Source organism: Acinetobacter sp. PFS20 (genome assembly GCF_052261015.1).
In the GTDB taxonomy this organism is placed as follows: Bacteria; Pseudomonadota; Gammaproteobacteria; order Pseudomonadales; family Moraxellaceae; genus Acinetobacter.
In genome coordinates, this window is sequence record NZ_JBPVZE010000001.1 from 1902767 (window position 1) to 1960437 (window position 57671).

At 38.2% G+C, this 57671-nt stretch carries 58 protein-coding genes and 1 other RNA gene (2 of these 59 running past the window's edge); 35 read left to right on the top strand and 24 right to left on the bottom strand.

Annotated elements, in window-relative coordinates:
- Both mtgA and ppk1 read left to right on the top strand, forming a co-directional pair.
- A protein-coding gene (gene mtgA, locus ACS125_RS08965) for a monofunctional biosynthetic peptidoglycan transglycosylase (RefSeq protein WP_004793982.1) crosses the window boundary here: on the top strand, window positions 1–323 show its 3' end. Its footprint begins 355 nt before the window's first position; only the last 323 of its 678 coding nucleotides appear in the window; its start codon lies off the left edge, out of view; it ends in the stop codon at window positions 321–323.
- 105 nt (window positions 324–428) lie between these two features.
- Window positions 429–2510 carry a polyphosphate kinase 1 gene (gene ppk1 / locus ACS125_RS08970; protein WP_005303345.1) on the top strand — a complete coding sequence of 694 codons (2082 nt, stop codon included), beginning with the start codon at window positions 429–431 and terminating at the stop codon, window positions 2508–2510.
- Between the two features lie 59 nt (window positions 2511–2569).
- Here the strand turns inward: ppk1 and ACS125_RS08975 are convergent, their stop codons facing one another.
- Window positions 2570–2698, bottom strand: coding sequence for a hypothetical protein (locus tag ACS125_RS08975; protein ID WP_081402124.1), 129 nt, complete (start codon window positions 2696–2698; stop codon window positions 2570–2572).
- A gap of 57 nt (window positions 2699–2755) precedes the next feature.
- Here ACS125_RS08975 and ACS125_RS08980 point away from each other — a divergent pair, with 57 nt between their 5' ends.
- Window positions 2756–3346 carry an SPOR domain-containing protein gene (locus ACS125_RS08980; RefSeq protein ID WP_443273948.1) on the top strand — a complete coding sequence of 197 codons (591 nt, stop codon included), beginning with the start codon at window positions 2756–2758 and terminating at the stop codon, window positions 3344–3346.
- A 29-nt stretch (window positions 3347–3375) separates the two neighbouring features.
- Here the strand turns inward: ACS125_RS08980 and oxyR are convergent, their stop codons facing one another.
- The 4 genes from oxyR to rubA form a co-directional block, all read right to left on the bottom strand.
- Window positions 3376–4284 (bottom strand): LysR family transcriptional regulator OxyR, encoded by a 909-nt coding sequence (oxyR, locus tag ACS125_RS08985; RefSeq protein WP_004793979.1) that lies wholly within the window; start codon window positions 4282–4284, stop codon window positions 3376–3378.
- A 6-nt stretch (window positions 4285–4290) separates the two neighbouring features.
- Window positions 4291–5235, bottom strand: a complete 945-nt coding sequence (gene estB / locus ACS125_RS08990; RefSeq protein WP_005303349.1) for an esterase EstB — start codon at window positions 5233–5235, stop codon at window positions 4291–4293.
- Between the two features lie 53 nt (window positions 5236–5288).
- Window positions 5289–6470 (bottom strand): rubredoxin reductase RubB, encoded by a 1182-nt coding sequence (gene rubB / locus ACS125_RS08995; protein WP_443271626.1) that lies wholly within the window; start codon window positions 6468–6470, stop codon window positions 5289–5291.
- Window positions 6471–6564: 94 nt separating this feature from the next.
- A complete protein-coding gene (rubA, locus tag ACS125_RS09000) occupies window positions 6565–6729 on the bottom strand; it encodes a rubredoxin RubA (protein ID WP_443271629.1) in 165 nt (54 codons plus the stop codon).
- 435 nt (window positions 6730–7164) lie between these two features.
- On the opposite strand from rubA, the gene ACS125_RS09005 reads away from it, so the two are divergent.
- A complete protein-coding gene (locus ACS125_RS09005; protein WP_004793974.1) occupies window positions 7165–7605 on the top strand; it encodes an SRPBCC family protein in 441 nt (146 codons plus the stop codon).
- Window positions 7606–7657: 52 nt separating this feature from the next.
- Here ACS125_RS09005 and ACS125_RS09010 read toward each other — a convergent pair whose 3' ends face one another.
- On the bottom strand, window positions 7658–8146 hold the full coding sequence (locus ACS125_RS09010; protein WP_004793973.1) for a YqiA/YcfP family alpha/beta fold hydrolase: 489 nt from the start codon (window positions 8144–8146) through the stop codon (window positions 7658–7660).
- Between the two features lie 258 nt (window positions 8147–8404).
- Between ACS125_RS09010 and lysS the strand changes: the two genes are divergently transcribed.
- The 5 genes from lysS (at window position 8405) to cysN (ending at window position 14497) form a co-directional block, all read left to right on the top strand.
- On the top strand, window positions 8405–9934 hold the full coding sequence (gene lysS / locus ACS125_RS09015) for a lysine--tRNA ligase (RefSeq protein WP_004793971.1): 1530 nt from the start codon (window positions 8405–8407) through the stop codon (window positions 9932–9934).
- A gap of 186 nt (window positions 9935–10120) precedes the next feature.
- The gene (locus ACS125_RS09020; RefSeq protein ID WP_174731863.1) at window positions 10121–11566 is read left to right on the top strand and encodes a capsule assembly Wzi family protein; all 1446 of its coding nucleotides are present in this window, start codon (window positions 10121–10123) and stop codon (window positions 11564–11566) included.
- 254 nt (window positions 11567–11820) lie between these two features.
- Window positions 11821–11952, top strand: a complete 132-nt coding sequence (locus ACS125_RS09025) for a hypothetical protein (RefSeq protein WP_002117520.1) — start codon at window positions 11821–11823, stop codon at window positions 11950–11952.
- Entirely contained in the window at window positions 11945–12853 is a 909-nt protein-coding gene (gene cysD / locus ACS125_RS09030) for a sulfate adenylyltransferase subunit CysD (RefSeq protein ID WP_000140408.1), read from the top strand. Before ACS125_RS09025 ends, cysD begins: the two co-directional genes overlap by 8 nt.
- A gap of 30 nt (window positions 12854–12883) precedes the next feature.
- Window positions 12884–14497 (top strand): sulfate adenylyltransferase subunit CysN, encoded by a 1614-nt coding sequence (gene cysN, locus ACS125_RS09035; protein WP_151827535.1) that lies wholly within the window; start codon window positions 12884–12886, stop codon window positions 14495–14497.
- A 52-nt stretch (window positions 14498–14549) separates the two neighbouring features.
- On the opposite strand, the gene ACS125_RS09040 is transcribed toward cysN, so the two are convergent.
- A complete protein-coding gene (locus tag ACS125_RS09040) occupies window positions 14550–15098 on the bottom strand; it encodes a DUF2239 family protein (RefSeq protein ID WP_004793964.1) in 549 nt (182 codons plus the stop codon).
- 222 nt (window positions 15099–15320) lie between these two features.
- Here ACS125_RS09040 and ACS125_RS09045 point away from each other — a divergent pair, with 222 nt between their 5' ends.
- Window positions 15321–15833: a hypothetical protein gene (locus tag ACS125_RS09045; RefSeq protein ID WP_004793963.1), complete on the top strand. Its 513-nt coding sequence runs from the start codon at window positions 15321–15323 to the stop codon at window positions 15831–15833.
- 43 nt (window positions 15834–15876) lie between these two features.
- On the opposite strand, the gene ACS125_RS09050 is transcribed toward ACS125_RS09045, so the two are convergent.
- From ACS125_RS09050 to ACS125_RS09060, 3 genes are all read right to left on the bottom strand, one after another.
- Entirely contained in the window at window positions 15877–17214 is a 1338-nt protein-coding gene (locus ACS125_RS09050; RefSeq protein ID WP_224973620.1) for a CitMHS family transporter, read from the bottom strand.
- 568 nt (window positions 17215–17782) lie between these two features.
- Window positions 17783–19108, bottom strand: coding sequence for a hemolysin family protein (locus tag ACS125_RS09055; RefSeq protein ID WP_151963419.1), 1326 nt, complete (start codon window positions 19106–19108; stop codon window positions 17783–17785).
- Between the two features lie 112 nt (window positions 19109–19220).
- Window positions 19221–20210 (bottom strand): LysR family transcriptional regulator, encoded by a 990-nt coding sequence (locus ACS125_RS09060; protein WP_004703082.1) that lies wholly within the window; start codon window positions 20208–20210, stop codon window positions 19221–19223.
- Window positions 20211–20797: 587 nt separating this feature from the next.
- On the opposite strand from ACS125_RS09060, the gene ACS125_RS09065 reads away from it, so the two are divergent.
- On the top strand, window positions 20798–22402 hold the full coding sequence (locus ACS125_RS09065) for an isocitrate lyase (protein ID WP_004793960.1): 1605 nt from the start codon (window positions 20798–20800) through the stop codon (window positions 22400–22402).
- A gap of 58 nt (window positions 22403–22460) precedes the next feature.
- Here the strand turns inward: ACS125_RS09065 and ACS125_RS09070 are convergent, their stop codons facing one another.
- Both ACS125_RS09070 and ACS125_RS09075 read right to left on the bottom strand, forming a co-directional pair.
- The gene (locus ACS125_RS09070) at window positions 22461–22931 is read right to left on the bottom strand and encodes a copper resistance protein NlpE (RefSeq protein ID WP_004793957.1); all 471 of its coding nucleotides are present in this window, start codon (window positions 22929–22931) and stop codon (window positions 22461–22463) included.
- A 186-nt stretch (window positions 22932–23117) separates the two neighbouring features.
- On the bottom strand, window positions 23118–23441 hold the full coding sequence (locus ACS125_RS09075) for a hypothetical protein (protein ID WP_004793955.1): 324 nt from the start codon (window positions 23439–23441) through the stop codon (window positions 23118–23120).
- A gap of 201 nt (window positions 23442–23642) precedes the next feature.
- On the opposite strand from ACS125_RS09075, the gene ACS125_RS09080 reads away from it, so the two are divergent.
- The 9 genes from ACS125_RS09080 to ACS125_RS09120 all read left to right on the top strand — a co-directional run bounded on the left by ACS125_RS09080 (window position 23643) and on the right by ACS125_RS09120 (window position 29916).
- Window positions 23643–24518 (top strand): urease accessory protein UreD, encoded by an 876-nt coding sequence (locus ACS125_RS09080; RefSeq protein WP_443271638.1) that lies wholly within the window; start codon window positions 23643–23645, stop codon window positions 24516–24518.
- Between the two features lie 100 nt (window positions 24519–24618).
- A complete protein-coding gene (ureA, locus tag ACS125_RS09085) occupies window positions 24619–24921 on the top strand; it encodes an urease subunit gamma (RefSeq protein ID WP_002117495.1) in 303 nt (100 codons plus the stop codon).
- A gap of 11 nt (window positions 24922–24932) precedes the next feature.
- Complete coding sequence (locus tag ACS125_RS09090) at window positions 24933–25241, top strand: urease subunit beta (RefSeq protein ID WP_013198608.1); 309 nt, start codon at window positions 24933–24935, stop codon at window positions 25239–25241.
- Between the two features lie 37 nt (window positions 25242–25278).
- Window positions 25279–26979, top strand: coding sequence for an urease subunit alpha (ureC, locus tag ACS125_RS09095; RefSeq protein ID WP_443271641.1), 1701 nt, complete (start codon window positions 25279–25281; stop codon window positions 26977–26979).
- Between the two features lie 71 nt (window positions 26980–27050).
- Complete coding sequence (gene ureE / locus ACS125_RS09100; protein WP_151963423.1) at window positions 27051–27533, top strand: urease accessory protein UreE; 483 nt, start codon at window positions 27051–27053, stop codon at window positions 27531–27533.
- A complete protein-coding gene (locus ACS125_RS09105) occupies window positions 27520–28185 on the top strand; it encodes an urease accessory protein UreF (RefSeq protein WP_151963424.1) in 666 nt (221 codons plus the stop codon). Before ureE ends, ACS125_RS09105 begins: the two co-directional genes overlap by 14 nt.
- A gap of 24 nt (window positions 28186–28209) precedes the next feature.
- Window positions 28210–28824, top strand: coding sequence for an urease accessory protein UreG (ureG, locus tag ACS125_RS09110; RefSeq protein WP_002117800.1), 615 nt, complete (start codon window positions 28210–28212; stop codon window positions 28822–28824).
- Window positions 28825–28833: 9 nt separating this feature from the next.
- Window positions 28834–29403 carry a HupE/UreJ family protein gene (locus tag ACS125_RS09115; RefSeq protein ID WP_443271644.1) on the top strand — a complete coding sequence of 190 codons (570 nt, stop codon included), beginning with the start codon at window positions 28834–28836 and terminating at the stop codon, window positions 29401–29403.
- Between the two features lie 57 nt (window positions 29404–29460).
- Window positions 29461–29916, top strand: a complete 456-nt coding sequence (locus tag ACS125_RS09120; RefSeq protein ID WP_034596341.1) for a hypothetical protein — start codon at window positions 29461–29463, stop codon at window positions 29914–29916.
- Window positions 29917–29990: 74 nt separating this feature from the next.
- On the opposite strand, the gene rsmD is transcribed toward ACS125_RS09120, so the two are convergent.
- Both rsmD and mrdA read right to left on the bottom strand, forming a co-directional pair.
- Window positions 29991–30536, bottom strand: a complete 546-nt coding sequence (rsmD, locus tag ACS125_RS09125) for a 16S rRNA (guanine(966)-N(2))-methyltransferase RsmD (protein ID WP_151963426.1) — start codon at window positions 30534–30536, stop codon at window positions 29991–29993.
- Window positions 30536–32554: a penicillin-binding protein 2 gene (gene mrdA / locus ACS125_RS09130; protein ID WP_151963427.1), complete on the bottom strand. Its 2019-nt coding sequence runs from the start codon at window positions 32552–32554 to the stop codon at window positions 30536–30538. The genes rsmD and mrdA overlap by 1 nt, the downstream gene beginning before the upstream one ends.
- A gap of 235 nt (window positions 32555–32789) precedes the next feature.
- Between mrdA and ACS125_RS09135 the strand changes: the two genes are divergently transcribed.
- From ACS125_RS09135 to ACS125_RS09175, 9 genes are all read left to right on the top strand, one after another.
- A complete protein-coding gene (locus ACS125_RS09135) occupies window positions 32790–33308 on the top strand; it encodes a hypothetical protein (RefSeq protein WP_416661744.1) in 519 nt (172 codons plus the stop codon).
- Window positions 33309–33369: 61 nt separating this feature from the next.
- The gene (locus tag ACS125_RS09140; RefSeq protein WP_004793941.1) at window positions 33370–34683 is read left to right on the top strand and encodes a membrane protein; all 1314 of its coding nucleotides are present in this window, start codon (window positions 33370–33372) and stop codon (window positions 34681–34683) included.
- Between the two features lie 86 nt (window positions 34684–34769).
- On the top strand, window positions 34770–35423 hold the full coding sequence (adk, locus tag ACS125_RS09145) for an adenylate kinase (RefSeq protein WP_004793940.1): 654 nt from the start codon (window positions 34770–34772) through the stop codon (window positions 35421–35423).
- Window positions 35424–35607: 184 nt separating this feature from the next.
- Entirely contained in the window at window positions 35608–36939 is a 1332-nt protein-coding gene (locus ACS125_RS09150; RefSeq protein ID WP_443271648.1) for an SWIM zinc finger family protein, read from the top strand.
- On the top strand, window positions 36930–38567 hold the full coding sequence (locus ACS125_RS09155; protein WP_443271650.1) for a hypothetical protein: 1638 nt from the start codon (window positions 36930–36932) through the stop codon (window positions 38565–38567). Before ACS125_RS09150 ends, ACS125_RS09155 begins: the two co-directional genes overlap by 10 nt.
- A gap of 32 nt (window positions 38568–38599) precedes the next feature.
- A complete protein-coding gene (locus tag ACS125_RS09160; RefSeq protein WP_443271652.1) occupies window positions 38600–39682 on the top strand; it encodes an ATP-binding protein in 1083 nt (360 codons plus the stop codon).
- Between the two features lie 75 nt (window positions 39683–39757).
- A complete protein-coding gene (locus ACS125_RS09165; protein ID WP_443271654.1) occupies window positions 39758–42127 on the top strand; it encodes a DUF5682 family protein in 2370 nt (789 codons plus the stop codon).
- A gap of 3 nt (window positions 42128–42130) precedes the next feature.
- Entirely contained in the window at window positions 42131–43315 is a 1185-nt protein-coding gene (locus ACS125_RS09170) for a VWA domain-containing protein (RefSeq protein ID WP_443271656.1), read from the top strand.
- Between the two features lie 64 nt (window positions 43316–43379).
- Window positions 43380–43562, top strand: a complete 183-nt coding sequence (locus ACS125_RS09175; RefSeq protein WP_068564205.1) for a hypothetical protein — start codon at window positions 43380–43382, stop codon at window positions 43560–43562.
- Here ACS125_RS09175 and nth read toward each other — a convergent pair.
- Together nth and ACS125_RS09185 are read right to left on the bottom strand one after the other, a co-directional pair.
- Entirely contained in the window at window positions 43559–44245 is a 687-nt protein-coding gene (gene nth / locus ACS125_RS09180; RefSeq protein WP_060465437.1) for an endonuclease III, read from the bottom strand. The genes ACS125_RS09175 and nth overlap by 4 nt on opposite strands.
- Window positions 44246–45037 (bottom strand): RnfABCDGE type electron transport complex subunit B, encoded by a 792-nt coding sequence (locus ACS125_RS09185; protein ID WP_443271658.1) that lies wholly within the window; start codon window positions 45035–45037, stop codon window positions 44246–44248.
- 272 nt (window positions 45038–45309) lie between these two features.
- Here ACS125_RS09185 and gdhA point away from each other — a divergent pair, with 272 nt between their 5' ends.
- Window positions 45310–46713 (top strand): NADP-specific glutamate dehydrogenase, encoded by a 1404-nt coding sequence (gene gdhA, locus ACS125_RS09190; protein ID WP_443271660.1) that lies wholly within the window; start codon window positions 45310–45312, stop codon window positions 46711–46713.
- 54 nt (window positions 46714–46767) lie between these two features.
- On the opposite strand, the gene ACS125_RS09195 is transcribed toward gdhA, so the two are convergent.
- The 5 genes from ACS125_RS09195 to ACS125_RS09215 form a co-directional block, all read right to left on the bottom strand.
- Entirely contained in the window at window positions 46768–47877 is a 1110-nt protein-coding gene (locus ACS125_RS09195; RefSeq protein ID WP_443271662.1) for an META domain-containing protein, read from the bottom strand.
- Between the two features lie 168 nt (window positions 47878–48045).
- Entirely contained in the window at window positions 48046–48822 is a 777-nt protein-coding gene (locus ACS125_RS09200) for a DODA-type extradiol aromatic ring-opening family dioxygenase (protein WP_443271664.1), read from the bottom strand.
- Window positions 48823–48934: 112 nt separating this feature from the next.
- Entirely contained in the window at window positions 48935–49414 is a 480-nt protein-coding gene (rlmH, locus tag ACS125_RS09205) for a 23S rRNA (pseudouridine(1915)-N(3))-methyltransferase RlmH (protein ID WP_004793934.1), read from the bottom strand.
- Between the two features lie 303 nt (window positions 49415–49717).
- Window positions 49718–52147 carry an endopeptidase La gene (lon, locus tag ACS125_RS09210; protein ID WP_004793933.1) on the bottom strand — a complete coding sequence of 810 codons (2430 nt, stop codon included), beginning with the start codon at window positions 52145–52147 and terminating at the stop codon, window positions 49718–49720.
- 445 nt (window positions 52148–52592) lie between these two features.
- A complete protein-coding gene (locus ACS125_RS09215) occupies window positions 52593–53177 on the bottom strand; it encodes a 5-formyltetrahydrofolate cyclo-ligase (protein WP_312821423.1) in 585 nt (194 codons plus the stop codon).
- A gap of 222 nt (window positions 53178–53399) precedes the next feature.
- On the opposite strand from ACS125_RS09215, the gene ACS125_RS09220 reads away from it, so the two are divergent.
- The 3 genes from ACS125_RS09220 (at window position 53400) to ACS125_RS09230 (ending at window position 54384) form a co-directional block, all read left to right on the top strand.
- Window positions 53400–53744, top strand: coding sequence for a hypothetical protein (locus ACS125_RS09220; protein WP_440202744.1), 345 nt, complete (start codon window positions 53400–53402; stop codon window positions 53742–53744).
- A gap of 113 nt (window positions 53745–53857) precedes the next feature.
- Window positions 53858–53971, top strand: a complete 114-nt coding sequence (locus ACS125_RS09225; RefSeq protein WP_004793930.1) for a hypothetical protein — start codon at window positions 53858–53860, stop codon at window positions 53969–53971.
- Between the two features lie 92 nt (window positions 53972–54063).
- The gene (locus ACS125_RS09230) at window positions 54064–54384 is read left to right on the top strand and encodes a hypothetical protein (RefSeq protein WP_174732920.1); all 321 of its coding nucleotides are present in this window, start codon (window positions 54064–54066) and stop codon (window positions 54382–54384) included.
- A gap of 132 nt (window positions 54385–54516) precedes the next feature.
- Here the strand turns inward: ACS125_RS09230 and ssrS are convergent.
- The 3 genes from ssrS to ACS125_RS09245 all read right to left on the bottom strand — a co-directional run bounded on the left by ssrS (window position 54517) and on the right by ACS125_RS09245 (window position 55731).
- Window positions 54517–54700: non-coding RNA, 6S RNA (ssrS, locus tag ACS125_RS09235), on the bottom strand.
- A 189-nt stretch (window positions 54701–54889) separates the two neighbouring features.
- Window positions 54890–55174, bottom strand: a complete 285-nt coding sequence (locus ACS125_RS09240; RefSeq protein ID WP_003652859.1) for a cell division protein ZapA — start codon at window positions 55172–55174, stop codon at window positions 54890–54892.
- Window positions 55171–55731 (bottom strand): hypothetical protein, encoded by a 561-nt coding sequence (locus tag ACS125_RS09245; protein ID WP_003652857.1) that lies wholly within the window; start codon window positions 55729–55731, stop codon window positions 55171–55173. The genes ACS125_RS09240 and ACS125_RS09245 overlap by 4 nt, the downstream gene beginning before the upstream one ends.
- 64 nt (window positions 55732–55795) lie before the next feature.
- On the opposite strand from ACS125_RS09245, the gene ACS125_RS09250 reads away from it, so the two are divergent.
- On the top strand, window positions 55796–56425 hold the full coding sequence (locus ACS125_RS09250) for a UPF0149 family protein (RefSeq protein WP_353157571.1): 630 nt from the start codon (window positions 55796–55798) through the stop codon (window positions 56423–56425).
- Between the two features lie 67 nt (window positions 56426–56492).
- Window positions 56493–57671, top strand: the 5' portion of a protein-coding gene (pepP, locus tag ACS125_RS09255; RefSeq protein WP_443271669.1) for a Xaa-Pro aminopeptidase. The gene runs 141 nt beyond the window's last position; the window shows 1179 of its 1320 coding nt (coding positions 1–1179); it begins with the start codon at window positions 56493–56495; the stop codon falls past the right edge of the window.

The window sequence follows — 57671 nt, forward strand, 5'->3', positions numbered from 1 at the left end:
TTTTATACAACAAACGTTCATTTATTCGTAAAGGCCAAGAAACGGTCGCGACTTGGATGATGGAGCGGATGTGGTCAAAACGCCGAATTCTTGAGGTGTATATGAACTCAGTTGAATTTGGCAAAAATTTGTATGGTGTTGAAGCAGCCGCTCATCATTATTATGGTAAAAGTGCTAAAAGCTTAACGCGTGAACAAGCCGCTTTCTTAGCTGCGTTATTGCCTGATCCGAAATATTATCAAGATCATCGTAACGATCATAAACTACAATATAGAAAACGCGTTATTTTACGTTATATGAATAGTACCCAGATTCCTGAATAAAGCTGTTTTAAAGATGTGTAAATTTTTTAGTTTTTACCAAATTGTCATATTTTTGCAGCATACTGGTTTATAGAGATTTTGGCTGGATAGAGAATAGAGTTAGACATGAATACAGCGATTACAGCAACAACGAACCCCATAGAATACAGTTATAATGACCGTTATATAAATCGTGAATTGTCTATTCTTGACTTCCATTTGCGTGTATTGGAGCAAGCGGTAGACCCTTTACATCCATTACTTGAGCGAATGAATTTCTTGCTCATTTTTTCACGTAATCTCGATGAGTTCTTTGAAATTCGAGTTGCGGGAGTGATGGAACAATTTTCTCTAGGCAATGAAAGTCGTAGCCCAGATGGTCTAACACCTAGACAGGTTTTACAAAAAATCTCTGAAACTGCTCATGCTGCGATTGAGCGTCAATATCGAATTTTAAATGAGGAAATCTTACCTAAACTACGCGAAGAAGATATTTGCTTCCTACGTCGTGGTGAGTTAACTCCAGCTCAATCTGCTTGGGTAAAAAAATATTTTCAGGAACAAGTTGCACCTGTATTAACGCCAATTAGTCTAGATCCAGCACATCCGTTCCCTCGACTTGTTAATAAAAGCTTGAACTTCATTATTACGCTTGAAGGTAAAGATGCTTTTGGTCGTCAAATTGATTTGGCTGTTGTGCCTGCGCCACGTTCATTGCCACGCGTTGTACGCTTACCAGACGAATTAACAGGTGGTAAAGAACATCATGTGATGTTATCTGCAATTATCCATGAACATGTGTCTGATTTATTCCCAGGAATGACAGCAACTGGATGTTATCAATTCCGTGTTACACGTAATGCAGATTTGGCACTGAATGAAGATGTTGAAGACTTAGCTAAAGCATTAAAAGGTGAATTAAGTTCTCGACGTTTTGGTCGTGCAGTTCGCTTGGAAGTAACCCATAACTGCCCACAGCATATTTATGAGTACTTACTTGAAGAGTTCGATTTAACTGATGAGCAATTATACAAAGTTGATGGCCCAGTAAATCTAGCTCGTCTGGTTTCAAACTTTAAACGTCCTCATTTGCGTTATGACTCGCATACGCCAGTTGTGCCTAAAGTATTTAAAAAGACCGAGAGTATTTTCTCGGCAATGCAGAAGCAAGATATTTTACTGCATCATCCGTTTGAATCTTTTGCTCCTGTAATTCAGCTACTTCGTGAAGCTGCTCGCGATCCGCAAGTATTAGCAATTAAGCAGACGTTATATCGTAGTGGTGCTGATTCTGAGATTGTACAAATTTTGGCAGAAGCGGCGCGTAATGGAAAAGAAGTTATTGCCGTTATTGAATTACGTGCTCGCTTTGATGAAGAATCAAATATTGAAGTAGCAAACGTTTTACAAGAAGCGGGGGCAGTCGTTGTTTACGGTATTGTAGGTTATAAAACTCACGCCAAAATGATTATGGTGGTGCGCCGTGAAAATAATAAATTGGTGCGTTATGTTCATTTAGGAACGGGTAACTACCATGCGATGAATGCCCGAATTTATACCGATTATGGTCTCATGACCACAGATAAAGATCTGTGCGAAGATGTACATCGTATATTCCAAGAGTTGACCGGCATGGGCAAAATGGCGAAATTGAAAAAGCTATTACATGCACCGTTTACCCTACATGCTCAGCTCATTAACTTTATTGATGAAGAAATTGCCAATGCTAAAGCAGGCCGTAAAGCTCAAATCATTGTTAAAGTAAATGCATTAACCGAAGTCCAGTTAATCAATAAATTGTATGAAGCTTCTCAGGCGGGTGTTCAAATTGACCTGATTATCCGTTCGATTTGCTGTTTACGTCCAGGTTTGCCGAACCTGTCGGAGAATATTCGAGTACGTTCAATTGTAGGACGTTTCCTTGAGCATACTCGCGTTTATTACTTCAGTAATAATGGTGATGCACGTATTTACTGTTCAAGTGCAGACTGGATGGACCGTAATTTATTTAATCGTGTTGAAGCGTGTTTCCCGGTTGAAGACCCTGCATTGAAAAAACGTATTTATCAACAAGGTTTGGTAAATTACTTACAGGATAATCAACAGGCTTGGCTGCTACAAGGTGATGGTACGTGGATTCGTGCTGAGCCAGCTGAGGGGGAAAAATTGCATAATGCTCAAAGAGCATTATTGGAAATCATTAAATAATGAACTTTTAAGACTAAATAAAAGCCGACATTTTGTCGGCTTTTTTAATTGACTGAAATTCAAAGTAATTTAGTTAGTTTTTCTAAATGGTTGCTGGATAAACGATAATAATTTGAAACACTGCAATATGTTTTGAAAATATGTGATTTTTTACATAAAACATTGAATTTTAAAAATATACAAATCACGAGAAATCTACTTTAATACGCCGCATTAAATATACTTAACTTTGGTAAATGAATAAGATGCAATGCTTTATTAGAAGTTTACTTATTAAAATACTTTTGGGGATAATACCAGTGACCGCTTACGCAGATCAGAAGTGTTATGGAGATATCATCGTCTTTCAAAGATTTGATGATCAAGCGATATATCCTTATTTTGTAAATCCTTCTAATGATAAAGCTAACAAAAGTGGAGAGAAAAATAAAAAAATAATCATCCAAAAAAGAAAACCAAAACAAGATGAGTTTTTAGCCCAAAAGAAAATTGAAGATGTCCACACCAAGAAAGTAGAAGAAAAGAAAAATTTTGACAGTAAAAAGCAACTTGATGCAGCTGTCGCTAAAGAAATCTTGGAAAATGGTGAAAAGAAATGGATGGTACAAGTTGCGTTAGCATCTAATCAAAATAAAGCAAATACGGTTCAGTCGCAGTTAGAAGCAAAAGGGTACAAGGTTGTAACCAGTGCAACGACTAAAGGCATACGAGTCATGGTAGACCCTGCAAATGACTATGCCATTGCACAAATTATTAGAGAAAAAATTATTGCTGATAATAGTTTGAATATGCCATCTGCTTGGGTGTTTAAGTGGGCATCCTTAACACCGCAATAAAATAAAAAGGAGTCCGAAGACTCCTTTTTTTATTCATGTATTCTTGTGGTAATTTTCTGCATAATTTGCAGTAATACATCGAACTCACTTTGCAATGGTGTACTTTTACGAGTCACTAAAGCTAAAGTACGGCTCGGTGCATCTTCAATTGGTTTTGCAGTAATCTGATCATTAAACTTGATCATACTATTTTCAATTGCAATTTCTGGTAAAAGCGTAAAGCCTAAATCAGAAGAAACCATTTCAACTAACGTTGGTAACGAGCTTGCTTTTAAACGGTTGTCGTTTTTACGCTCACCGATAGGGCATGCACTTAAAACGTGGTCACGTAAACAGTGACCTTCTTCAAGCAAAATTAATCTTGATAAATCAAGATCATCTAGAGAGTTTGCTTGAAGAGCATTTGTATCTTGCTTACTACATACAAGGTACAAGTTTTCTTTCGAAATTTCAGCGACTTTTAGGCCTCTAGTGTCAAACGGTAGAGCAAGAACGATCATGTCTAGATTACCGTGTTCTAAACGCTCTACAATTTTTTCACTTTGTGCTTCATGCAAATGCAGCTGAATTTTAGGCAACTGCTGATGCACTTCATCAAGTAACCGTGTCAGGATAAAAGGTGCAATTGTTGGAATAACACCCAAATGCAAATCACCCGTTAACGGCTCACTCATTTCACGGCTCAAACGCATTAAATCTTGAGCATCTGCTAGTAGTACACGGGCGCGAGCAACGACTTGTTCACCTAAAGGTGTTAAACGCACATTCTGGCGATCACGTTCTACCAAAACGCCACCTAATAACCGTTCAAGCTCCATGATGCCGCCTGATAAAGTCGATTGAGTGACAAAAGAGCGGCGTGCTGCTTCAGTAAAATGCAAAGTTTCCGACAACGTAACTAAATATGATAGCTGTCTTAATGAGGGTAATGCAGCCATAGTGTCCTAGTCTGATGATTTAAAATGATGCGCAAATAAACCGCTAAGCTGTGGAATAAAATGTGCAGGGATATCATGCCCCATTCCATCAATTAATTCAAACTTAGCACCGGAAATTGCTTTTGCTACAGCCTTACCGTGGCTAGGCGGAAGTAAGCGATCGCGAGAGCCATGTAGGACTAAAGCGGGTTGCTTAATTTCACGGTCGAGTTGTAGTAAAGAGCCTGTACATAATATTGCTAAAAACTGTTGAAGTACACCAGCAGGATAGTAGCTACGTTGATAAAGCTTACGCGCTGTTTGTATTGCTTCAATTTGGTTGATATAACCAGGTGAACCAATCAATTGAAATAGTTTTAAACTATGATTAACAATACCTTCTTCGTCACGTGTCTCGGGTTTACCAATTAAACTCAAAAGTTGTTTCGGAAAAGGAGGTGGTAAAAAAGGCTGGTTATTGCTTGTAAACATAAGCCCTAATTTCTCAACCTTTTCTGGATATTTTGCTGCAAGAATTTGAGCAATCATCCCACCCATTGATGCGCCAATTACATGTGCTTTGTTCACGCCTAAACGATCAATCAACATAGATACATCATCTGCCATATCATGCAGCGTATAAGGTGCACCCTGATTAGCGAGTCCAAGTGCAAAGCGACCCATCAATTTAACAGTATTTAAGCGTTTACCTTCGTGACGTACTTTTGAAGAAAGGCCAATATCACGGTTATCAAAACGAATAACACGAAATCCTTGATCAATCAGCGATTTACAGAAAAAATCTGGCCAAAAAAGCATTTGGGCGCCAAGACCCATAATCAGCAAAATGGTTGGATGCTCTGGCTTTCCACCGACTTCTACATGCAACTCAATTCCATTGCCTAAGTTGACTTTGGTTTCTTGCATGAAAGATGTGTACGGTGAAATGTTAAACTGTAAGGCGCTATTCATGTTATTCATTCCTTAAAGGAATACTCTCTAACTGAGTATTCCTGATACAAACCTTATGCTTGGGCTGGAATAAGATCTGGAACAAGCTTTGTTAAAGTTAAGCGTTGTTTACCTGCGGTTGCACCTAACAATACAAAACCACGCAATGTTCCTTCATTGTCAATTGCTTTGGCAAGCATACCATCGTCGAACTCTTCTGTTTCCCAGTTCACTTCTACATCAACCGGAGCTGGCAAAACTGTAAGTGGGGCGGCTGGCGTTTTTACTGCAACTGGCATAGCAGGGTAGTGCACAGCAGTTTGTTGTCCACTGAGTGTTTTAGCGAGAGCACGAGCCTGTTGCATAATCGGCATTACATATGGCAGTAAAGTACCGTTTACCTCAGCGCAATCCCCAATTGCATAGATGTCTGCTTGATTTGTTTCCAATAAACCATTGGTAATAATTCCACGGCTCGTCTGAATATCTGCACTTTTAGCAAGTGAAATATTTGGCTGTAAACCAATCGCAGAAAGAACAAGGTCCGCAACCAATGTTTGTCCGTTTGCGAGTGTTATCGCATAGTCTTCGCCATTATTAATTTTGCTTACTTTTTCAACCGTGGTTCCAAGTGCAAATTTTACTCCAGCTTCCTCAAGATTTTGCTGGAAAGCAGAAGCAATATGTTCTGGAAGTAAACGGCCTAATGGTTGAGGAGCTAAATCAATCACAGTGATGTCATATTCACTATGCAGTAAGTCATTGGCAAATTCACAACCAATTAAACCAGCACCTAAAATAACAACACGTTTATCTTTACGCTGAGCTAGATTTTCACGAAAAGCGCGGTAATCAATCAATGAGTTCACGACATGAATGTCATCGCTACCATCACCTGCAATTGCAAGGCGAATTGGGTTAGCACCTACGGCTAAAATCAGTTTTGAATAGGGTTGCTGGGAAGTTACACCATCCTTTTCTAAAACAAGTTCATGGCGTTCAGCTAAAATCTCTTTTACAAAAGTAAAAGGCTCAATACGCATATTGAGTTGAGTACCCATTTTAGCAGCATCCCCTAAAGGAATTTGTTCTGGTGCTTTTTTACCTGCAAATGCATTTGATAATGTTGGCTTTGCATAGTTCACTGCATCATCCGCACAAATCATCACAAGTTCTTGCTCTGGGCTAAGCTTACGGAACTCACGTGCCAAGGTATAACCCGCCATGCCTGATCCGATAATGACGATAGGATGCATTTTTTTCTCCAGAGTTAGAATTATTTATTTAATACAGTGATTGGTAATATTCGTAAAAAAGACCATGTCGATCATGGCCTTTTACTTTGCATTCTTAGATTTCGATCATTTCGAAGTCAGCTTTTGAAACGCCGCAATCAGGGCAAGTCCAGTCATCAGGAATATCTTCCCATTGTGTTCCAGCTGCAATGCCGTCTTGTGGCCAACCTTCCGCTTCGTCATAAATCCATCCACAAACGATACATTGATATTTTTTCATGAGACTCTCCGCACTGATAAGTTTGCTCAAAGCTGCCTTTCAGTAAAACTATTCAATCTATTAATAATGTAACTACGATCCGGTCAATAATAACCAATGTGCCTTTGATCGGATATCAAATTTTTACGCAGTTCTACATTCAAAGTAAAGTAAATAACGGAGTTTAATCATTCGTAAGCAAAGATGAATGGCAGGTTAGGACAAATAAGTGGTTATTTAGGCAAAACTTCGCCATAAATTAATAATAACTAATGCATTCTTACAATTAATTTTATTTGTGAAAATATCATGAAATAAAGATTACCTCATCAGTTAAAAGATTCACTTCATACGAAAGCTAAATAACAACAAACTACGTTGCTACAGAATGTCATTATTAAAACCGAAAATTAAAATTTGCTGGCATTAAGACGGTATAAATCAGGGAAGTGAAATATGGAAAATTTAGTATATGAAGTGGAAATTGATGCTCCTATAGAAAAAGTGTGGAACATACTTTGGAATAGTGAGACATATAACGCTTGGACGAAATTCTTTGCGCCAGATTCTTCTATGCGTACCGACTGGCAAGTAGGTGGAAAAACTTATTTTCTTGATGGTGAAGGAAATGGGATGGTTTCTACCATTGAACAAATGCAAAAACCGGAAATATTGATTTTTAAACATTTAGGCATGATTAAGGAGGGTAAAGAAGATTTAGAAAGTGAAGAAGTTAAAGGTTGGAGTGGTTCTCAAGAAAAATATTTTCTAAACCAAAAAGATAATATAACCACTTTGAAAGTTGAATTGGCCACCTTGCCCGAATATATGGGTATGTTGAAAAGTGGCTTCGTTCAAGGTTTTGATGTGGTTAAAAAAATGGCAGAAGCAAAATAAAGCTTCTTTACATCAGATATAAACCAGTTTTTTATAATCAAGCGATATAAATCTAGGCCAAATATTTTTTATAAATTTTTATAATCAGATCATTAATTCGAGAAGGATAGGCCAAGCGATGATGTCCACCTTCAAACGTTTCAATATTCATGTAGGGTGCAAGTTTTTCTTGAACCTGATACATATCAAGTTGCTCATCTCCTAATTCTAAATAGGCCATTTTAGGATTAGAGAGCATGAGTTCATCTTCAGAAAGCTGAGGGTAGTCTGCCCGAAAATTAGGGGTGAGACTTGGATTTGCCACTATCACCGCTAATTTATGTTGAGCAGCAGTTTTTAGGGCCCAATAGCCTCCAATGCTATGACCTACCAATAAATCGGGTTTGATCGTCTGAATAGCCTGATGGTAAAAATACTCAACAGATGCATAACTTAAGTTACGATAATCGACGTCAATACAAAATTTTTCAGGATGTAAAATGGCATGGAACTTTGTCGATTCCCGGGAAGAATCCAAGCCATGTAAAAATAGAATTTTCATTATTTACGACACAATCTCATTGATAAAATAAAAGGCAAATCGGGCCTTTTGAATATCGAGGTTATTTGGATTTTTTTATATTTTACTAAATGCTTTAAAAAATGATCTTAGCGATTGGTCTAAGTCACTTTGCCTTTAAAAAGTAGTGTTTTGTTCTATAAAATTGTCTTTTTTCATTTTTGTTTGATTGAAATCATTCGAAAAACTCCCGTAATCTGTTAGGATATAGCACTTAATTTTTACTTAATCGAGGCAGAGATGACGCAACAAAACGCTCAATCGACTTCTGAACCAACTATTTCCGAAAACGATTTAATTGCACAGCGTCATGCCAAATTAAAGCAAATCCAAGATGTTGCGAAGGAAACTGGAAAGAGTCCTTGGCCGAATACGTTTAAGCGTGAACACTACGCAGCTGATCTACAAGAACAATTTAAAGATCAGTCGAAAGAACAAATTGAAAGCGCTGAGCATGTCTATGTAAAAGTGGCTGGCCGTGTCATGTTAAACCGTGGTTCTTTCATGGTTATTCAAGATATGACAGGTCGTATTCAGCTATATGTTGACCGTAAAGGTTTACCAAAAGATATTCTTGAGACCATTAAAGGTTTAGACCTTGGTGACATTATTGCTGCCGAAGGTTATATCGGACGTTCAGGAAAAGGTGACTTATATGTTCACCTTGAAGGTTTTGAACTTCTTACAAAATCTCTTCGTCCGTTACCAGATAAATTCCATGGCTTAAATGACACAGAAGTTAAGTACCGTAAACGTTACCTTGACTTAATTGTGAATGAAGAAACACGTAAAACTTTTGAAATCCGCGCCAAAGTTGTTGCAGGTATTCGAGCATTCTTAAACAATGAACGTTTCATGGAAGTTGAAACGCCAATGATGCATGTGATTCCGGGTGGTGCGTCTGCGCGTCCGTTTGAAACACATCATAATGCTTTGGATATGCCTTTATTCTTGCGTATTGCACCTGAGCTTTATTTAAAACGTTTGGTTGTTGGTGGTTTCGAACGTGTGTTTGAAATTAACCGTAACTTCCGTAATGAAGGGGTGTCAACGCGTCACAACCCTGAATTTACGATGATCGAGTTTTATCAAGCTTATGCTGATTATAAAGACTTGATGCAATTAACTGAAAACATGCTTGAAAAGTTGGCTTTGGATATTCTGGGTACAACTGATGTGCCTTACCAAGGTGAAGTGTTTAGCTTCAAAGGGCCATTCAAGAAAATCTCTATGTTTGATGCGATTTTAGAGAATAACCCACAATTTACGCCTGAAAATGTTGGTGATCGTGAGTTCCTTGCTCAATTTATTCGTGAAGAATTAAAAGAACAAGTTAAGCCAGGTTTTGGTTTAGGTAAGCTTCAAACGATTGTATTTGAAGAAACTGTTGAAACTAAACTTCGTCAGCCTACATTTATTACTGAATATCCAGCTGAAACTTCTCCACTCGCTCGCCGTAATGATGACAATGCACATATTACTGATCGTTTTGAGTTTTTCATTGGTGGCCGTGAATTGGCAAATGGTTTCAGCGAGTTAAATGATCCAATTGATCAAGCTGAACGTTTCCAAGCTCAGGTTGCTGAAAAAGACGCTGGTGATGATGAAGCAATGCATTACGATGCAGAATTCGTTGAAGCGCTTGAGTATGGTTTACCACCTACCGCAGGTGAAGGTATTGGTATTGACCGTTTGGTTATGTTATTTGCAGATGCTCCAAGTATTCGTGATGTAATTTTATTCCCTCATATGCGCCGTAAAGAAGGTTAATCTTTTAAAGGCAAAAAAGGCAGTATTTATACTGCCTTTTTTTATTACTTTTATATCTCAAAAACTTACCTATTTACACTAATCTTAAAATAGCGTTAAAAAATGTAATTGCACAGTTTAACAATTGCAAAGTTGTGATAAAAAATTTAAGGTGTTGCTCATAAATAACTTTGAGAATTGGCTGGCATGTTTCTAAGAAAAACACTTTCGATTGCAATATTGGCAACTGCTTCATCCGCTATTTTTGCACAAGGTTTAGTGCTAAATAATGAGGACTTACGTACAGACTTAAATTGGTTAAATCAACAAGGTGTTATCAAGATTAGCACCTCAACTTGGCCGTTAAGTGGTGATGAAATCCAGAGAGCACTCTCTCAAGCACAAGTGACGCATCCAGCTCAACAAAAAGTTATTAATTCAGTTCTTGATGCATTAAAAGCAGATAACAATACGGTTAAAGTGGGCGCTTTTGCTGAGACCGATAGCAAAAATATTCCGCAAGCATTCGGTGATAACCAAAAAGCTCAATATCAAGGTTCTTTAGAGTTTAATGCTGGTGGTGAAAACTGGGATGCAAAAATCCGAGTAAATGCAGAAAAAGATCCACAAATTGATAATGGGCAAGATGTGAATGTTGAAGGCTCATATGTCGCTGGAAAACTTTGGAATCAGTGGGTAGTTGCGGGTCAAATTCCAACATGGTGGGGTCCTGGTCATGATGGTAGTTTAATTCGTGGTGATGCTAGCCGCCCGGTTTATGGTGTAACGGCACAACGTGCTGTGCAAAATGCGTTTGATACAAAATGGTTATCTTGGATTGGACCTTGGCAATACCAAGCTTTTGCTGGTCAATTAGATGACTACAAAGCAGTCCCAGATGCAAAGTTAATTGGGTTGCGTGTAACTGCACAACCATTACCATATATTGAGTTGGGCGCATCGCGTGCTATTCAATGGGGTGGGGATGGGCGTCCTGAAAGTTTTAGTTCTTTATGGGATGCATTTGTCGGCAATAAAGATAATGGTGGAACTGGTGAACCAGATCCATCGAACCAAATTGCTGGGTTCGATGGCCGCTTATTATTACAACCGATATTCCAAGTTCCAGTTAGCATATATGGACAATATGTAGGTGAAGATGAAGCGGGTGGTTTACCTTCTAAGAAAATGTACTTAGCAGGTGTCGACTATTCATCTAGTTACAATAACTTGCCTTATCAACTTTATGCAGAATGGGCAGATACACGTACTAATGGTGATGTAAGAGGTATCTCTTATGCTCATTCAACTTATAAAGATGGTTATTACCAACATGGTTACCCATTAGGCCACGCGATGGGTGGTGATGGACAAATGTACTCAGTGGGTGGTGATATCCGCTTTGATGTCATGAACCGTTTAAGCGGTCGTGCAATGGTAGTTAAGGTTAATCAATCTAACCAGACAATCAATAAAGCATTCCCTAAAGACGATGAAATTAAAGCGCTTGATTTAACTTGGACACATTTCATCAAACCTGATCTTCCGTTAAAAATTAATGGTTGGGTAAGTGATTCTGATCTAGAAGGTAATGACGCAGGTGCATCTATTGGGATTGAAATTCCATTAGAACGTAAAATGTTCGGTTTCTAAGAATAGATCATGTTTTAGAAAAGAGAAGCGATCAAAGCTTCTCTTTTTTTATGGTTTTTAGAGAAATCTAAAGGCTAGAACATAATTTGCTTAAGTTCGCTACACAAGCTACGATTGCAAAGTTGTGCAAGTGAATCAGCATATTATATGTATATGATGAAATCGAATATCAATATGAAAAAACAAGCAAAAGAAATCGGTTTTAAATCACTATAATGCATAACTAATGCTATAAGCCATATATAGGTTTATGGTTGGATTATCTATCACGAAAAATTGGAGTTGTTATGGCACTCGTTCCTCCACATGGTCTTCTAGGTGGTGGTTTAATACTACTTCTAGATTTTATGGGCAAAATGGATAGAGAAGGACGTGTTCATGACTGAATCAAGACTCACACATCTCAAGCAACTTGAAGCTGAAAGTATTCATATTATCCGTGAAGTTGCTGCTGAATTTGAAAATCCAGTCATGCTTTACTCAATTGGTAAAGACTCAGCTGTCATGCTTCATCTTGCGTTAAAAGCATTTTATCCAGCTAAACTTCCATTCCCATTATTACACGTAGATACGGGCTGGAAATTTAAAGACATGATCGCGTTTCGCGATAACATGGCAAAAACACATGGTTTTGATTTAATTGTTCACCAGAACAAAGAAGGTCGTGAAGCTGGAATTAATCCATTTGATCATGGTAGTTCAAAATATACAGATATTATGAAAACCCAAGCTTTAAAACAGGCTTTGGATAAATATCAATTTGATGCTGCTTTTGGTGGTGCACGTCGTGATGAAGAAAAATCACGTGCGAAAGAACGTGTTTACTCATTCCGTGATAGTAAACACCGTTGGGATCCTAAAAACCAGCGTCCTGAACTTTGGAATCTTTACAATGGTAAAGTGAACAAAGGTGAAAGTATTCGTGTATTCCCTTTATCTAACTGGACTGAGTTGGATATCTGGCAATATATCTATTTAGAAAATATTCAAATCGTTCCTCTTTATTTCTCTGCTGTTCGTCCAGTAGTAGAGCGTAGCGGTACATTAATCATGGTTGATGATGAACGTATGCGTTTAAAAGAAGGTGAAGTTCCACAGATGAAGTCTGTACGTTTCCGTACGCTTGGCTGTTATCCATTAACTGGTGCAGTTGAGTCTGAAGCAGATACGTTACCTGAAATTATCCAAGAGATGCTTTTAGCCACGAGTTCTGAGCGTCAAGGTCGTATGATTGACCATGATGAAGCGGGCTCAATGGAAAAGAAAAAGCAAGAAGGCTATTTCTAAGACAATTTCTAAATTTGTGGAGTTTGAGCAATGTCTCATCAATCAGAATTAATCAGTCAAGATATCTTGGCCTATTTGAAGCAACATGAACAAAAAGACCTTCTGCGTTTTTTGACTTGCGGTAACGTAGATGATGGTAAAAGTACACTTATTGGACGTTTACTCTACGATTCAAAATTGATTTATGAAGATCAATTGCAAGCTGTAACGCGCGATAGTAAAAAAGTAGGAACTACAGGCGATGCACCAGACTTGGCATTACTTGTAGATGGTTTACAAGCTGAGCGTGAGCAAGGTATTACCATTGATGTGGCTTACCGCTATTTTTCAACTGAAAAGCGTAAGTTTATTATTGCTGATACTCCAGGACATGAGCAATATACGCGTAACATGGCAACTGGTGCATCAACTGCTGATCTTGCAATTATCTTGATTGATGCGCGTTATGGTGTGCAAACTCAAACTCGTCGCCATACGTTTATTGCTAGTTTACTTGGTATTAAAAATATCGTTGTTGCTATCAATAAAATGGACTTGGTTGAGTACTCTCCTGAACGCTTCACTGAAATTCAGATTGAATATGATGCTTTCGTAAGTCAGTTAGGTGATCGTCGTCCAGCCAATATTCAGTTTGTACCGATTTCTGCTTTAAATGGCGATAACGTAGTAAATGTTTCTGAGCATACAGCTTGGTACAAGGGTCAAACCTTGATGAGCATTCTTGAATCTGTGGAAATTAGTCGTGAATCAAACAAACACGAATTCCGTTTCCCTGTTCAATATGTGAACCGTCCAAACCTCGATTTCCGTGGTTTCGCTGGTACTGTGGCTCTAGGCGAAATCAACGTTGGCGATGAGATTGTTGCATTACCATCAGGTAAGCGCTCAACAGTTAAAGAAATCGTAACATTTGACGGAAATCTAGACCAAGCTGTTGCAGGTCAAGCGGTTACATTAACGTTGAATGATGAAATTGATATTAGCCGTGGAAACGTATTAGTACGTGCTGGCGAGCAACCATTAATTTCTCGCAGTGTTCGTGCTTCAGTAGTATGGATGAATGAACATCCATTGGTGAAAGGTAAGCTGTACAACGTTAAAATTGGTACACAGACTGTTCCTGCTAAAGTAACGAACATTCACTATCGTGTGAATGTGAATACGCTTGAGCATACTCAGGTTGAAGAGCTTGAGTTAAATGCAATTGCAGACGTTGTTGTTGAATTTGATGCGCCAGTCGTATTTGATCAATATCAAGATTCACGATACACAGGTTCATTTATTTTCATTGATCGTTTAAGCAATGTAACGGTTGGTGCGGGTATGGTTGAGTCTGCGGTAGAGTGGACTGCACATAGCAATCCTGTTACTGCTGAAGATCGTGCTGCACGTTTAGGTCAAAAACCTGCGGTGATTGGGATTTCTGCACAGTTAATCGAGAAAGCTCAAGTTTTAGAAAGTTTATTGATCCAACAAGGTGTAGTTGCGATTGCAAAAGCTAACTTAACTGCTGAGCAAATTACTTTATTGCGTGAGACAGGTGTTGTGGTTATCACTACGGCTGTGGATGGCACAGATACAGAAGTTACTGCTGAAACCGTTGAAGAAGCAGTTGAAAAAGTTGTGGAATTAGTCCGTCTTTAATAGACTGAATTAATTTTGAAAAAACCCGCGTAAGCGGGTTTTTTTATTGGGTTCAGAAAATATTTTGAGTTTTTAAAGTTAAATATTCCCTTAAATCTTTAGGATAGCTCTGAATCATCTTTAAAAATATATCTCGATCGCCTTGATATAAGGCGCGTGTTGCTTCTTCGTAATTTGGCATATTACCCAACATGGCAGACATAAAACGGTCGATGGCTTGTTTGGCCAGCATAATATTGCCTTCAGAACTTGGGTTATTTAGCTCTTTATCAATTAACTTACGAATTACTGCTGATGCACTCGCACTTTGTTGATCTAACCATTCCCAATGTTTTTTCTGTAAAGTGATTTCACGCGAAATTACTCCGAGTTTAGGCCGTCCAACTTTTTTAATTTCTTCCGGTTCAGCATAACGTTGTTGAAATTCTTGTTCCGAACCAGAAAGATCAAGATCAATTTGTTGACCTGTTTGATCATTAAAAATCAGAATATTTTCCGTTGTTTTCGGAAGATCTTTAAGTTTTTTTGCAAGTTCAATTAGGGAGTCACTCGCAATAAGCGTGCTTCCAGTGAAAGCAGTATAGGTGATTTTAGTATTCATTTTAGCCGTATATTTTTATCTGGGTAAAATAATATTATCAGGGTAAAATTAATTCGGCAAATAATTAAAATTAGAACCAAAGAATTATTTGATTTTATGAGTGTAGTCTATGAAGTTAGGACTATAAAAATAGTCAAGATAATAGGCTATTTAAAATTTTATTCTGCTTTGATATCGCTTTTATGAGACAATGTTTTTTTATTTTTGTGTATTAGGACTCCCATGATTGAGCAATCTCCTGAATCTTTAAGCGATATCGAAATTTTAGACATTTTACAGTCTATGAAAAAAGATAAGCTGGATACGGAAGCAAATGAGATTATCCGTAACGGGGGGAAAGCTGGGCGTCAAGAAGCACATAAACAGGCTTTAGTTGCATTGAATGCAAACTTTGAAGAAAAGTTTGTAGAAGCTGCTACGCTGGCATTAGGCTTGAATTCAGGTCAGGCGAAAAAGATTCGTTATAAAAAAGACCGTATCCGTATTTTTAAAGCACGTGGTATTGATTATTTAGCTATTGATGGTGCAGAAACCGCTCAGGTTTTAGCTCAAGTTGCTCAAGCGATTAGTCGTGAAGATGCGATCGTGACTGAAGGTCTACACAATATTTTTCCATTTTGGAAAGAAGGTTGGCCAATGGTGCAATTCGATAATGCCTATAAAATTTTAGAAGAAGACATTACATTGCATTTTCAGATCGTGTTAGATCACTTAATTGAATATGTACAGAAATAAAAAAAAGCCCCGATTGGGGCTTTTTTTTATTGTGTAAGAATAATTAAAGCGTGCTAAAAAGTGGGAAAACACCAATCACTAAAGCAGTACCCATTAATACCATACAAGTTATGAATGCCCACTTTAAAGTGAACTTTTGATGGTCAGCAAAATCGACTTTAGCAAGACCACATAACAAATAGGTTGATGGGACAAGAGGTGATAGCAAGTGTACAGGTTGACCTACAATCGAAGCGCGAGCAATCGCTTCTGCACTAATACCATAATGTGAAGCAGCTTCAGCAAGAATAGGTAAAACGCCATAAAAGAAAGCATCATTTGACATAAAGAAGGTCAAAGGCATACTCACTAAAGCTGTGATCGGTGCAAGGTATGGCCCCATGCTTGGAGGAATCATTGCGACAAATTCTTTAGACATCGCCTCAACCATACCTGTGCCAGATAAAATACCTGTGAAAATACCCGCTGCGAAAATTAAACCCACAACAGCTAAGACACTGTCCGCATGCATTGCAATGCGTTTTTTCTGCATATCAACATCTGGGTAGTTAATGAGCATTGCGATACAGAACGCTATCATGAACAACACAGACATAGGCAGAATGCCTTTGATCAAAGCGATCATAAGAAGGATTGTAAGCACCATATTTACTTTGCGTAAATGTGGGCGAGTCGCTTCAGGATCTTTCGATACGGTAATGTTGTCACCATGGTGAGTTTCAAGTTCAATAACGCCTAAACGTTTTTGCTCGTAACGACCATATAGGTATGCCAAGAAGAATAACCAAGCAATACTAATGACCATAGGGATAATCATTGGTACGAAAATGTGGCTTGGGTCAACTTGCAGGGCGCTTGCAGCACGAGCTGTAGGGCCGCCCCATGGTGTTAGGTTCATTACACCACTACATAACAGCATAAGTGCAGTCATGATGAGTGTATTCATTCCTAGGCGTTGATAAAGTGGCAGCATTGCAGCTACACAAATCATATAGGTTGTTGAGCCATCACCATCTAAAGAAACCATGGTGGTTAAGAACACAGTTCCTAGTGTGATTTTTAGAGGATCACCTTTAACCTTTTTTAAAATCCATTTAACCGGTGGATCGAAAAGACCTGCATCGATCATTAAGGCAAAATATAAAATTGCGAATAAAAGCATTACGCCAGTTGGCGCTAATTTTTTGATGCCATCTAGCATCATCTCACTGAGACCTTTGAGTTCAATGTGACTTAAACTTTCAAAGTAGTGACCTAGGCCCCAGGCAACAAGTGAAAAAATAAATGGGATGAGAATTAAAGCAATAATAGGGCTTAAACGTTTGGACATGATTAAGTACATGAAGCACAAAATCATGCCAACACCAAGTAATGTCAGCATACAATCAATCCTTTGCCTATAGTTTTACTGAACAAGTTTATTCAAAACTCTGACCTTGGTTATTCTTATTAATTTTTATTAAAAAGACAAATAATATATTTAGTTTATTTGGTTAATATATATTCACTTGAAGAGGTATATTTAGGCGAAATACTGAACATATATATTAAGATTATAGTAAGCTTATAATAAATGTGATTCATTATAATAGATTATAAAGGTTTTATAAAAATAAAAATTATATGATATTTTTTTAAATTATATATGGTTTGATGGGGGAGATGAGAAGAAGAACCATTTAAATACTTGCTTTGAGCTAAGTTACATAAGTTCTGAGGTAATTTAAATCGGTACTTAACTGCTTAGTGGTAATTGAGATATATAGATTATTCTATTATTTTTCAGTATTTAAGGTTTAATATAATCGATGATTTAAATAATATTGATTTTAGATTAAAAGAGCAACTTGAATTTATGAATCTAAAATAATTATTACACATATTTGAAAAATTTATTTAGATTAAAAAATACCCCGCATAAAATTGTGAGGTATTTAAATTAATATAAATTAGTTGTCATCAATTGATGAATGTACTTCTGTTTGTTCTAAAATTCGAGTTACAAGAAGTTGGTCAATTTTAAAATGATCGACATCGACTACTTCAAACTTGTATCCACCGAATTCTACAAAATCTGCTGGACGTGGAATTTTGCGCAGCCGATACATCATGAAGCCTGCTAAAGTTTCATAATTTTCTTCATCAGGCATTTCGTCAATTTCAAGTGCGTGTCTTAAGTCATCAATCGGTGTGCTGCCATCAATTAACCATGAGTTATTGTCACGTTTAATGATTTGTTGCTCTTCATCAATTGGAGTTACCCAGTCGCCCATAACCGTAATCATAATATCGCTTAAAGTAATAACACCTACGACAAGCGCATATTCGTTTATCACAACCGCAAACTTTTCTTTTGTAGAGCGGAAACGATCAAGTAATTCCGAGAGGGTTAGGGTGTCAGGAATCATCAAGACAGTACGAATGGTTGATTCATTCAATTGAGTTGGGGATTGGTTATTTAAAATGCGAACAAGAAAGTCTTTAGCATCGACGTAACCAATGACTTGATCAATATTTTCATTACAGACCAAAAACTTTGAATACGGATACTCTGCTAATTTTTGGCGAATGCTATCTTCGTGTTCATTTAAAGTGAAATAAACAACATTTTCACGTGTAGTCATGCTCGAAGGTACGTTACGTTCTTCTAATTCAAAAACATTCTCGATAAAGTGATGTTCTTGTTTCTGAAGTACGCCCGCTTGAGCACCTGCATCCATGACTGCTGAAATATCATCAAAAGTAATGTTGTCTTCTCGCGTTGTATTCACTTTAAACAAACGGAATAGCAGGTTGGCAATTGCGTTAATTCCCCAAGCTAATGGTTTGCAAATCTTAATAAAAATCTGAATTGGATTAATAACACTAATTGCAATTTTTTCAGGTGCAATCATAGCCAAACGTTTCGGCATAAGATCGGCAAATAAAATAAAGAGTGAGGTCACTAGAGTAAAGGAAAGGGCAAAACCAATCGTTTGTGTCCAAGGACCTGTGTAAAAGCGGTCTACTAAAGTGACGAAATAAGGACGAAAAGCAGCTTCACCCAAAATACCGCCTAAAATCGCAACTGCATTTAGACCAATTTGAGAGGCTGCAAAAAAGTCAGCAGATTGTTCTTGTAAATCTAGTACTTGTTGGGCGCGTTCTTCACCCGCTTCGGCTAGAATTTTTAGCTTAACTTTTCTGGCACCTGCTAGTGCAATTTCAGTTAAAGATAAAAAGCCTGCTCCGATGATAAGCAGTACGATGATAATGATATTTTGAAAGAGACTCACAAATCACCTGAGGTTCATCATTATTATGACTATGTTTTAACATAAAAAAGCGCTGAGGTAATCAGATTGATTGCTCAGCGCTTGAAGATAGGACAATTAAATTAAAATTTATTTAATAGTGAGAAAATTGTGAATTGTTGGTTAGAAATTCACGGTTTTCTTCTTCAATCATTTGACGAGCAACAAATAAGATAAGTTGGCGCAGCCAGCGATGAGCAGGGTGATGATGTAACAACGGACACCAAGCCATTTTAAGTTCGAACTCTGGAATATAAAAAGGAGGATCCTTTATAACCAGTTTAGGGTTCTGTGTTTGTAGGCGTGCCATGCGGGTTGGTAATGTAGCAATAAGATCTACATTTTGAGCAAGTAATGCAGGCATTTGGTAGTGGCGAGTAAATACAGAAATTTTACGACGTTGACCAATACGTTCTAATGCCTGATCAATCCAACCTAAACCACCTTGTTTATCTGGGTTTACCCCAAAACCTACACCCATACCTGTTTTAGAAACCCAGATATGTTGTGCATCTAAATAGCTTTTTAAATTTAAATGCGTCACAGCAGGATGTTTGTCGTTCAGAATACAACTGAAACTATCACGCCAAACTAAAACCTGATGGAAACTTTGCGGTATTTCATTAAATCTATTAATTGCAAGATCAACTTTACCTTGTTCCATATCTCTATAAGACACATCGCTCGGTGTAAGAAAATCAAGAACAACGTTTGGAGCTTCAGAGCGGAGCGCTTTGACAAGACGAGGAACTAAAGTTGCCTCAGCATAGTCAGATGTCATAATGCGGAAAACGCGATTACTTGTATAAGGGCGGAATTCGGTACGGGGTTCCAAAATCATGGAGAGATCAGAAAGGGCATCACGAATACGAGGTTGTAATTCAAGTGCACGTTCTGTTGGTGTCATCCCTTCAGATGAGCGGATAAGAAGAGGGTCATTAAATAAATTACGCAAACGACGTAAAATATTACTCATTGCAGGCTGAGTTACCCCAAGCTGTTCGGCTGCGCGTGTAACATTTTTTTCACGAAGAAGTACATCAAGATATATTAATAGATTAAGATCTACTCGCTCCAGATTCATAAAAAAAATACCGAAAATAAAACCCTGAAATTGTTTCAAATTATGCCATATCTAATAACTATTGTGTGAAAAAATGATGAGAAAAACGACATTTTTTGTAGGAATTAAGTAGGAGTGAGAGGTGCTTCAAAGGCTCGATTTTATTGTCTTTGCAACGTTTTTAAGTATCAAGGTGATAAATAGAATATATTTATATATAACTCATTACTTTCTAGCATGTAAATTGACTTTTTACATTGGCGAAAATAGCCTAATTTACAATTGACTTTTTAAATTAAAAATGGCTAGAAAAACTTCAAAAAATGTATAAAAATAAGACTTACTCGGTTTTTAGAATAAAATTCTATACTCCTTTAGAATAATTTTATTTTTATAAACAAAGTGTTAATGTTTTTGGTTTTATCTATAATATCGATTTATCGGTATATTTTTTAAATAAATACTGAAGATTAATAAAGGATATTGGATTAATTGATTGGCTAAGTCTAAGCTGTGTTCATGACGAAGCAGCTGGTGTCATAAGAAATTTAAGTACATGACTCTACGCTTCAATCGATGAAATCCTAAAATGAATACAGGACAATATCATGACTACATATCAAACAGCGATTGATGCAATCCGCGAACTAAAAGCAAAATTCGGTAGCACTTGGCGCGATATTAGCCCAGAAGATGCTGCACGTATGCAAATGCAAAACCAATTCAAAACTGGTTTAGATATTGCTAAATATACAGCTGCGATTATGCGTCGTGATATGGCTGCTTATGATGCTGACTCTAGCAAATACACTCAATCATTAGGTTGCTGGCACGGTTTTATCGCACAACAAAAAATGATTGCGAACAAAAAATACTTCGGTACTACTGAACGTCGCTATATCTACCTTTCTGGTTGGATGGTTGCTGCTCTTCGTTCAGAATTTGGTCCACTTCCTGACCAATCTATGCACGAAAAAACTTCAGTACCTGCATTAATCGAAGAAATCTACACTTTCTTACGTCAAGCTGACGCAAAAGAATTAAACGATTTATTCCGTGCGCTTAAAAAAGCGCAAGAAGCGGGTGATACTGCTAAAGCTGCTGAAATCACTGCTCAAATCGACGGCTTCCAAACTCACATTGTGCCAATTATTGCTGACATCGATGCTGGTTTCGGTAACGAAGAAGCGACTTATTTACTTGCTCGTAAAATGATTGAAGCTGGTGCTTGTGCGCTTCAAATCGAAAACCAAGTATCTGATGCTAAACAATGTGGTCACCAAGCTGGTAAAGTAACTGTTCCACACGAAGATTTCATCTCTAAAATCCATGCATTACGTTATGCATTCTTAGAAATGGGTCTTGATGACGGTATCATCGTTGCGCGTACTGACTCTGAAGGCGCTGACTTGACTCAAAAAATTCCAGTAGTTAAAGAGCCAGGTGATATTGCTTCTCAATATATCGGTTTCTTAGACACTGTTGAAATTGACATTGCTGATGCTCAAGAAGATGAAATCTTGATCAAACGTGATGGTAAATTACACCGTCCTAAGCGTTTACCTTCTGGTTTATATCAGTTCCGTGCTGACACACAAATTGACCGCGTTGTACTTGACTGTGTGACTAGCCTTCAAAATGGTGCTGACCTTCTTTGGATCGAAACTGCGACTCCAAACGTAGAAGAAATCGCACACATGGTTAACCGTGTTAAAGAAGTTGTTCCAAATGCTAAGCTTGTTTATAACAACAGCCCATCATTCAACTGGACTTTAAACTTCCGTCAACAAGCTTACGACCGTTGGGTTGCTGAAGGTAAAGACGTTTCTGCATATGACCGTGCTAAATTAATGAGCGCTGAATATGATAATACTGAATTAGCTGCTGATGCAGATGCTAAGATCCGTACATTCCAAGCAGATGCTTCTCGTGAAGCGGGTGTGTTCCATCACTTGATCACACTTCCGACTTACCATACTGCTGCTCTTTCTACACATGAGCTTGCACAAGGTTACTTCGGTTCTGAAGGTATGTTGGCTTATGTTGCTGGCGTACAACGTAAAGAAATCCGTGGTGGTATCGCTTGTGTTAAACACCAAGCAATGGCTGGTTCTGACATCGGTGATGATCACAAAGAAATCTTCTCTGGTGACAACGCTCTTAAAGCACATGATGATGCTAAGAACACAATGAACCAATTCGCAGCTCACTAAGAATTGATTTCAAAAAAAACCCGCTCATATGAGCGGGTTTTTTTTATATTAAAAATAATTATTTTTTCAAAACATAATGCTCAGCTAAAGAGCCTTCAATTTTTTTACCTTCCATGTCTAAAGCAGTTGCCGTATTTTCACCAATAAAGAATTTACGGTTTTGTCCTTTATCATCTAACGTAATGACTGAAGTATTATCTTTGTCAAAAGTAAATGTACCATGGGTTTCAAATGGTTTCTTATCACCTTTGCCAAGATAAGTTTCAGTCAATTCATAAGTTTTATCATCTTTTAATTCTAATTCAGTTTTGATGCCTTCACAGTCTGCACATGGAAGAGTGCCTTTATATGTGCCATTCCAATCTAGTGAGTTTTCAGCTGTATGAGCAGTATCTACTGCATTGTTATTCGCTTCAGTGGTTTGAGCTGGAGCAGAGGCTTGTGTTGTTGTATCGGCTTTATTTTCGTTTTTGCTACAAGCAACAAGAAGGGCACTTACAAGTGCAACTGATAATAATGTTTTTTTCATGATGATCTAAACCTCGGAAAATAAATAAAAAAGCAAATAACAGGCTATGAAATATGAGAGCTTAATGAAAGTTTAAGTATGTAATTTAATTTTAACAAAAGGTAAAGTGAGTAAATTTTGAATAATTATTAAAACAAAAATTAAAAGCAGGTATTCACTAAAACGGTTTAATGAATACCTTATAAATTACGGTTGCGCTGAAACTCCACCTAGAGAGTCACATGCTGATTTATAGAGTTGGTATTGTTGCTTTAAAACTTCATCTAGCGGCATGTCGAATAATTCTTCACCATTTTTGTAGCTTTCTACGTATGAAGTTGCTTTTTCTTTGCTTACCGCTAAAGATTGCTGGTAATAAGAATTAATCGAGCTTGTTGCAAGCTGGCTTGTCTCAACATTTTTACATTCGAAATTGTGCAGGATTTTTTCTGCACGTTTGACCTCATTAGATTGGCCAAAAATACACCCAGTTAAAAAGACAAGTGGGGTTAACACGAAAAAAAGTTTCATGGAGAGCAAGTATGGAAGCAACGGTGGGCGCTATTGTATAAACAATTCCATAAGTTACTGTGGTTTTATGTTAGACATTGATGATTTTTTAACTCATTAAAATCGAAAAATTGTATCTAATTTTATCGGTTGGCTTATTTTCATATTTGGTGCGTATTTTGCTTATAACTTTAAGCACTTATTTTGAACATATGAACCAGAATGAATCAGGTACAAACGTTTTCAAAAAACTCTTTAGCACCATTTTGGTATGCACGATTAGAGCTCGGATTTTGTTTTGAAAATTCACGCACCATAATGAGTCATAGAAAGCATCATGGCCCTGTTAGGGTGCAAAAAATGCTCTGGCCTGAAAGAACGGGTGTATGTCATGCCATTATTGTTCATCCTCCAGCAGGAATTGCAGGAGGAGATCATCTTACTTTTGAAATTGAAACCAAAGATCAAGCTCATGTGGTAGTAACTACTCCGGGTGCAGGGAAATGGTACAAAACCAATGGTAAGCAGGCTTGTCAGCATATTCATTTGCACGTCAAAGATCAGTCCATTTTAGAGTGGGTTCCACAAGAAACGATGCTGTTCGATGGGGCTTTAGCACATTCAGAAACTCATATTCATCTTGATAATGCTGCGAGTTTTATTGGGTGGGATATGTTAGTGCTTGGGCGACAGGCACGTGCGGAGCGCTTTATTCAAGGGAGTTATCACAACCAGTTTAAATTGTGGCGAGAACATAAGTTATTGGTTGCAGATACATTGTATTTTGAAGGAGAAGATCGTTGGCTGAGTTCATGTTTGGGTATGAATAATCAAGCCGTAATGGGAAGCTTTTGGGCAGCCGCTCCCGAAAAGTATCGCTCAGCTTTTTATTTAGAACAGCAGTTAGAACTCATTCGTGAATTGATGATGCGTATGCAAGCACCTGTCACATTAACATTATTGGATGATGTAGTTTCGGCTCGTTTTCTGGGAAATGATGTTCGACATTGTCATGATGCTTTTGCGGCTATACGAGCAAGATTAAGACATTATTGGTTTGATTTAGATGAAGAATTTCCAAGAATTTGGAAAACTTAAGTTACGTTAAATTGCGTATTTAAAAAACAGTTAAAACAAGTATGCTACTTTTGAGCACGTATTTTGCTTAAACAATATAGATGCAATTTAGGAAAGAGAAATGGAACTCAATCCAACAGAAAAAGATAAGTTACTCATTTTTACTGCAGGTTTAGTGGCTGAGCGTCGTAAAGCGCGTGGATTGAAACTGAATTATCCAGAAGCTATTGCTTTTATTTCCGCAGCTTTACTTGAAGGTGCACGAGACGGTATGACGGTCAGTGATTTGATGCATTACGGTACTACCTTATTAAAGCGCGAAGATGTGATGGATGGTGTGCCAGAAATGATTGCTGAGGTTCAGGTCGAGGCAACTTTTCCAGATGGCTCGAAATTAGTCACAGTCCATCAGCCAATCGTATAAAAGGAACGCTTATGATCCCCGGTGAAATCATTACTCCAGATGCTGATATTGAACTGAATGTTGGGCGACAAACTTTAAAAGTTGTAGTTGCCAACATTGGTGATCGACCTATTCAGGTGGGTTCCCATTTTCATTTTTATGAAGCAAATGATGCATTACAGTTTGATCGCGAAATGGCGAAGGGTTTTCGACTGAATATTGCAGCTGGTACAGCAATTCGTTTTGAACCGGGACAAACTCGAGAAGTGGAGCTTGTTGCTTTGGTAGGTAAGCGAGAGGTTTATGGTTTCGCAGGCCGCGTCATGGGTAAGTTGGATTAAACATAATAACGATAATGAAAGAGATGAGTAATAAGTTATGAAAATGTCACGTCGTGCATATGCTGAGATGTTTGGTCCAACGGTTGGTGATCGTATTCGTTTGGCAGATACAGAGCTCTTTATTGAAGTTGAGCAAGATTTAACGACTTATGGTGAAGAAGTTAAATTTGGTGGCGGAAAAGTTATTCGTGACGGGATGGGGCAATCACAGCTTTTAGCTGATGAAGTTGCTGACACGGTCATCACCAATGCTCTAATTGTGGATTGGTGGGGAATTGTTAAAGCTGACGTGGGCTTAAAAAATGGCCGAATTTGGAAAATAGGAAAAGCTGGAAATCCAGATATTCAACCAGACATTACCATTCCTTTAGGCGCAGCAACAGAAGTGATTGCAGGTGAAGGGCAAATTTTAACGGCGGGTGGTATTGATACTCATATTCACTGGATTTGCCCGCAGCAAGTTGAAACGGCACTAATGTCGGGTACAACAACAATGGTAGGCGGCGGTACAGGACCAGCAGCAGGAACTTCGGCAACGACAGTGACTCCAGGTCCTTGGCATATTGCTACCATGTTGCAGGCGATTGATGATTTGCCTATGAATATTGGTCTATTAGGCAAAGGGAATTTGAGTTTATCTGACCCAATTCGTGAGCAAATTAAAGCTGGAGTAATTGGCTTGAAGCTGCATGAGGATTGGGGTTCAACCCCAGCCGCTATTGATAACTGTTTAAGTGTTGCAGATGAGTTTGATGTGCAGGTGGCGATTCATACAGATACTTTAAATGAAAGCGGTTTTTTAGAAGAAACTTTAGCTGCATTTAAAAATCGTACGATTCATACCTACCATACCGAAGGTGCGGGCGGTGGGCATGCACCTGACATTTTAAAAGCGATTGGGCAAAGTAACGTATTGCCATCTTCAACTAATCCAACGCGACCTTATACGATTAATACCATTGATGAGCATTTAGATATGCTCATGGTTTGCCATCATTTAGACCCAGCAATTGCTGAAGATATCGCTTTTGCAGAAAGTCGTATTCGCCGTGAAACTATTGCCGCTGAAGATATCCTGCAAGATTTAGGCGCGATTGCCATGATGTCCTCTGACTCTCAAGCGATGGGCCGTGTGGGTGAAGTGATTTTACGGACTTGGCAAACTGCCCACAAAATGAAAATTCAAAGAGGCCCTTTAGAGGGTGATAACGAGTTTCATGATAACAATCGCGTTAAACGCTACATTGCTAAATATACGATTAACCCAGCAATTACCCATGGTTTAAGTCATGAAATCGGTTCAATTGAAGTCGGAAAACTTGCTGATTTAGTGTTATGGAAGCCTGCCTTTTTTGGTGTGAAACCATCCATGATTATTAAAGGCGGCATGATTGCAGCAGCACCGATGGGCGACATTAATGCCTCAATTCCGACACCTCAACCAGTGCATTACCGTCCAATGTTTGGTGCTTATCCGCGTGGTGTACACAACACATGCATTACCTTTTTATCTCAAGCAGCGATTGATGCAAATGTTGCTGAAAAACTAAACCTTAAAAAGTTAATTAGTCCATGTAAAAACACCCGCGCCATTAGCAAAGCTGATATGAAACACAATACATATTGTCCTGTCATGCAGGTTCATCCTGAGACTTATGAGGTGAGGGCCGATGGTGAGTTATTAACGTGTGAACCTGCTGAAGTATTGCCAATGGCACAGCGTTATTTCTTGTTTTGATGATTTTATAGAGGTGATTTGCCTCATTGCTGTATTTGTAGATATGAAATAAATAAGGAGAGAGAAGCTAAATGAAAATCTATACACAACGTCTTGAAGATATTTCTCCTGATCAGACATTTGAAACGGTTGAGCTGACTTTTGATACCCGCCAGAAATCACGATTTCGGGCAACTTTATCTAGCGGTATAGATATTGGTGCTGATTTGCCGCGTACCGGAATTTTGCGTAGTGGTTCATACATTGCAACGCAACAGGGCGATGTACTACGTGTCGATGCTAAGCCTGAGCGATTAATGCAAGTCATTGCTCAAACCGACTTTGATTTGCTTAAAGCAGCTTATCACCTTGGTAACCGACATGTGCCATTAATGTTGACGCCTACAGCTTTATATTTTGAACCTGATCATGTGCTTGCAGAAATGGTAAATGGACTGGGGCTTACAGTCTCAGAAACTGATCATCCGTTTGAACCTGAAAGTGGTGCCTATGCACAGCATAGTCATGACCACCGTTTAAGCCCAATCAAAGCTTTGCATCATGTCCACTCATAACGCAGCGCAATTACTTCAATTGCTGACATTGTCTTCTACGGCACTGCCAGTTGGAGCATATTGTTATTCACAAGGTGTAGAAACAGCCATCGATATTGGCTTAATACACGATGAAACCTCAGCAATTGCTTATTTCGAAGAAGTGCTTGAGATGCTGTTAGTGCGATTTGAGTTGCCAGTATTAAAGCGTCTTATGCAATATCATGATGACCAAGACCAGTTTCTGGTTTGGGCAAATTTGTATAAGGCAAGTCGTGAAACTAAAGAGCTTTTGGCAGAGTCTCAGCAGTTAGCATTTTCTTTGAATGCATGGATTAGAGATGTTTTAAAAAAACCTGTTGAAGTTAAAAAGCAGTTTGGTTTTGTGCCTGTCTATGCACAGCTTTGTGGTCGACTTGGGCTTAACGATGTTGATGTGCTCACAGCTTATACTTTTACCGTTTTAGAAAATCAGGTTCTGGCTGCGGTAAAAACTGTTCCTTTAGGGCAAATGGCCGGACAAAGAATTTTATGGCACTTATATGGTTTAGTGCCCCAAGCTGTGGAAAAAGCCTTGCAACTTGTTGATGAGCAATTGAGTAGCGCTTTACCTCGTTATGCAATGCTGAGTATGAAACACGAAACACAATATTCACGGTTATTCAGATCTTAAGTTTAGGAAAGAAGGATAAAAATCATGACAGAACGTAGTCCATTACGAGTTGGAATTGGCGGACCAGTAGGTTCGGGTAAAACTGCGCTTACACTTAATTTATGTTTAGCCTTACGTAATAAATACAACATGGCAGTGGTGACAAATGATATTTACACCAAAGAAGATTCAAACTTTTTAACCCGTAACGAAGCGATGTCGCCAGATCGTATTGTGGGCGTAGAAACAGGTGGTTGCCCTCATACAGCAATTCGTGAAGATGCTTCAATTAACTTGGCAGCAATTGATGATTTGTGTGAAAAGTTTGAAGGCTTGGAGCTTATTATCATTGAAAGCGGTGGCGATAATTTAGCTGCAACATTTAGTCCAGAGCTTTCTGATTTAACTCTATATGTGATTGACGTGGCTGGTGGAGAAAAAATTCCTCGTAAAGGCGGGCCTGGCATTACCAAGTCAGATTTACTCATTATTAATAAAACTGACCTTGCGCCAATGGTTGGTGCAAATCTTGATGTTATGGACCAAGATGCGAAACGCATGCGCGGAGAAAAGCCATTCTTATTTTCAAATATGAAAACGCAAGATGGTCTTGAAGAAATCATTCAATTTATTGAGAAACAAGGGCTATTTAAAGCCTAAGGAGAGATTATGGACTTCATTAAAAAATGGGGCATAGGGCTCCTTGCATTATTGCCAGCACTTACAATGGCACACCCAGGACATAACCATGAACATTCAGGATTCATGGCAGGCTTTATTCATCCCTTTACTGGGTTAGACCATTTAGTCATGGCCTTGGGTTTTGGTGTCTTATTGTGGTCAGCAGCTAAGCAGTGGAAAATTGCTGGAGTTATTACTTTAAGTATTACTTTAATTATAGGCTTTTTAGTAGGTGCTCAAGGCTTAGTCCCTGTAAATGTTGCTGAATACGGTATTGTGGCTTCTTTAGTGGTTACAGCAATTGCATTATGGACAAAATCGAATAAGGTTTTACCTATCGCTGCAGCATTACTTGCAAGCTTTCATGGCATAGCGCATGGTGTTGAATTAGCACACTCAGGCCATGTTGTTGCATTAGTAATGGGTATGGTTTCAGCTATGGCTTTAATTTATTGTGGTGGATTAGCATTGGGTGCTGCGCTTACACGATATGTGCCATATGGCAAAAAAATTGTTGGCGCCTGTGCAGCAGTTGTTGCAGTAATTGGTTTAAGTTAATTAAAACCTTGCAAAAAAAGGTAGCTTTAGGCTACCTTTTTGGATTTGCAAAATAAAATGTGTGTGCATAAGAATATTTATACTATTTTTACAGCTCTGATTATCTTTTATAGTGGATATGTTCAGGCCTATGATTTTTTTCAATCAGAAAGTGATTCTACTTTACTAAATACAGACCAGTTGTTGGATCAATCAGATTTAAACTTGGAACAAAGGCGGTTAGCCATTGAGCATGATGATGAAGTTAATAACTATAATGTGCTCAAAAATGAGTTTTATTCAAATGAGCGTTGGGTGATTTATAATTATACAGCCTATGATACAGGGCAACTTCAGAATAAAAACATTAATGGCTTAACGAATCATATTAATATTCAAGATTTATCCATTTCAGTTGGGTATGGATTTAATTATAGTGTTAATCCAAGACTGAAAATTGGTTATGAATATATTTCGAGTTTTCCTTATGATCGAGGTCAACTCATACGATTTTTTACGATCTATTTATTCTGAAAATACAAAATTAAAATAATCTAATTCAAATAAATAGATCAGGTAAATTAATTTTTGATAAAAAAACTACATGATTATATCTTCTGATAAAGCCCTGCGTGAACAGTTCCAGCTTTCGTTGTTTTAACTTGTTGCCATGTTGAAGGGAGGAGAAGTTGAGATAAATCTCGATCAGCTTCAACATAAATATACCCATTCTTTTTAATATGGGGTTCTGCCAAGTTCGAAAGTTCTTGCCATAAGTCTAGACTATAAGGTGGATCTAAAAACACAACATCAAACTGTTCTTTTAAACGGGGTAAAGCTTGCTGAGCAGTCGCATTGATTAAATGACAGTTTTTGGCTTTTAATAGCTCAACATTATCTTTTAAGAAACGTGCCTGAGTTTTGTCTGGTTCAATCATATAAACTGACGCAGCACCACGTGACAACGCTTCAAAACCTAATGCGCCAGAGCCTGTGCAAACATCGAGGACATGCGCATTTTGAATATCCCACATGAGCCAGTTAAATAGAGTTTCACGCACTCTGTCTGGCGTTGGGCGTAAGCCCTCAATGCTAGCGAAGGGAAGTACTCGTCTTTTCCATTCGCCACCAATAATGCGTAATTGATTCTTCATTATTCATCGACCTCATTGGTTGCAGGGCGAGCTGGTGTAGCCTGTGGTGTTGAGGCTGCGGGTGCAGTTGAAGTAGCGGATGCTGGAGTAGAGCTCGCAACTTCTCCGCCGCTTGATAGCTCACCTGGCTTAATTCCAGCGGTCATTAGTCCACCATTGACTTGATGGTTTGCTGGTCGAATTGGGTTTTTCTTACGAGTTAATAACCAGTAATCAAAAATAGGTCTTGCAAGTTGAGCAGCAGAACCACCATGACGACCATTTTCCCAAATTACGGCAATTGCAATTTCTGGCTTATCAGCAGGTGCGAATCCAACGAATAAACCATGGTCAAGTTGGCGTTCGCTCAGGGCTGCTTCATTGTAGCGTTTACCCTGTGCAATACTTTTAACCTGCGCAGTTCCTGTCTTTCCTGCAATTTGATAGAGAGGTGTACGAATGCCTCGACCAGTACCTGATTGAATTACATCAATCATAGCGTCGCGCATTTGAATCCAGTCTTCATCTGTTCCGTTGAAGTTGATTTTGCCATCAGGTGCATTACGTACAGTAAATGGTTTTGCACCATGCGTTGCACGTAAAACATGAGGGGTGACATGAGAACCATGATTGGCTGTAATTGCAGTCGCCATAGCAAGTTGTAAAGGTGTAGCTGTAAATGCACCTTGACCAATACTCACAGAAATCGTTTCACCTTTCATCCACTTGGCTTTGCGAGTACGCATTTTCCATTCAGGATTTGGGTAAAGTCCTTCGCTTTCACTTGGTAGATCGACACCTGTTTTCTGACCGAACCCAAATTGACGCATCCATTGGTTCATTTGATCAATACCCATTTGATGGGCAAGAATATAAAAATAGGTGTCACATGACATAATGATGGCTTTATGCATGTTTACGATACCATGACCGGTTTTTTTCCAGTCGCGGAACTTATGTGAATCACCAGGTAAGTGGAAATAGCCTGGGTCAGAAATGGCTGTTGACCAGTTTACAATACCGTAGTGTAAGCCGCCCATCGCTTCCATTGGTTTAATGGTAGAACCTGGAGGGTATGCACCTTGTACCGCACGGTTATAAAGCGGTTGATCTAAATTATCACGTAAAGAACTATAATCTTTATGGTTAATACCTGTCACAAATAAATTAGGGTTGAAGCTTGGACTAGATACTAAAGCCAGAATTTCACCCGTACGAGGGTCGATAGCAACAATGGCACCACGACGGCCTGCGAGCTGTTGAGATGCAACAACCTGTAAACCATAATCTAAGGATAAATAGAGGTCATTGCCACGAGTAGGATCTTTACGGCCTAAATGGCGCAATATGTTACTGTGAGCATCTGCTTCAACAGATTCATAACCTGGTGTTCCGTGCAGCAAATCTTCATAGCTTTTCTCAACGCCAATCTTTCCAATTAAATTGGTTCCAGCATATAAATCTTTATCAATACTTTTTAATTCTTTATCGTTAATACGCCCTACATAACCAATCACATGAGCAAATAACTCACCGTGTGGATAGTAACGAGTCATTTGTGTTTCGATTCTTACGCCGGGAAATTTATATTTAGCTTCACTGAACTTGGCAATATTGGCTTCAGTTAGATTAAGTTTGATTGCGACACGTTCAGTTTTTCGAGCAGTTTTTATACGACTTTTGAAACGGTCAATATCTTCTTGTGTTAGATCTAAAATAGGTTGTAGCTGCTCAACAACACCATCCACATCTTCTACATCTGTTTTACTTAAAGTTGCTGTAAAAACAGGATAATTATCTGCCAGTAATACGCCATTTCGATCATAGATATAACCACGAGCAGGTGGAAGTGGTTGCAAGCGAATTCGGTTTTTATCAGATGCTGTAGAAAATTCGTCATAGTGAAAAATTTGCAGATAAGCGTATCGGCTAATCAGCACTAATAAGCAAACGATAACAAGACCTACGGCAAAAAAGATTCGTCCTCGATAAATGCGCTTTTCTTGCTGGATATCTTTTAAAGGAAAGTGCTGCTTCATAAGGATCGACTTAGTGACATAGGGTAGAAAAATAGCTGCTTATTCTAACGCAAGAGCGCTTAAAATATTGCATAATTTTCAAAGTTTCCGTGCATTTCGATAAGATACGTTTTGACTTTGCAGACAACAAAATTGTAGATACTTGTATATAAGAAGCAAAATAATTCTGTTAAAGTCTCTCATTCAATAGAATAGGGTTGTTCTCACCATACGATTAGGGAAAATGGAGAAAATAATGAGAAAAATTTATCCCTTACTTGCAGTTCTGATGGTAAGTAGTTGGGCTCATGCTCAAGATTATTCGTTCCTTCCAGAAGCAAAATTAGCAGGACATACTGCATCTACGTGGAATGTGGGTGCTGGTTTTACACAAAAACTATTACATTTAAACGGCGAATGGGTAAACCCTTATGGTATTGCCTATGCCAAAGTTGGCGCATTTTTGAATGGTGACAAAACTGCTGGTGGCCAAGTCGGGTTTCGATATCCTTATTATCTTACCGGCACAGATAAAAATGGTTACTATATTGGTTTTTATGCTGGGCATCTCGATAGTAAAGAGGTCGATGGTGATTATAAATCCCGTTTAGGAGCTGGCGTCGATTTGGCCTATGTATTGTTGAATTCAGAAAGAATTAGTACTTTTAGTGTGGGTATTGGCGCGGCGGAAAAACTAACTGACCAGAATGGGGCAGTTGCTGCGGATACTAAACCACAGATTCAATTTTCTTATTCTCTAAGTTTTGGTTTATAAAACAAAGCAGTTTATCGTTAACTCGCTATAAGCAGAGCACAAATAAATACGAGAGTCTTACATGTTAGAGTACGTCAGCGGATTGTGGCAGACCTTTTTACACAGACCTGATTTTTGGGCCGTTTTAAGTATCATTCCAGTCACTGCCTTTGTTACATGGGCACACGTTTGGATGGCTTTAAAAATGGTGTTTTACCCAATTAAATTTTGGGGATTCCATTTAGGTCCATTACCAGTAGGTTGGCAAGGTATTGTGCCACGTAAAGCTGGACGTATCTCGGGTATTATTACCGACAATACATTATCTAAGTTAGGTTCATTGCGTGAATTTTTAGAAGCAATGGACCCTGAAGATATGGCACGCATTATTGGTGAGCAGGTTGGATTTGAACTTGAACATCTGATTGATGAAGTCATGATCGATCGTAATGCCGTACTTTGGGAAAATTTACCTTATTCAATTAAACGCCGTATTTATGCTCAGGCGCATAAACAATTACCAGGTGTATTAAGAGAATTAGTGACTGAGCTGACCATGAACGTTGAGTCACTGGTTAATATGCGTGAAATGGTAGTGAGCCAGATGGAAGGTGACCGCCGTTTAATGGTACGCATGTTCTTAAAAGTTGGGCAAAAAGAAATCAACTTTATTTGGCATATTAGTGCTTTAATTGGAATGTTCTTTGGTATTTTCCAAATGATTGTTTGGTTTGTCGTACCTTGGCACTGGACTGTACCGTTTTGGGCTTCAATTTGGGGCTTTTTAACGAACTGGATTGCGATCTGGATGGTATTTAATCCGATTGAGCCACATTATATTCGTTACCCACAGATTTTTAGATTAACAAAAGATCGTAAGTTCCCTTGGATTGTACCCGTTCTTCGAATTGGGACTTATAATTTCCAAGGTGCTTTCATGAAGCGTCAAGAGGAAGTCTCTGACGTGTTTTCAAGCGTAGTAACAGAAGATTTAATTACGTTAAAATCGATTATGACCGAAATGATGTATGGGCCGCGTAAAGATAAAACTCGCCGTATTGTGAAGCGTCATATTAACGAAATTATGGAAACACCGTTAGTTCGTACATCTTTACAGCTTTCTTTAGGGCCAAGAGAGTACGCAAGATTAAAGACGGACTTGATTGATCGTTCAATTGAAATTACGATGGGACCCGTATGTGACCCAGCGCTGAACGCAAGCCGGGCACAGAAGATTTTTCAAATGTTTAAAGAGCGTATTCGCGAACTGACACCAAAAGAGTTTCAGAATTTATTGCGTCCTGCATTTCAGGAGGATGAGTGGATTCTTATTGTACTAGGTGGGGTAACCGGATTTATTGCTGGTACAATACATTTGTTTGTGGCTTTCTTATAATTCGACGTCGGGCAGGATCTATTGAAGATTAACGAGACTTTTTCTGCCGGACTTCATATTCATTGTTTTAAATGAGGATGTTTTTTATGCGCATTATTTTACTCGGACCACCTGGGGCAGGCAAAGGGACTCAGGCTCAGTTGATCTGTAAGCGCTACAATGTCCCACAAATTTCAACCGGTGATATGCTCCGTGCTGCAATTCGTGAAGGTACTGAATTAGGTCTAAAAGCTAAAAGTGTAATGGAATCTGGTGGTTTGGTTTCAGATGAACTTATTATCGGTTTAGTAAAAGAACGTATTGCTCAGCCTGACTGTGTAAATGGCTGCATTTTCGATGGTTTCCCACGTACTATTCCACAAGCTGAAGCTTTGGAAAAAGAAGGGATTAGCATTGATCACGTGATTGAAATTGATGTTCCTGACGAAGAAATCGTACAACGTCTTTCTGGTCGTCGTCAGCATCCAGCTTCTGGCCGTGTTTATCATACAGTTTACAATCCACCTAAAGTGGAAGGTAAAGATGATGAAACTGGTGAAGATCTTGTTCAACGTCCAGATGACCAAGAAGAAACAATCCGTAAACGTTTAGCTTCTTATCATACAGAAACTGAGCAATTGGTTGGATTCTATCAAAGCCGTGCTGCATCTGGTGAGAACGCACCGACTTATGACAAGCTTGATGGCTTGCGTACAATTGAAGATGTACAGAAAGATTTGTTCAACATCTTAGACAAATAATTTATTTTTATTAGAAACTGCCTAATGAAATCATTAGGCAGTTTTTTTATACCCATAAAAATTAGCGACATAATATGTCGTACTATGTGAAAGTAGTATGTAAAATTAAATTTAAAACATTTATAGTATGTTTAATTGTATAAACCAAAATATTGATATTAAAAATTATTTTTAAGGGTTAATTATGTTGCTGACGATTCAGTCTAATCAGGTGGAACAGATTATTCCAGATGCAAGTTCAGCAAAATCAGCTAAGAAACTAGCTAAATTTGAAGCATGGAATAATATATCTGGTTCAGTTGACCAATGGATTTGGGGAGAAATCCAAGGTAGTTCAATTTATCAAAGTGCGATTTTTTTACCTGAATTGAAGTGTGAATGTAGTTGTCCAAGTTTTAAACGGCCTTGTAAACATGCCTTAGCATTATTATTTGTCTATACCGAATATCAAGATAAATTTATTGTGCAATCAGACGAACAAAACATACCTGATCGTGTACAAAAATGGCGTGATAAAAAAACGAAAACTCTTGAGAAAAAAGAAAACAAGATTGATAAGCCGGTTGATGAAGAAGCGAGACTCAAACGGCAGTTGGCGCGCGAGAAAAAAATGGATGCTGGGATTGATGCATTACAAACATGGCTAAATGATGTACTTACTATAGGACTAGCACGGTTACGTCAACAGCAGCACGAGAAATTCAGAGATATTAAAAGCCGATTAGTAGATGCTCAAGTTACGGGTTTGGTGAGTTATTTAGATGAATTTTCTAGTGTCTTATATCAAACGAACTGGCAAATGGCGAGCTCATTCTGGTTGGCTAAATTACAAACGGCTGTTCAATTATGGCAGAACCGTCAGCATCTTAAACCTGAGCTTTATGAAGAGGTGAAACAGCTATTTGGTATTAATTTACCAGCTGATATGTGGGATAGCATACCAGTGCATAAGCTTAATCTTTACGCACTAGGACAAGTGACGCACGAGTTAGTCAATACTCGGGGACGTTATCGACGTCAATGGTTATGGGATAGTCAGAATCTGCGTGATTATTTAATACTGGATTTTGAAATACCACCTCATTCAAGCTTTGGATTGACCTTACCGTATCAAAAACAATTGGATTTAAATGCCAAGTTTTATCCAGTGGTAAGTCAACAACGTCTTCGTTTAGAAGATAATTTAATGTCATTTACTGATTTGAGCCTAAAGCTTGTTGCACCGAATGGCTTTAAAAATTTTGATCAAGCATTTACTCAATATGCAAATGGCTTAAAACAATATCCTTTGCAGTTAGTGCGCTTTTTCTGGTTAGAGCAATTACGTTTAGTAAAGCTTGGTAAAACAATTTATTTGGTCGATCAGGATCAAAAGATGTGTGAAATTGAAATTAAGCAATTTGTTGAGTTGTGGTTTTTAGTGGGGGCTGAGTCATTCAGTGCTGGTTTAGAGTGGGATGGGTTGAAACTTAAACTTATAAGTATTTGGCAAGGAGGGCATTTTGAATGTCTTTAACTACATCATACAGTGAGTTCAATCAACAATTGTTACTCAAACTGACTCTGGGGCAGCAATTTAAACAGACTGTAAAAGTCCCTGAGGGATTGCAAATATATGTACCTAAACAAATTGATTCAGTCCAAGATTTATTAGTCTTGAACCAATATTGGGGGCTGATGCAGCAAGCAGGTTATCAAGCGCAAGATGTTCCAGAAACATTCCAAAAAAATATCGCCGAGATTGATCAGAGAGAAAATGAAAAGCAACTGGATAATCAACTCGTGCAAATTTTGAAATGGGTTATTGCGCAAGAATCACCATTTTTATATCAGAATTGGGTTAATCAAATTTTTAAACTTGCTCAACAGCAGCAGCAAGTGATTCCTCGTTATTTGGTGTTGAAACTTCTACCACTGTGTCGAAACCCAGTGCTATTGGCAGCGATTCTACCTAAGTTTGCATTTCAAGGTGATGTTACAACACGTTTAGATGATGCAAAAAGAGTGTGGAAATATTTGAAGCAACAAGATGCTGCACCATTGATTCGTGAGTTAATGAAATTAAAAAATAGCGAATGGTCATTGTTAATAAGCCAATTATGCGATCAATTGCCAAACTTTATTCATCAACATGTTGCAGAGTTTTGGTCACAATCTATTCAGAGAAATCATTTGCAAAGTCATGCTGAAAGTCTAGTGACGTATAACATGCCAGTAACCCAATTTGAAGCTTTATACCACCATGTGAAAACACTGGAACCACAGAATGCAGCGACAGTACGTAATAATGCTGCATTAGCTTTCTATTTATATTATCAAGATAATGCACTTTATAACGAGGTTATGGTATTACTGCGTGAATGTTTGAACTACGATGTTAAAGCTAAAAAAGTTAAATTTAATATTAACTTAGATCAAGATGATGCATTGAATGATTATGGTTTTTTTGATCGAGAAGCAAATTTGCTTGAAAGTCGTAGAAGTTTGAAAACAGCCTACCAAAGCTCTCAAGTTGAACAAGCTTATCAAGCATTTTGTGAAAGTTCGCAGGGCGTGTTTTATCTCAAAAGAATTTTAATCCAATTGCCACTCGCATATTGGTTAGAATTATTTGGTAATTGGGATCATTTGTTTTCATTACATTCACAACAAAAAGAGCATATCTGGAATGCTTTTATTATTCGCTGTTATCAGGAGCAGCGCCGTGATTTAGCTTTATGGTTTTACCAACATCAAACCAAATGGTGTGAAACTGTGACGATATCAACTGGGAATAGGCTTGAACGTGAGTGGATATTTAGTCTGCTTGATCAAGAGCTAGCAACCGAATTGTTATTAAAACAACTCGAGTCCCATTACCAAAGTCAGGATTTAGAACATTTTTGGTTTGTATTTCAAAGAGCCCAAGTCTTGCATCAAAATCAAAATATTTCAGAGATGGCAGCCGTATTAATACAACATGCATATGAGACTTTGGACTTGCAGCAGGATCAAAATAAATTTGCATTACTAAAAGAGCAGGCACAATGTCTGATTTTGGAAGCTTATCCAATCGACTTCAGTTGCTTACAACCTCTGTTTTCTATTTCTGAATGGAAACAACTTATTCAGCTTAATCGGTACAAACAAGAAATTATTGCTTAATTATCAATAAATCATAAATCAGGATAATCCTCATGTCTCAACAAGTTTTACGTGCACGTGCAGAACAACAATTTTCTCATGAGTTGGATGCATTAAAGGCGCATGACAGTTTAGTGAAACCACCACAATGGCAACTTTCACCGAAAGCTGTCGTGGACTATTTATTGGGGACCACATTAGCTGATGGTACGGTGATTTCACCTAAATATATTGGTAATCGCCGTTTAATGGAAATCGCAGTCGCAACTTTGGCAACTGATCGAGCATTATTATTATTAGGGGTACCGGGCACAGCGAAATCTTGGGTGTCAGAACATTTGGCAGCTGCTATTTCTGGTAATAGTGATTTATTGATTCAAGGTACGGCTGGAACCAGTGAAGATACTTTACGCTACAGCTGGAACTATGCCCAGCTTTTATCTAAAGGTCCTAGTGAAGATGCGTTAGTCAAAAGTCCGATGTTGCGTGCGATGCAAGAAGGTAAGATTGCACGTGTGGAGGAACTTACTCGTATTCCTGCGGATGTTCAAGATACTTTAATCACTTTGCTTTCTGAGAAAAATCTGCCTGTGCCTGAGCTCGGTATTGAGTATCAAGCGATACAAGGTTTTAGCGTAATTGCGACCGCGAATAACCGTGATAAGGGGGTAAATGAACTCTCTTCTGCATTAAAACGTCGTTTTAATACTGTAATTTTACCACCACCAGCCACAATCGCAGAAGAAGTTGAGATTGTACAAAAGCGTGTTCAGTCATTAGGTAAAAGTTTACAACTTCCTGAGATTCAGCCTTTAGATGCTCAAATTCAAAAACTAGTTACAATTTTTAGAGAATTACGTCATGGGCAAACTTTGGATGGAAAGCAAAAGCTAAAAACAACAACGGGTACATTATCAACAGCCGAAGCAATTTCTGTGATGAGTCATGGTTGGGTAATGGCCGGACATTTTGGTTCAGGTAATTTAACTGACCATGAATTGGCAGCAGGTCTACAAGGTGCTGTATTAAAAGATCCTGTCCAAGATATTGTGCCTTGGAAAGAGTATGTTGAAACTGTGATTAAACAACGTGAGGGTTGGCAAGATTTGTATCGTGCTTGTCGTGACTTAGAATAAAAACAAATAATAAATGACCTCATCTTAATCTTCTCCTTTCAAAGGAGAAGATTTGATCAGAATAAAGGATAAAAAATGCTGCATATTCTCGGTATTCGTCATCACGGACCTGGTTCGGCTCGTAGTGTGTGTAATGCTTTGGCTTCGATTCAGCCTGATTGTATTTTGATTGAAGGACCTCCTGATGCCAATACGATCATAGGCCAATTGCAACATCCTGATTTTAAGCCACCTGTGGCATTGTTGTTGAATACTCCTGTACAAAAAGAAGTGAGATCACAGGCGGTATTTTATCCTTTTGCTGAGTTTTCACCTGAGTGGCAAGCTCTGCAATACGCGCTGCGTCAGCAAGTCGTAGTAGAGTTTATGGATTTACCTTTGCAACATCGTTTTGCACTGGAAAAACAATGGGCAGAGCAAAGGCTACAGCAAGATCAGCTTTTAACAGATGAACAAGCATTAGCAAATGAACAAGAGATTGAGTTGAATCAGAAAGATAATATTGAGCCAGAACACGATCTGGAACAGCGCTATCTTTCTATTCGTCGAGATCCAATTCAATTATTGGCTGAACAGGCTGGTTATCAAGATAGTGAGCGTTTTTGGGAACATCTAATCGAACAGCAACCCCATGCTGGACAAATGTTTACTGCTATTAGCGATGCGATGGCAGCTTTACGTGAACATCTGCTAAGTCAACAACCTGAAAACTACACCAGCGAAGATCAATTACTTGAACAATATCGCGAAGCCTATATGCGCAAAGTGATAAAACAAGCAGAAAAGCAAGGCTACCAAAATATTGTGGTGATTTGTGGGGCTTGGCATGCGCCTGTATTGGCAGATATAAAGACCCAAAATAAAGCTGATACTGCTTTGCTCAAAGGCTTACCTAAAGTGAAAGTTGATGCTGCGTGGATTGCATGGACACATGGGCGTTTAAATAGAGACAGTGGTTATGGTGCGGGGGTACAAGCAGTTGGATGGTATACCCATCTTTGGAAGCATTACCAACAAACTTTAGAGGAAAATGTAGATGGCGAAAAAATTACAATAGATTGGTTGAGTAAATTCGCATATGCTTTACGCCAAGCAGGCTATGATGCTTCAAGTGCTCAGATTATTGATGCGGTACAACTGATTCAATCATTATTGCAACTACGTGGACGACGTATCCCTGATTTGGAAGATTTATTTGAGGTGATTCGCTCTGTTTTGAATCATGGTTTAGATATTCCACAACCGATTTTAACTAAATTGCTCGAAGATGAGCAATTGGGACAAGTACCTGCTGAATTGATTGAGTTGCCAATTCAAAAAGATTTTTTACAGCAAGTGAAGCATTTCCGCTTAAAACTCGAAGCACCACATCGTGATATTACTCTAGATTTACGTGAAGCATTTGACTTGGCAAAAAGTCAATTTCTACATTGTGTGAAATTACTTGGTCTTGATTGGGCAGAGTTAACAGGTACAGGTACAGGTGCAAAGCAAGGGAATTTTAAAGAAATTTGGCATTTGTCTTGGCAGCCTGAAAGTAGCTTGTATCTAAATGAAATGTCATTGTGGGGCAATAGTATTCAGCTGGCTACACAAAGTTATTTAGAAAATCGGATCAAGCAGTGTGAAGATGTGGCGCAGATCGCTCAACTGATTGAAAATCTTTTACTCTCGGGACTGGATCAAAGTTTAAATCTTGCTTTAGATAAATTAAATGAGCTCACTACTCAGCATCAAGATCCAAGTATTATTCTAGCTACCTTAAAGCCGCTAATTACGGCAATTCGTTATGGCAGTGTGCGTCAGTTTTCAATGCAACATTTGCATCAATTAGTAGAACATTTAGCGATTCGATTGATGTTGAGTTTGCCGAATTATTGTGTACAACTGAATGCTGAAATGGCACAGCAGTTCGCCCAACAACTACAAGCTTTATATGAACTTTTAGAACAATTACAAAAAGATGAATTGCAACAACTCTGGCAAGATACTTTGCAACAACTATTATACCTTGAACAGATGCAAGGTTATTTGCATGGTTGTTGTGTACGTTTAGCGAGAGAACAACAGTTGATTGATGTTGAACAAACACAAGGGTTCCTGTCTCGAGCTTTATCAATCGGGCAGACGGCAGACTACAGTGCAGCTTGGTTTGAAGGTTTTTTGACACACCAAGCCTTATTATTGATTCATGAGCAAAGTCTTTGGGATACCGTGAGTCAATGGGTTAATCAATTACAAGAGCAGCAATTTATTGAATTACTACCAATTTTGGCTAGAACTGCTTCAAGTTTTAGCCCTGCTGAAGCACAGCAATTAATTCAGAAAGTGACGCAAAAATCGACCACAGTAAAACAAGAGGTTGGTTCTTTAGATATTGCACGTGCTCAAATGGTCTTAGATGAAATTTACACGTATTTACAACCTGTTACTGTCGAGGGTTAAGTGATGGATATGAATGAAGAGCTGATCACTTTAGAACAAGCTGACATTGATGAACAAGAACGACGTTGGCGTTTGATTTTAGGGCAAGCCCCCAATTCGACTACACATTTACCCAATTGGTCGCTACAAGATAGCAAGATGCAAGAGTGTTTGAATGAACTTTATCAGGGGGAACAGCCTAATCGCCGTGGTGGCTTAGGACATTCTAGTCCGCGCGTAGCGCAATGGTTAGGTGATATTCGACAGTATTTCCCGTCTTCTGTGGTGAAAGTCATCCAAAAAGATGCTTTAGAGCGTTTGAATTTACAACAAATGTTGTTAGAGCCTGAATTGTTGGCGAGTGTAGAAGTCGATATTCATTTGGTTTCCACCTTGATTTCACTCAATCATTTAATGCCTGAAAAAACCAAAGAAACCGCGCGTATTGTGGTGCGTCAGTTAGTAGAGCAGCTTGAACATCGTCTCAAACAACCGTTACAACAAGCGATTCGAGGTAGTATCAATCGTTCGGCACATACACGTCGTCCTAAACGTATGCAAGATATTAACTGGAAACGCACTATTCAAGCCAATTTGAAGCATTGGCAAGAAGACTTTAAAACCATTATTCCACATGAATTACATGGACATCCGCGCCAACAAACGGCTTTAAAAGATATTGTACTATGTGTTGATCAAAGTGGTTCGATGGCTCCCTCAGTGATTTATTCCAGTGTTTTTGCGGCAGTCATGGCAAGTATTCGTGCAGTCACTACGCAAATGGTTGTATTCGATACCGAGTTAGCCGATTTAACTCCCTTACTTGAAGACCCTGTCGATGTGCTTTTTGGGACGCAATTGGGTGGTGGAACTGATATTGCCAAAGCGATTAAATATTGTCGCAGCAAAATTACCCGTCCAGAAGATACGATTTTTATCCTCATCAGTGATTTGTGTGAAGGCGGAGATGCTAAGCAAATGCTAAAACAAGTTGCTGAAATGCTGGATAGTGGGGTGCAAGTAATTACGCTACTAGCATTGTCTGATGATGGTGCACCTTGGTACGATACTCAGCATGCACAGATCTTTGCTGATATGGGAATTCCAACGTTTGCCTGTACACCTGATCAATTTCCAGAGCTAATGGCAACTGCAATTGAAAAACAAGATATTCATGCATGGTATGCAAGCCAACAAAATCTGACATAATAGAAGTTAAAGATTATGTTATTGCATATAACACTCAATGTTTGAGTGGATTGAGGATACTTCTTTGCTGAAAATTATTTTGATTGTAGTGGTAATTTTAAGTTTAGCTCTACTGTTGTTTTTATTGTATCAAAGTCAAAAAATGCTGCGTCATGTGCAAAAACAGCAGGCTTTGGAAAATAAACTAAATGGTAAAGCGCGACAATTACATCCCAAATTGCAGCAGTTTAAAAAACCTCAGGATTAACTGAGGTTTTTTGTTGGAATTGTTTTTATAGCACCAAATTCAAAGCGATCAGGCCAGTTGCAAACATCTGCAACTACACATTCAGCGCATTTAGGTTTACGGGCAATACAACAATAACGACCGTGCAATATAAGCCAGTGATGGGAATCCAAAATAAATTCTTTAGGAATGACCTTAATTAAGCGATGCTCAACTTCAAGTACATTTTTACCTACGGCTAAACCAGTTCGATTTCCCACTCGGAAAATATGGGTATCAACAGCCATAGTCGGTTGTCCAAAAGCTGTATTTAAAACAACATTTGCGGTTTTACGCCCGACACCAGGTAAAGCTTCCAAGTCTTTTCTGTTGCTTGGAACTTCGCCGTTAAATTGTTCCATTAAAATCTTACAGGTTTTAATGACATTTTCGGCTTTAGCGTTGTAAAGGCCAATTGTTTTAATATATTCCTTTAATCCATCTACGCCTAAGTTATAGATTTTTTCGGCGGTATTCGCCACAGGGTAGAGCTTATCTGTTGCTTTATTCACACTTACGTCGGTCGCTTGAGCTGACAACATAACTGCAATAAGTAGCTCAAATGGAGAGGAATATTTTAATTCGGTTTGAGGTGAAGGTCGTTGTTCGCGAAGACGTTCAAAGAAAATTTGAATCTGCTTTTTCGTCATATTCTTGACGGCCATTCAGACCTCCTGTAGTTGCATGAGTTGCTGTTGTAGTTCTTCGAGTTGAAGACGTTTTTTAGCATCTTCACGTACACTTAACTGTTTTTCCAGTTTCTTAATTTGTGTACGAATTTTAGCTAACTCAATTGTAGTTTTAGCATCAGTTGGCACAGTCTCTTTAGATTTCTCAATGAGTTCAATTGAAGGTAATTCATCAAGTGCCTGAGAAAACTGCGCAAACAGTTGAGTATCTATTTCAGCACGTACCACTGGCCCTTTACGGTGACTGCGACGCTTTTCTTCACGCTGAATATGAGCGTAATAACGTTGTCTTAAATCATTTTGCTCTGCAGTACGTTGTTGTTCATTTGGTAAAGCTTGCGTGTCTTCAACCAAATCAATGCAATCTACGGGACATGGTGAAATGCATAACTCACAACCTGTACATAAGTCAGTCAAGATGGTGTGCATGAGCTTACCACTGCCAATAATAGCATCTACAGGGCAAGCACTAATACATTTGGTGCAGCCAATGCATTCATCTTCACGAATAATTGCTTTCATTCGCTGTGGACGACCATCTGTTTGTACAGGCCATACGCTTCTTTCAGCAGTTAATGGAGAGCGATTTAATAGATTTGCGAGTGCATCAGCAACAGGTTGTCCACCTGGAACACATTTATTTGCTTCTTCACCTTCAGCAATCGACTTTGCGTAGGGTAGACATCCATCACGATGTCCACATAGACCACATTGTGTTTGTGGTAATAACGCATCAATCTCGCGTATGAGAGAAATAGATGAATTCATAGTGGGCAAATAGCTTGGTTAAAACGATGCGATAATGAAGAAAAACCTAAGTAAGGTCAATGGATTTTAACGAATTTATCGGGTTTTTAATTGACCTAAAATGTCGCTAATTATGCACAATAATAGATCAATAAAAGTGAAAAGTTAAATGACTATTTCTGATCTTTAAGTAGTTTTTCTAAAAATAAGTTTTTGATAATTAAGGGTAATAAAATAATTTAAAATAACTATTGTTAAAATTGATGGAAAGGGATTTAATATTTTGCTGCTAAATGATGCATTTAATAATGTATTGCACCAATTTAATTCATTACTATGCTGAGGACCGTGCATTGAAATATAAAAACTTGAATGAATTCCTGAATTACGTGCAAGCGCGTGATCCGCATCAACCTGAGTTCTTACAAGCTGTCGAAGAAGTAATGACGAGTTTGTGGCCATTTATTGAAAAAAATCCGGAATATGCAGAGCAGGGTTTGTTAGAACGCTTAGTTGAACCTGAGCGTGTGATTCAATTTCGTGTTTCATGGATGGATGATCAAGGTCAGACTCAAGTTAACCGAGCTTTCCGTGTTCAATACAATTCAGCAATTGGTCCATTCAAAGGGGGAATGCGTTTCCATCCTTCAGTCAATTTATCAATTTTAAAATTTTTAGGTTTTGAGCAGACTTTTAAAAACTCACTTACCACCTTACCAATGGGTGGGGGAAAAGGTGGTTCAGATTTCGATCCTAAAGGTAAATCTGATGCTGAAATTATGCGATTCTGTCAGGCACTAATTATTGAACTTTATCGCCATTTAGGACCAAATACTGATATTCCTGCGGGAGATATTGGTGTGGGTGCGCGTGAAGTCGGTTATATGGCCGGCATGATGAAAAAGCTGAGTAATGACACCGCTTGTGTCTTTACCGGTAAGGGAATTTCATTTGGTGGTAGCTTGATGCGTCCTGAAGCAACTGGCTATGGTACGGTTTATTTTGCAGAGGAAATGCTCAAAGCACGTGGACAATCTTTTGCTGGTAAAACTGTTTCAGTATCTGGCTCTGGTAACGTTGCACAATATGCAGCAGAGAAGGCCATGTTCTTAGGAGCAAAAGTTATTACTTTATCTGACTCTAACGGCACAGTTTATGTAAAAAACGGTTTTACAGATGAGTTGCTTGTTGAAGTCATGAATCTTAAAAACGTTAAACGTGGTCGAATTTCTGAGTTTGCTTCTAAACATGGTTTTGAATATTTTGAAGGAAAAACGCCGTGGCATATTCCTGTCGATATTGCTTTACCATGTGCTACGCAAAATGAATTAACAGGTGAAGATGCTAAAACGCTTATTGCAAATGGCGTAATTTGTGTGGCTGAAGGCGCTAATATGCCATCTACACTTGAAGCAGTTGAACACTTCATCGAAGCTAAAATTTTGTATGCGCCAGGAAAAGCATCTAATGCGGGTGGGGTAGCAACATCTGGTTTAGAAATGTCTCAAAATGCAATTCGTTTAAGCTGGACACATGCTGAAGTCGATGAGCGTCTACATGCAATTATGAAAGACATTCATGCCAATTGTGTAAGATACGGTACTAAAGAAGATGGTACTGTGAACTATGTTGATGGTGCCAATATTGCAGGTTTTGTAAAAGTGGCTGATGCAATGCTTGCTCAAGGTATTTTCTAAAAATAGAAATAAAAAATCCGATGCAAAAGCATCGGATTTTTTTAGTTTAAAAACTTATTTTTTAGGTTTTTTAACTAATTCTTGCTCAACAACCATATCTAATACATCAGCTTGACTAGATTGGTCTGCTGCTGGATTTTTAACTTCAAAACGTTTCACACGTAAAATTACGCGTTGGTCTGGATTGTGTTCAAAACCTTCAATTTGGCCATAATATAATGACCAGTTTTTGTCAGCGTAAGTTTTAACGCCTTTGTCATCATATTTAATTTCACGAACTTGCATACAAGTTTGTGGTGCAACACCAGTACATGATTTAGTTTGTGGAGCAACTTCTAGGAAAACAGTTTTTCCTTCAGATTGATATTTTGCTTCAGGTGTCATTTTACCAGTAAAGGTATATTTTTGACCTTGAGCATCAGATACCGTTAGTGTTGGTTGATCAACGTTTGTGGTATTGAGTTCAAATGGAATCGCACGTTTTTGGAAAAGACTGCTAGAAAATTGTTCCTGTTTCATTAAAGCAGGTTCACACGCCATCATTGTTGACATTACATCAGCAGTTACGATGGTGTTGTTTTCAACTTTCCAAGTTGTTCCTTGGCGGTTACAGCCTGTTGCGATTGATAAACGGTCGTTGGTGAAGTTAAGAACGATAGGTTTTTTTGTATTTTCAGGCTGATAAGACCAAGAGTAGTCTGTTAAGGCTTGAGTATTCACTGCTTTTTGACCTTGGAAAATATGCTTTTGACCAGTTTTGTCTGTCACGCTTAAAATCACCTGACCATTATTGTTACTAATTTCGATTGGTAATTTTGTGTCACTAAAGATGCTATTCGACAATTGTTCTTGTTTCATTAAATCATCTTGGCAAGCCATCATTGTTGAAACAAGGTTAGATGTAACAAGTTGGTTACCTTCAACTTTCCAAGTACCGCCTTGGCCATTACAACCTGTATTGATTGCTAATTTGCCATCTGCATTAAAGTTAAGGATAAGTGGTTTAGAAGCTTTTACATTTTGATAAGTCCAAGCATATTCACCTAAAGTGGCTGCAAGGTTTTGTTGTTGCTCAGATACAATTGGAGCAGGAGTATTAGTAACTGTTTGACACGCCATCAAAGAAAAAGGTAATAACGCAAGAATTAAATATTTAATTTTCATTTAAAAACTTCAAGTAAAAAAACAACAGCAATAAGCTTAAAACATTCTTAAAAAAAGAAAATGTAAACATTTGATTGTTTCGGTTTTTAAAATGTATAAGTTTGTAAGTTATTCTAATTTTCAACAAAAATAATGGTATACCCCGCGAAACGGGGTATTTGCTAATAATTAATCAAAACGATAGATGTCCATGCCTAGTGAGCCCATTGTGAAGCTGCTGTGAACAATCGTAAAACGATTACCTGTGCCCATAGCAAAAAACAACGGGGCAAAATGTTCTAGGGTAGGATGATTGCGTTTTACATACGGCAACGATTGCCAGTCCAGTACGCCATCATAATCTTGGTGGGTAAGTTTATTCACAACAGCATTTCTAAAAGTTGAGGCCCATTCTGGAACTTTAGAGTTGTCTCCTTGCCAAGATAGCTCTGCAAGATTATGAGTAATACTGCCTGAACCAATGAGTAAAATCTGCTTATCACGTAAAGGCGCGAGCGTTTGTCCTATACGATAAATTTCTTGTGCGCTTAAATTAGTTGGCAAAGAAATCTCGACGACAGGAATGTCAGCATCAGGATACATATGTAATAGAGGCATCCATACACCATGGTCACGAGGGCGCGTACTATTCGCATGTGCAACTAAATGAGCATCTGCCAGTAATTTTAAGATTTCTTCAGCAAGTTCTGGTTGCCCAGGCGCACTGTAGCGAATTTCATATAACTCTTTAGGAAATCCGCGGAAGTCATGCCACGTTTCAGGACGAGTTGAAATGCTCACTTCAAGTGCTTTGCTTTCCCAGTGCGCAGACATCACAATGATTGCCTTTGGGATAGGCAGATTTGTACCTAAACGGTGTAGAGCAGGTCCCACTTGTTCCGGGTCAAGTGCAAGCATGGGTGAACCATGTGAAATAAACAGTCCGGGAAGGGTTTGTAGTTCCATTTCATTACACCTGAGTTGAAAAGCAGAATAATAAGTATTATGCCAAAATCAGAACATGATAAAAGTATCCTGATTTCAACGGATTGTTCCTAAAATGAAACGGTTGTTGTTTTTATGCACGGTGATAGGGATGATTATGATTAATAGTCATTGCCCGATATAGTTGCTCAATTAATAAAACACGTACTAAAGGATGGGGCATTGTGAGTTTTGAAAGTGACCAATGCCATGCTGCAGCTTTACGTACTTGATCTGATAAACCATCTGGTCCACCAATAGCAAGTGCTACATCATTGCCTTCAAGCATCCACTGTTTCATGGTGTCAGCCAGTTTCTCTGTGCTGAGTTCTCGGCCACCGACCTCTAGAGCAATTAAAGTTTCATTCGGTTTTAAAGCATTTAAAATACTTTCACCTTCAATTTGACAATATTTTAAAATATCCGCTTCTGAATCATTCTTACCACGTTTGGCCATAGGAAGTTCAATGACTTGAGTTTGCACAAAAGGTTGAATACGTTTGAAGTAATCTTCAAAACCAGTGAGAACCCAAGCAGGCATTTTTTGACCAATGGTCAGAATACGAATTTTCATATTATCTATTCATTTAAAACAGCTGGCGCATTATACCTGAGGAAGAGATGAATTCGCGGTAGTAAAATAGGCATAAAAAACGCAGTCCAAAAAACGGTGTTGGACTGCGATCAAATGATCATCTGTCTGGAGTTCAGATGATCATAGAGAATAAAACAAGGCTATCTATAAAATAATAGATAACGAAGAATACTTAATTTAATTAAATACTCTTAATACCTATTATGAGGATGGTTGGATATTTTTCAATCAAATTGTGTAACAAAAAAAAGAGAGCCGAAGCTCTCTTTTTTCACATTTTAATTAGTGACGTGCTGCTTTTGAACCTTCCACCGGTTTTACAATCGGTGTTTTAGGTAAAGGCTTTGGCATCGAAACTAATGCTAAAGGCAAGATGTCATCAATACTTTTCACAGCTTTGATTTCTAAACCTTCTTTAACATTGGCTGGAATTTCTGCCAAATCACGAACGTTATCTTGTGGAATAAATACAAGTTTAATACCACCACGGTGTGCTGCAAGAAGTTTTTCTTTTAAGCCACCGATACGCATTGCACGACCACCTAAGCTTGTTTCACCAGTCATTGCAATATCAGGACGAATCGCAATACCTGTAAATGCTGATACAAGCGCAGTTGTTAATGCTAAACCAGCAGATGGACCATCTTTTGGTGTTGCGCCTTCTGGTAAGTGAACGTGTACATCAGTTTCTTCAAAACGAGAAGCTTCAATACCTAGCTCATCAGCACGTGTGCGTACTAAAGTCATTGCTGTGGTAATAGACTCTTTCATTACGTCGCCGAGTGAACCAGTCGTAATGAATTTACCTTTACCTTTGACAGCTGCAACTTCAATGGTAAGCAACTCACCACCTACAGATGTCCAAGCTAAACCATTTACGCGGCCTACTTGCGCTTCATCTTCTGCAATACCAAAGTCAAACTTGTGTGGACCTAAGTATTCTGGAAGATTGGCAGAAGTCACATCAAGTTGTAAGTTTTTAGACTTTTTACTTACTGCTTCTTTTACCACTTTACGCGCAATTTTAGACACTTCACGTTCTAAATTACGTACACCAGCTTCACGTGTATAGCGCTGAACAATGTCACGAATCGCTTCTTCATGAATTGTTAACTCTTTTGCACGCAGACCATTGTTCTTAATCGCTTTTGGAACAAGGTAACGTTCAGCAATGTTAACTTTTTCATCTTCGGTATAACCCGGTAGACGAATAACTTCCATACGGTCAAGCAATGCCTCAGGAATATTCATGCTGTTTGCAGTACAGATGAACATCACTTCAGATAGGTCAAGATCAAGATCTAAATAGTGATCGTTGAACTTACTGTTTTGTGATGGATCTAATACTTCAAGCAATGCAGAAGCAGGATCACCACGGTAGTCTTGTGCCATCTTGTCAATTTCGTCGAGTAAGAACAGTGGGTTCTTCACGCCAACTTTTGTTAAAGACTGCACGATTTTACCTGGCATCGCACCAATATAAGTACGGCGGTGACCACGAATTTCAGCTTCGTCACGTACGCCACCGAGTGCCATACGAACAAACTCACGACCTGTTGCTTTCGCAACTGATTCACCAAGCGAAGTTTTACCTACACCAGGAGGGCCTACTAAACATAGGATAGGACCTTTGAGTTTTTTAACACGAGACTGAACAGCTAAGTATTCAACAATACGATCTTTAACGTCATCTAAGCCGTAGTGATCGGTATCAAGAATCTCTTGAGCTTTCGCAAGGTTAATGCTGACTTTGCTCGCTTTATTCCACGGCGTATCTAAAATTACTTCTAGATAGTTACGTACAACAGCCGCTTCACTAGATGCAGGTTGCATTGCTTTAAGCTTACGGAACTCAGCTTCAGCTTTTTTACGTACGTGTTCAGGTAAATCAGCTTCAGTTAGACGTTTTTCTATTTCAGCAACGTCATCTTCAGCGCCACCATTCATGTCAGAAAGTTCACGTTGAATGACTTTCATTTTTTCATTTAGAAAGTATTCACGTTGGTTTTTTTCCATTTGGCGTTTTACGCTGTCATGCAAAGTTTGTTCAATTTGCTGTTCGGCAGATTGATTAACCAAGTAGCTCATAAGCTCTTGCAAATGTGCTTCAAATTCATCGTGCTCTAAAAACTTCTGTTTAATTTCAATATTTAGAGGTACACGTGTAGCCACGAAGAACATAAGCTGTAGCAAGTCTTCAATTTTATTAGCAGCTGCAACGAGTTCACGTGCATTACGTAATTTTGCTTCAGCATATTGAGCAAATAAATTACGCAACTCTTGTAAACGAGTTTCTTGAGTAGCTTTATCTACGTTAATTGTCATTGGACTTAAGCTATGCTCAGCAGTCAAATGGCTATCTTCATCGATAATTTTTTCAAGCTTAGAGCGCTGTAACCCTTCAATCAGTACTTTGATACAGTTTTCATCATTCTCATGATTTACAACCTGAACAATCTTAGCGACAGTTCCGTACTGATAAAGGTTATCGTGATCAATATCTTCTGTAAGCGAATCTTTTTGCGCAACTACAAATACTAAATTGTCACTGTTACGAGCCACATCAACTGCATTGATCGATTTTTCACGACCCACGAATAACGCAATTTGCATGTGTGGATAGACCACTACATCACGTAACGCTAAAAGTGGTAATACACTTGGAACCTGAGGCTCTAAGTCAGTTTTTTCATTCATAATAAGTTCAGACATGGGCACTCCTAATGAGTGACAACGAGGTTGCCATGTTTTTTATAGTGATGTGTATTTCAAAAATTACAAGGGCCTCTCTATAGAAAATGTGGAAAAAATGACTAATTTAGTCAACTTTTTTATTAAAATATTATGAATCAATGGATTAATTCTTAAGAAGAATATAATTTTGTAGAAAGGATAGGTAATTTAGCTTAATAATTATGAAATATTCATATAGTAGAAAAGACGTTTGGATGGAAAATAACCATTTTCTTATGTCATTTATCGGCATTGTATAATTAACAATAATGCAAAACTTATTTAATGTTGAACATTAAATAGCCGTGTTACTATAAATTGGTAAATCGGTCTGTCACGTAGAAGTAACCATCCTTAGGGTGGTTACTTTTATGATTTTAGGGGCATTAAAAACTTAAGACTAATTTTAATTTTCATATAAATATTATCTTTTAAAATAATAAATATGTTGAGGGGTGAGTAAAGCATCTAAAGGTTGATCCCAACTTTGACGTTTTAAAGTATGTTCAATAAATTGAAATTGATGAGCCATTCCCAAACGATAAGGTTTATGTTTTGCACTAGCCAATGTACGGTCATAATAGCCGCCTCCCATACCAATACGCGTACCGTAGTGATCACAAGCTAAAAGTGGCATTAACAGTAAATCAAGTTTTGATACATGTTTTCCTCTTGTTGCCATGGGTTCTTTCATACCCAATGGATGATGAGAAAAACGTCGATTTAAATATTGGTTTCTAGATATTTTTACCCAAACTAAACGTTGATTCATAGAACAAATCATAGGTAAATAAACTTGTTTATTTTTTTGAAAACATAATTTTATGATCAGATCTGTATGAACTTCTCCGAAGGCATGCAGATATAAACCAATTTTTTTTGATGAATGAAAAATAGCAAGACTGTTTAAATGATGCAGAACATTAAGCTGAGCTTTTTTTTGCACTAAGGGGGACAAAGAGCGTCTTTTAGATCTTAAATTTTTTCTAATAAAAGTAAGTTCATTCATGCGTAAATCTAACAAAGATTTGAGATCAGTCGAGCAAAATTATACCTATTTTCTTAAGATTTATGGAAATAGAGGACTAATTAAGAAATAACTTAAAATTTACTTGATGCGAGGTATTTTCTTTAGCGATAAAAAATTCTATTTCTTTACGTATTACCAGTATTTATTTACATTTAATCAGATAAGAATATTTAAAAGGATGAATGTGAAATTGTTAAACCTATGAAGTTAAAAATTTTAACCACTACAATAAGCGCCGTATTGATGCTAGGCGGGTGTACAAAACAAACAGAACCTGAAGCTGCTGAAGTGGACTATAAAGCTCAATTCGAAGAGTCTGACCGTAAAATTGGAGAGTTTTTAGATCAACTGGATAATCCGAATACGCCACAAGAAGTTAAAGTCAAAATCTTGTGCCATGACTATCCTGAGGTTTATAAGACCCAATATATGCCTGCATTAATTAAAATTTCACCTAAACCTTATACCGAAGAAAAATTATTGTCAGATTTGAAGAGTGCAACTGATTACTACAAAGATGCCTTTGCAATTAGGTGTAACCAATAATTAATTGATGTTTTAACCCTCAAAAAATCCGATAAGTGTGAATTGATTGGCATTATTAAGTTGTGGTAAATTTCATTTTGTCTTTATAGTTGCTAATTTAGGGGGTTCTAGATATGGAAATCTTGAAATTCTTACAGAGTTTTAATACCGTCGGTACATACTTAACGATTGCTTCAACTGTTTTAGCTGGGCTTATTATTTATTTTTACGTGATTAATCCAGCGTAATCTTTTAAAAAGAAATAGTAAGAAATCTTCTATTTCTTTTTTTATAATTAAATTTTGTTATAAATTTCAAACTATAAAAATAAGGTAGGATCATGAAGTATAAATTATTTTTTCTTAGTTTTTTAGCTTTAGGATGTCATGCCGACGACAATGTAAGTGATCCTGATATTTGTAAGGTGGTAAAAAAAGTGGCTCATACTGTCATGGAAGCACGCCAACAAAAAGTTCCATCTCAAGACTTGCAACAGATAGCGAATGGTCTTGAAGACCCAAAAGCCAAACAACTTTACCAAGATTTAATTAATTCGGCTTACTCTGCCAAAGTATTTAGAACCAGTTTCTTTAAAAGAAAGGCAATAGAAGACTTTCAAACAGGCTGGTATGAAGAGTGTCTGAGTAGAAATAAGAAATAATATTAGAGAAGGCGGAGTAGATTAATCAGTTAAGCTGCAATTTAATGTTTAAAAAGAAAATTTTAGACTGAAAGGTCTGTATGCAAAGCTAAATTAAAATAAATATTTTGAATTTCTCTTAAAGTTAAAACTAAATGCTCCGAAGATGCCGCTGCATGTGTCGTTACCCTGAACCCGATGAGTTCAAGGTGGACGCGACGTATACTTGCTGGGTTTCCTACACGAGGGTAGGCATACACTCTAAATATACAGAACACATCCATAAGTTTAAGTATCGGCAGGGGAATAGACCCGCTGGCGAACATCCCAGAGACAGTTTAAGTATAACCGATCTGACCATGTTGGCAATCACCTAAACCTCTGGAACTGTAAACTTAGTTTGCGTTTGATGAAGCTTTGTACATTCACAGGCATAAAGTAATTTGAATTACACTTAATAGTGCCAATAAAAAACGCCTTGCATCTATTATTCATAGAGCAAGGCATTTTTGTATGGATAATTTATTTAAACAATTTGTTCAACATCATCCAATATCGTTTGCAGTAAACGTTCACAGTGAGTGTATTCTTGCAAAGACTTATTAAGGCTCAGTACTTCTTGAGTCAGTTGTAAAGCAACCATAATGACCAATTTGTTGTGTTCAACACGTGGAGCACTACGACGCATCTCATTAAATTTCTCATTGAGAAGTTCTGCTGCACGTTCAAGTTCATCTTTTTTGTCTAAAGTAGTCGCGAGTCTAAAGGTCTGCTCAATCAGCCTAAGCTCTACCATGACTTGTTCACTCATGATTGGGTCTCCTCACCAGTTTCAGCATTAGGATGGGCAAGCTGCTGAATTTCTTGGGCATGCTGATCTTGGGCAGTGCCTAAAATTCCTAAACGTTGAATAATGGCTTCAACTTTTGATTTAGCAAGCTCATTTTTTTGTAACAAACGATCACGATCTTGTTGTAAATCGTGAAGTTCTTGTTGAGTTTGACGCTGGTGGGCTTGTAACTTTTCTTTTGCAACACGTAATTCATTACGTTCGGCAAGAATTTCTTGAAAACGATTTTTTAAATCAGTCGTACTTTTTTCTAATCGGCTATAACGTTCCGCAAGTGTGTTAGCATCCTGATTCAACTGTTGAAATTGACCTTTTAACTGAGATAGTTGCTCAGTTACCGACTCAATTTCCTCTTGTTTTTTAGTGATAATACTATTTTTTTGCACAACTTGTGCGTGATGCTCTGTTTCAGCCAGTTCTTTAGCTTCTGAGAGTGCCGCATGTTCACTCTCTAAATGATGTAAGCGTGTTTTTAATACGCTAATATGCGCTTGTAGCCGCTGTAATTGTTCTAACATAACGAGGTCGCACAGAATTGCAATCAAAGGTAATATATACAAAGTATAGAGATTGGATAAACGAATGCAAGACGATATTTCAGGCTGGACAGATTGGAACGCTCATTTTGAAGGAATTGAAGAAATTTCAAGCCCTAGTGAGTTACATGGTCTATTAACAGGTATTGTTTGTGTGACAGAAGCGCCAACGCGTGAACAATGGTCACAAATTTTAACAACCCTTAATGTGCCAGAGTTAAGTGAAGATGCTTTAACGCTTTTAACTGATGAAGCAGAAGATGTCGTTCACGCTATATCTGATGATGAATTAGATTATTTACCAATGCTTCCTGATGATGAGCACCCACTTCAAGAGCGTGTACAAGCATTATCAGATTGGTGTGCAGGGGTTGTATTAGGTTTTGGTTTAGCATCGGGTCATATTCGTGATGATGAACGTGAGTTGATTGAAAACCTTCAAGACATTGCAGCGGTCGAATTTGAAGACTCTGATAATGATGAAGAAGGCGAAAGCAGTTACGAAGAATTGTATGAATTTGTACGCTTAATCCCTGTAAGTTTGTCTATTGGTAGGAAAAAAATTACTGTAACTGAAAGTTCTTTATTGAAAAACTTTCATGCAAAAAGTAAATCTGCTGCTGTAGACACAGAACAAAATATTGTAGAAATGTTTACTCCACATCGCCCAAGCTAATTGAGGCGATGTGTTATTGGTTGTATTTTATTTTTTGACTTTAAAATTCTAAATCAAGTAGATCATTATGAAATTGCCTCAAGCTGATTTTCGACATCGTAGAGACCGTCTTGCAGAAAAAATGGGTCCAAATAGCATTGCAATTATTGCAACGCGTGAGGAAATGTACCGTAATCGTGATGCGGATTATAAATTCCGTGCCGATAGTAGTTTTTTCTATTTGACTGGCTTTGTCGAGCCTGAGGCAGTTGCTGTCATTGAAACCTTCGACGATGAGGAATATAGCTATAGTCTTTTTTGCCGTGAACGTAATCGCGAGATGGAAATCTGGAATGGTTTCCGTGCCGGAGTTGATGGTGCAGTTGAAGACTATGATGCTGATGAAGCATATGTAATTGATTTGCTTGATGAAGAAATTATTGAAAAATTATTAAATAAAGAGCGTCTTTATTATCGGATTGGGCACAATGCTGAGTTTGATGCGCGGGTGAGCCAGTGGATTAAAAAAGCAGATGCCGAGCACCGACATGAAAACGCTCCGGCTCAATTGCTACAGCTCGACCGTATTGTTGATGAAATGCGTTTAGTTAAGTCACCACAAGAACTTGAGTTGATGCAAATTGCTGCAAATATTAGTGCTGAGGCGCATACGCGTGCGATGCAAACGGTACACCCAGAAATGATGGAATATGCTCTGGAAGCTGAACTCAATTATATTTTTGGGAAAAATGGCTGTGTTCCGTCTTATAACAGTATTGTCGGTGGCGGCGCCAATGCTTGTGTTTTACATTATGTTGAAAATAATAAGCCACTCAAAGATGGTGATTTAGTCTTAATTGATGCTGCATGTGAATATGAATTCTATGCTTCGGATATTACCCGTACTTTTCCGGTCAATGGTAAATTTAGTGCTGAGCAAAAAGCATTATATGAAGTTGTATTGGCTGCCCAATATGCAGCGATTGATGCAGTTCGTATTGGTAATTCATACCGTGAACCTCATGAAATAGCAGTTAAAATTTTAACTGAAGGTCTAGTTAATTTAGGTTTGCTCAAAGGTGATGTTAACGAACTCATCGAAACCGAAGCATACCGTCAGTTTTATATGCATGGAACAGGTCATTGGCTAGGCATGGATGTACACGATGTTGGGTCTTACAAAAAAGGTGAAGACTGGCGTCAATATGAAGAGGGTATGGTCATTACAGTTGAACCTGGTTTATACATCGCACCAGATGATGAAACT

What these genes read in the sequence shown, in the direction of transcription:
- ppk1 (WP_005303345.1), top strand. Translation starts at nt 429, where the DNA reads ATGAATACAGCGATTACAGCAACAACGAACCCCATAGAATACAGTTAT.
- ACS125_RS08980 (WP_443273948.1), top strand. Translation starts at nt 2,756, where the DNA reads ATGCAATGCTTTATTAGAAGTTTACTTATTAAAATACTTTTGGGGATA.
- oxyR (WP_004793979.1), bottom strand. Translation starts at nt 4,284, where the DNA reads ATGGCTGCATTACCCTCATTAAGACAGCTATCATATTTAGTTACGTTG.
- estB (WP_005303349.1), bottom strand. Translation starts at nt 5,235, where the DNA reads ATGAATAGCGCCTTACAGTTTAACATTTCACCGTACACATCTTTCATG.
- rubB (WP_443271626.1), bottom strand. Translation starts at nt 6,470, where the DNA reads ATGCATCCTATCGTCATTATCGGATCAGGCATGGCGGGTTATACCTTG.
- rubA (WP_443271629.1), bottom strand. Translation starts at nt 6,729, where the DNA reads ATGAAAAAATATCAATGTATCGTTTGTGGATGGATTTATGACGAAGCG.
- ACS125_RS09005 (WP_004793974.1), top strand. Translation starts at nt 7,165, where the DNA reads ATGGAAAATTTAGTATATGAAGTGGAAATTGATGCTCCTATAGAAAAA.
- ACS125_RS09010 (WP_004793973.1), bottom strand. Translation starts at nt 8,146, where the DNA reads ATGAAAATTCTATTTTTACATGGCTTGGATTCTTCCCGGGAATCGACA.
- lysS (WP_004793971.1), top strand. Translation starts at nt 8,405, where the DNA reads ATGACGCAACAAAACGCTCAATCGACTTCTGAACCAACTATTTCCGAA.
- ACS125_RS09020 (WP_174731863.1), top strand. Translation starts at nt 10,121, where the DNA reads ATGTTTCTAAGAAAAACACTTTCGATTGCAATATTGGCAACTGCTTCA.
- cysD (WP_000140408.1), top strand. Translation starts at nt 11,945, where the DNA reads ATGACTGAATCAAGACTCACACATCTCAAGCAACTTGAAGCTGAAAGT.
- cysN (WP_151827535.1), top strand. Translation starts at nt 12,884, where the DNA reads ATGTCTCATCAATCAGAATTAATCAGTCAAGATATCTTGGCCTATTTG.
- ACS125_RS09040 (WP_004793964.1), bottom strand. Translation starts at nt 15,098, where the DNA reads ATGAATACTAAAATCACCTATACTGCTTTCACTGGAAGCACGCTTATT.
- ACS125_RS09045 (WP_004793963.1), top strand. Translation starts at nt 15,321, where the DNA reads ATGATTGAGCAATCTCCTGAATCTTTAAGCGATATCGAAATTTTAGAC.
- ACS125_RS09050 (WP_224973620.1), bottom strand. Translation starts at nt 17,214, where the DNA reads ATGCTGACATTACTTGGTGTTGGCATGATTTTGTGCTTCATGTACTTA.
- ACS125_RS09060 (WP_004703082.1), bottom strand. Translation starts at nt 20,210, where the DNA reads ATGAATCTGGAGCGAGTAGATCTTAATCTATTAATATATCTTGATGTA.
- ACS125_RS09065 (WP_004793960.1), top strand. Translation starts at nt 20,798, where the DNA reads ATGACTACATATCAAACAGCGATTGATGCAATCCGCGAACTAAAAGCA.
- ACS125_RS09070 (WP_004793957.1), bottom strand. Translation starts at nt 22,931, where the DNA reads ATGAAAAAAACATTATTATCAGTTGCACTTGTAAGTGCCCTTCTTGTT.
- ACS125_RS09075 (WP_004793955.1), bottom strand. Translation starts at nt 23,441, where the DNA reads ATGAAACTTTTTTTCGTGTTAACCCCACTTGTCTTTTTAACTGGGTGT.
- ACS125_RS09080 (WP_443271638.1), top strand. Translation starts at nt 23,643, where the DNA reads ATGAATCAGGTACAAACGTTTTCAAAAAACTCTTTAGCACCATTTTGG.
- ureA (WP_002117495.1), top strand. Translation starts at nt 24,619, where the DNA reads ATGGAACTCAATCCAACAGAAAAAGATAAGTTACTCATTTTTACTGCA.
- ACS125_RS09090 (WP_013198608.1), top strand. Translation starts at nt 24,933, where the DNA reads ATGATCCCCGGTGAAATCATTACTCCAGATGCTGATATTGAACTGAAT.
- ureC (WP_443271641.1), top strand. Translation starts at nt 25,279, where the DNA reads ATGAAAATGTCACGTCGTGCATATGCTGAGATGTTTGGTCCAACGGTT.
- ureE (WP_151963423.1), top strand. Translation starts at nt 27,051, where the DNA reads ATGAAAATCTATACACAACGTCTTGAAGATATTTCTCCTGATCAGACA.
- ACS125_RS09105 (WP_151963424.1), top strand. Translation starts at nt 27,520, where the DNA reads ATGTCCACTCATAACGCAGCGCAATTACTTCAATTGCTGACATTGTCT.
- ureG (WP_002117800.1), top strand. Translation starts at nt 28,210, where the DNA reads ATGACAGAACGTAGTCCATTACGAGTTGGAATTGGCGGACCAGTAGGT.
- ACS125_RS09115 (WP_443271644.1), top strand. Translation starts at nt 28,834, where the DNA reads ATGGACTTCATTAAAAAATGGGGCATAGGGCTCCTTGCATTATTGCCA.
- ACS125_RS09120 (WP_034596341.1), top strand. Translation starts at nt 29,461, where the DNA reads ATGTGTGTGCATAAGAATATTTATACTATTTTTACAGCTCTGATTATC.
- rsmD (WP_151963426.1), bottom strand. Translation starts at nt 30,536, where the DNA reads ATGAAGAATCAATTACGCATTATTGGTGGCGAATGGAAAAGACGAGTA.
- mrdA (WP_151963427.1), bottom strand. Translation starts at nt 32,554, where the DNA reads ATGAAGCAGCACTTTCCTTTAAAAGATATCCAGCAAGAAAAGCGCATT.
- ACS125_RS09135 (WP_416661744.1), top strand. Translation starts at nt 32,790, where the DNA reads ATGAGAAAAATTTATCCCTTACTTGCAGTTCTGATGGTAAGTAGTTGG.
- ACS125_RS09140 (WP_004793941.1), top strand. Translation starts at nt 33,370, where the DNA reads ATGTTAGAGTACGTCAGCGGATTGTGGCAGACCTTTTTACACAGACCT.
- adk (WP_004793940.1), top strand. Translation starts at nt 34,770, where the DNA reads ATGCGCATTATTTTACTCGGACCACCTGGGGCAGGCAAAGGGACTCAG.
- ACS125_RS09150 (WP_443271648.1), top strand. Translation starts at nt 35,608, where the DNA reads ATGTTGCTGACGATTCAGTCTAATCAGGTGGAACAGATTATTCCAGAT.
- ACS125_RS09155 (WP_443271650.1), top strand. Translation starts at nt 36,930, where the DNA reads ATGTCTTTAACTACATCATACAGTGAGTTCAATCAACAATTGTTACTC.
- ACS125_RS09160 (WP_443271652.1), top strand. Translation starts at nt 38,600, where the DNA reads ATGTCTCAACAAGTTTTACGTGCACGTGCAGAACAACAATTTTCTCAT.
- ACS125_RS09165 (WP_443271654.1), top strand. Translation starts at nt 39,758, where the DNA reads ATGCTGCATATTCTCGGTATTCGTCATCACGGACCTGGTTCGGCTCGT.
- ACS125_RS09170 (WP_443271656.1), top strand. Translation starts at nt 42,131, where the DNA reads ATGGATATGAATGAAGAGCTGATCACTTTAGAACAAGCTGACATTGAT.
- nth (WP_060465437.1), bottom strand. Translation starts at nt 44,245, where the DNA reads ATGGCCGTCAAGAATATGACGAAAAAGCAGATTCAAATTTTCTTTGAA.
- ACS125_RS09185 (WP_443271658.1), bottom strand. Translation starts at nt 45,037, where the DNA reads ATGAATTCATCTATTTCTCTCATACGCGAGATTGATGCGTTATTACCA.
- gdhA (WP_443271660.1), top strand. Translation starts at nt 45,310, where the DNA reads ATGATGCATTTAATAATGTATTGCACCAATTTAATTCATTACTATGCT.
- ACS125_RS09195 (WP_443271662.1), bottom strand. Translation starts at nt 47,877, where the DNA reads ATGAAAATTAAATATTTAATTCTTGCGTTATTACCTTTTTCTTTGATG.
- ACS125_RS09200 (WP_443271664.1), bottom strand. Translation starts at nt 48,822, where the DNA reads ATGGAACTACAAACCCTTCCCGGACTGTTTATTTCACATGGTTCACCC.
- rlmH (WP_004793934.1), bottom strand. Translation starts at nt 49,414, where the DNA reads ATGAAAATTCGTATTCTGACCATTGGTCAAAAAATGCCTGCTTGGGTT.
- lon (WP_004793933.1), bottom strand. Translation starts at nt 52,147, where the DNA reads ATGTCTGAACTTATTATGAATGAAAAAACTGACTTAGAGCCTCAGGTT.
- ACS125_RS09215 (WP_312821423.1), bottom strand. Translation starts at nt 53,177, where the DNA reads ATGAATGAACTTACTTTTATTAGAAAAAATTTAAGATCTAAAAGACGC.
- ACS125_RS09220 (WP_440202744.1), top strand. Translation starts at nt 53,400, where the DNA reads ATGAAGTTAAAAATTTTAACCACTACAATAAGCGCCGTATTGATGCTA.
- ACS125_RS09225 (WP_004793930.1), top strand. Translation starts at nt 53,858, where the DNA reads ATGGAAATCTTGAAATTCTTACAGAGTTTTAATACCGTCGGTACATAC.
- ACS125_RS09230 (WP_174732920.1), top strand. Translation starts at nt 54,064, where the DNA reads ATGAAGTATAAATTATTTTTTCTTAGTTTTTTAGCTTTAGGATGTCAT.
- ACS125_RS09240 (WP_003652859.1), bottom strand. Translation starts at nt 55,174, where the DNA reads ATGAGTGAACAAGTCATGGTAGAGCTTAGGCTGATTGAGCAGACCTTT.
- ACS125_RS09245 (WP_003652857.1), bottom strand. Translation starts at nt 55,731, where the DNA reads ATGTTAGAACAATTACAGCGGCTACAAGCGCATATTAGCGTATTAAAA.
- ACS125_RS09250 (WP_353157571.1), top strand. Translation starts at nt 55,796, where the DNA reads ATGCAAGACGATATTTCAGGCTGGACAGATTGGAACGCTCATTTTGAA.